This window comes from Paenibacillus auburnensis, assembly GCF_927798115.1.
In the GTDB taxonomy this organism is placed as follows: Bacteria; Bacillota; Bacilli; order Paenibacillales; family Paenibacillaceae; genus Paenibacillus_AQ; species Paenibacillus_AQ auburnensis.
This window is the reverse complement of sequence record NZ_CAKMMG010000011.1, coordinates 57,672-115,342: the sequence shown is the minus strand read 5'-3', so window position 1 is coordinate 115,342 and position 57,671 is coordinate 57,672. Positions and strand designations below refer to the sequence as shown.

Here is a 57,671-nt window from a genome sequence, read left to right as displayed (position 1 = left end):
TGACCATTCCCCCGACGAACCGGCCATCAGACGGAGTTCTCCCCAGTTCCCCATCTTTGATTAAATCAGGGCTTTCAGGCTAACAGTGTTTTTACGGTATCCGTAAAGGCACTGACCTGAAAAGGTTTAGTAATGTAAGCAGCAAATCCTGTTTCCCGGGCCCGTTCAATATCTGAACGCAGGGCAAATGCACTGATTGCCACTACCGGTATATGCCGGGTATCCTCCCTTGCCTTCAACCATTCCAATGCCTCATATCCATTCAGGCCGGGTAAGCCGATATCGAGAATGATCAGATCCGGCAGCCGCCGGACCGCTATGTCCAGGCCTATTTCCGCCGTTTCAGCTTTCAGCAGCAATAAGGAGGGCAGATTTTTTTTGAAGATATGATGCATTAAGGCCATGTTAAGCTCATTATCTTCAACATACAGCACCGTCCGCTTGTACTCCTTCATCCGCCAAATCCCCCCCAAATGTTTACGATCCTTGGAAAAATAGAAAAAACCGAAGAAAGGGACCTGTCCCCCTTCTCCGGCTCATGTTCGGCTCATTCGCATGTCCGACTCATTTCCGCCTCATATATAGTTTGAAGATCTGGTTTAAAGGAAAGTATATGCAATCACGCTTGTATCCTTATCGAAATCCCAATCCACATAAATGTCGGACAGTTCCTTGCCCAGCATTGGTGCAATTGTGGTGGTATCTTCGAGGTATCGTTTTTCCATCTTGCGTTTCGTGGTTTTGAGCGTATTCTCATAGCCGAGGCCTATCAGTTCCTTCTCCAAAGGAATCAGGATGCCTTCGCGTTTGATGATCAGGGTACGGGGCCCCAGCCACCAGGAATCGGTAAACTCGGGTTCCTTCTGTACTTTTCTGCTCACTTCATTGATTTGGGCATGAACTTCATCCCGTCCGGCATACTCATCGACTGCTACTCCATCGTTCTTCAGGAGGGCAACGATCATCCCAGACGCATTATGTATACCCCAATCATAAAAAATCTCGCCAACCTCAATCGACATATTGTCCTGCAGATAAGCCGATAGCTCAGGAAGCAGTGACTTCATCAGAAGCTCACGTGTATAGCGGAACGCCTGCTCTTCTTCCTTATTCAGCAGAAATCTCTCTACAGGCCCGATAAAATTCCGGATATGCAGTGCGATGCATTGCTTCCCGATAGAAACATGTATAGACTCGGGGCCTTTCCCGAAACGCTCCCTAAGTAGTCTTCCGGTGTAACTGGAAAATTGGCTAGTTAGTTCTGTAGTACTCATTGGATTTCCTCCAGCAATGTATTCTTTTAAGTGCCTGGGGAGATACTCCGCCTGCCGGAGAAACGATTCGTACACCTTAGTATAATATCAACGGGCAGCTTCGTACATAAAAAAATAAACAGATCATTGACACGAACAATTATATTGTTTACAATCTAATTGTTTAATACATAAAAAGCATACACCGGAAGGATGAAGCTGCCAATGAGCGTCTATCAATATACAGCCCGCAACATTCGGGGTAAAGAGATCCCTCTTGAACAATACAAGGATAAAGTGCTGCTGATCGTAAACACAGCCAGTAAATGCGGGTTCACCCCGCAATATTCGGACCTGCAGAAGCTATACGAGAAGTTCCAGGACCAGGGTTTTCAAATTCTCGGGTTCCCCAGCGACCAGTTCGGTGAAGAACCCGGCTCTAATGAAGAGGTCGATGTGTTCTGCCAAATCAATTATGGTGTTAGCTTTCCACTCTTTGAGAAGATTGATGTAAAGGGCGAACATAGACATCCCTTATTCGGCTATCTGACCAGCCAAGCGGGCTTTACTGGCTTCGATCAGAATCACACGGGCAGCAAACTGCTGCACATGATGCTTGAGGAGCGTGATCCTGCATCTCTGGCTGACGATGAAGTGAAATGGAACTTCACCAAGTTCCTGATCGACCGTGAAGGCAATGTAGTGAAGCGTTTCGAGTCGTCTATTGATCCCCTCGATATTGAGCCGGCTATTCAGGAACTGCTGTAAAAAGAAGACCCCCTCTCCCACAGTGTGGAGGAGGGGGTCTTTGCTTTCGGTGCACTTAAGGTTATTGCAGCTGCCAGTCGCTGATATTGAAATCTTTTTTGGCCAGCTTTTCTTCCACCAGGAAATTCTTGGTGCCCTCCAGCAGCTTCGTGCCTTCTTCAGTGAAGGCTGTATCCTTGATATCACTGATCGGATTAACCTGTTTCGCCAGCTCCGGTGTCGTATCGTTAATCTCGGCCAGGAACTGGTAATATTCATCTTCGTGCTGTTTCAAATCGGCCAGCGCCTTCTCACGAGCCTCATTCCATACCTTAGGGAAATCCGGGAATTTCGCCAGATAGTCCTCCGAAACAACAGTAGCGCTGGAGCCCAGCAGATCGGGATGGCTCGATGCATCATCCAGATGGGTATAGCCTTGATCAATCAGCTTCAATGCCGGAATGCCCACATTGGTTGTCGCATCTACATCTCCGCGGGCCAGAGCCGCCGTTGCATCAGGAGTGAGCATATGGACCAGCTTATAATCGGTGACGCCCTCCTGCTTGAGCAAGCCGACGATATAGCGGTGCATGAAGGAGCCCTTTTGGATTGCGATCGTTTTGCCCTGCAGTTCTTTAACCGTCTTCGGGCCATCCTTTTTACCGATCAGATAGCCGACGGTATGGGCTGAGGATTGCGAAATCAGGCGTGTCTTGGCGCCGGAAGCATAAGCGATAATGGCAGGAGTATCTCCAAGGCTGCCGAAATCCAGCCTCCCGCTGATCAGCGATTCCGTCTGGTCGGGGCCGTTCGGGAAGCCGGTCAGCTTCACTTCGGTGATGCCGTATTTTTTCAGTTCCTCCTGAATGATGCCTTTATAAAAGCCCCAGCCCTCCGCGCCGCCCGGCACGTTCAGCTTGTTGGAGCCGATATAACCGAAATTCAGCACAGCCGGAACCTTGCCGGCCGGCTCGCTGCCTGCTGCTTCCGCTGTGTTATTGCCGCCGGCCGCAGAGGAAGCCCCAGTGTTGGAAGCTGCGTTGTTTCCGCAAGCCTGTAGCATCAGCATAACCATGACCACACTGGCAAGCAGTGCCAGGCGAATCCCCTTTTTCCGTTCTCCATGAATCTCTCTGTACGTTCTCATCACTCGGTTCTCCCCTCAGTCATCTGTTGTTTGAATTGCCTTAGAACCCGGCTCTGGCCGCCAGTTTGTACATGAAATCGTGACTTGCCACCGGCTGTCTGCCTTTGCCCCAGCCTACCTTCTCCCTGTATCCGCCGAGCAGCCCCTGTTGCTCTAACACAACTTCGGTCACACCGGTCACCCCTTCGGAATCCGGCGCGACATACAGGGCATCCACAGGACAATACAGCTCGCACATGAAGCAGGTCTGGCAATCGCTCTGCCGGGCGATGACGGGAATTCCGTCCTCTACCCGGTCAAACACATTCGTCGGGCAGACGGATACACATTGATTGCACTCTACACACCTGGCAGCGCTAATGACTTCAATCACAGTAATACACTCTCCTTCGCAACCTCTTCTGTCTTCACCCATACCTGATCCAGTCCGCCGCTGATCAGCCGGTGATGCTGGCCGTGATCCGTTTCTTTGTAATCCTCGCGCTTATGCATGCCCCGGGTTTCGGTACGGGCCAGCGCAGAGCTGTACATCCAGCGGGCAGTCGCCGTCATGGCTTCCGCTTCGCGGGCTTTAACCCCCTCCGGCGTACGTTGAATTTCCCGGCTGCGCTGCTCTGTCCACAGTGTGTCCAGGCGGCTGAGCGAGGAGGTCAGTCCCTGCTCCGTACGGAACAGATTGATGTCGTAAGGCTTAACTTCAGCCTGCACGGCGGAGACGAACTCCGCTGTACGCGCCGCCGTTCCCGCTTTTACTTCCTGACCAACCAGCGGCGAAGAAGATAGCCCTCTAGGTGAGCGATCGGCGGCATGCCATCCGAGCTGCGCGGCATAACCAGCCGCCCCTTCTCCGGCGAAGGAGCCGGAGGACATGGCCCAGGCGGCATTGTGGCTGCCGCCGCCGGTGAAGCCTCCGCAGATCAGCTCGCGGGTGGCCGCGTCTCCTGCAGCATACAGACCCGGAACTCCGGTGCCGCAGGTTTCATCCGTAATACGGATACCGCCGGTACCACGGACCGTCCCTTCCAGCCGCAGCGTGACCGGAAAAGCATCCTTGAACGGATCAATACCCCGGCGGTCAAACGGCAGGAAAAAGTTCGTCTGCGCTACGCGCAGCAGCGGTCTTAAATCCTCGGATGCGCCGTCCAGCTTGGCGTATACCTGGCGGCCCGCCAGGAGATTGCGGGCGATGATGGAGCGACCCTTCTTGGATCCCGCACCTTCCACCACGCTGCCATCTTCATAATAGAAGCTGGCATAGCTGTAATAGGCCGTCTTGGTGACAGAGGAGAAGGTCGGGCAGATGGCATAGGCATTGGAGAACTCCATGCCTGACAGGCTCGCCCCGGCTTCGGCAGCGAACAGATAACCGTCGCCGGTAAGGACGTTGCAGCCCAGCGCCTTACTGAGGAAGGCGCAGCCGCCGGTGGCAATAACCACCGCTCCAGCCTGGACGCTCCAGGCTTCACCGCTTTGGGTCTGTACGCCGGTTGCCCCGGCTACCCCGTGCTCATCAGCCAGCAGCTCCAGTACCGGACTGTGATCCAGAATCTTCACGCCCGCCTTCTTGACCAGCTTGCGCATGAGCCGCATATATTCCGGCCCCTGCAGGCTCCGGCGGTACTGGTTGCCGAATTCATCCAGCGGAAACGGATACCCCGAGAGGCCTAAACGGTTCATATTCTCATAAGTGCGGTCAAGTACCCGGTCCATCCAGCGGTGCTCCGCCAGCTTCCCGCCCATAGAATAGCGGCTGGCCTTCGCTTCCTCGCGCAGCTTCTCATCAGGCTTCACGTACCAGACGCCTGTGCCCGACGGCGCAGTCGCTCCGCTGGAGCCGCAATAGCCTTTGTCGGCTAAAATAACCTTCGCCCCTTTAGCCACTGCAGTGAGCGCTGCCCATGTCCCTGCAGGCCCCCCGCCGATTACCAGTACATCCGCCTTCAGATGAAGTGATCCATTAAGTCCTACCGTTTGATTCATTGCATTCAGCCCCCTTGGATTAATTAGCCCTGATAGCTGTCACGCCAGTGCAGGAGTTTGCGTTCGATGATGCGGAACAGCGAATCGATCAGCTTGCCGACAACTGCGAAAATAATAATGCCGACGAAGATAACCTCCGTATTGGAGTTCTGCTTCGCTTCATTGATCAGGAATCCCACCCCGGACTGCGAGCCGATCAGTTCAGCAACGACCAGTCCGATCCAGGCAACCGCCATCGATAACCGCAGGCCCAGCAGCATGCTGGGCAGCGCCGCCGGCAGGATCAGCCGCCGCAGCTTCTGCAGCGGACTGAAACCAAGGACCCTGGCTACCTCGAACAGCTTGTTGTCTACGCCGCGGATGCCCATGAAAGTATTGATGTAGAGCGGGAAAAAGGAGCCGCTAAGAATAATGGCTACCTTCGACACTTCGCCGAAGCCAAACCAGAGGATAATCAGCGGGGCAATCGCCAGATGGGGAACCAGCCGCAGCACCTGGATACTGGGGTCGAGCAGGTACTCCGCTTTGCGGAACAGCCCGGTCAGTACCCCGAACAGCAGTCCGAAAATACCCCCGATCACAAACCCGGTCCCCGCTCTGCCAATGCTTACGCCTAAGTGGTGGGTAAGCTCCCCGCTGGCCGTCAGAGCGGCAAAAGCCGAGAGGATCGACAGCGGCGCCGGCAGGAACTGCGGCGAGATTAGACCGGCACTTCCGGCAAGCTGCCATACCGTAAGTACCGCTAACGGAATAATTGCCCCGGTCCCCCAATCCGACAGAAGGGACTTCAAACGGATTGGAGCTGTCTTTTTCACCTTGTTAGAAGCAACTTTAGGAGCTGTACCGCTGTAATCATGCGCTTCCCTTACTGCCTTGGCTGTCTTGATAATGACTTCTATCCCTTCACTCATGATGCTGTTTCCCTCCTATCCTTGATAGCTGTCCTGCCATCTCAGCAGCCGCTGCTCGATCAGACGGACCACGGTATCACTCAGCAATCCGGCGGCGGCAAAAACAATAATTCCGACAAAAACCACAGGCGTATCAGCAAACTGCCGGGCGTCGGACATCATATAGCCGATTCCTGAGGTGGAAGCGATCAGCTCAGCCACTACCAGCCCCAGCCAGGACAAGCCGAGCGATAAACGCAGCCCCAGCATGATGTTCGGCACCGCCGCCGGCAGCACCAACCGGAGAATCTGCTGCATCCGGCTGAAGCCCAGCACACTCGACACTTCAAACAGCTTGTTGTCCGTACCGCGGATGCCCATAAAAGTATTGATGTAAACCGGAAAAAAAGCCCCCTTAGCGATCAGTAGTACTTTGGATTCCTCACCGATCCCGAACCACAGGATGAACAGCGGCACTACCGCAAGACTGGGGATCATCCGGATCATCTGCAGTGAAGGGTCCAGCAGCCTCTCCGATCTGCGGAACAAGCCGACCAGAATGCCCAGCAGTAGCCCCAGACCTCCGCCGAGCAGGAATCCGGATAACGCGCGCACTGCACTGACTCTGAAATTGCTCCATAAATCTCCGGCCCTGGCCAGCGTGACAAATGACTGGGCTATCGTATACGGTGTCGGAAACAGCATCTCCGAGAGAATTCCGTAATGCCCAAGCAGCTGCCACAGAATCAGCACACTTCCCGGCAGCAGCAGGCCAAGACCGGCTATAGCCGCTTTTCCGGGTTTATGGGCAGCGCCCAGCGCCACAGCCCGGTTACTCATATAAGCTCCCCCTTTAGATCAGATGATATTTCACAATTCGCATAGACTAAGTCGGATATATAGGCAAAGAAAACCCGCAACACATATCTAAATCCCTGCCCCGTCGGTCAATTCCAGCTCATCCACCTTTTCAAAATAATTCAGTACCCTAAGGCGCATCTCCTGAAAAGAATTCGTCGTCTTTTTGCGCGGATACGGTAGATCTACCGGCACTATCTTCCGGATTTTGCCCGGTCTCGGCTCCAGAATGACTACCCGGTTACCCAGAAACACGGCCTCATCAATATCATGCGTAACAAAAATCATCGTTGTCTTATTCCTCCGCCAAATGTCAAGCAGCACGGTCTGCATGTGGGCTCTGGTGAATGCATCCAGTGCACCGAACGGCTCATCGAGCAGCAGGATTTTGGGATTACGCAGCAGCGCCCGGGCAATCGCTACCCGCTGGGCCATTCCTCCTGAGAGCTCGCGCGGATAGGATTTCTCGAAGCCGTTCAGCTTCACCAGCTCAATCAGCTCATCCACCTTCTGCCGGATATCCGGCCGGTTAAGCGGAAGATCCGAGGCGATGTTCTTCTCTACCGTCAGCCAAGGGAACAGGCGGTGCTCCTGAAAAATAAATCCCTTGTCGATCCCCGGTCCGGCGATATTCGCACCTTCCAGCGTCACACTGCCGGAATAGCCGGTGTCAAGACCGGCCACGATGCGCAGCAGCGTGCTTTTACCGCAGCCGCTCGGGCCGATCACCGTGATGAATTCTCCCTCCTGCACCTCCAGATCTACCTCATGCAGCGCCTTCACCTGGCCTCCGGCGGTGTCAAAGCTTTTGTTCAGCTGTGTGATGGACAGCATTACCTCTCCCATATCTGCTCCTCCTTCGGCTGTGTATATAAATTGCACTTCAATTTTTAGAATAGAAGATCTGTCGCAACTGCAGTGAATGTTTGGACTTTCGGCCGCTGTTGTTTACAGATTTTTTTGATTAATTCCGCTATTAGCGGTTAAAATCCGTAAACAAAGGCGGACGCTCCCGCTCCTACAGTTCCAAAATCCCCTTCCGCTACTCCTTCCTATTCTTAAGTTTTCAGTTCAATTTATATTTTTTTTATAAAACAAAAAGACAGAGGGACCTCGTGCTGGATAGCACGGGCACCTCTGTCTGAACAGTCGGCCAATGTAATTCAAAGTAAATCAATTTGAATTTGTGAATTTAAAATATCATCTATCTGCAAGTCTGTCAACAAAAAGACACAACTTTAATCCAAATAATTAATTTGGTAAACTAATCCATTTTTAGAACCGCAGGCTCTTTAAAGGCTGTAACCTTTCCCTTGCTCTGTACGATAATCATTCCGTTCTCCAGCAGGGTTGGCCCGAAGACTCTTCCGGATGTTTTGAGCTGCAGCACCTGTGCTCCAGTTAGCAGATTCACCGCCACCAGCTGACCGTCTGCACGGGCGATATACATACCGTGACCGAGCAGGTCAAAACGGGCAATCGGGGTGCTTCCGTAATAAGATACCCCATACCTGTTGGTAGTCTTGACGCCATATACTGCTTCACCGTCGCTGAACAGCAATCTTCCGTCATAAGGGCCTGCGGCATACCTTAGGGAGCTTCCGCCGCCTGCAGCCGAATAGGTAATCTTGGCCGTCTTGGCCGGATCCGCATCTGCCGGATAACAGTAAACGGTGTTTCCATCATTGATGTACAGCTGATTGCCGCCGATCCAGGCCAATCCGCCGCTGCTCTGCGCCTCATCCGGATTAATGTTTCCGGGGTTGTACTCTACTGATTTCTGTACCTTGCCGGTCTTGGCGTCCAGCGTATCCACTGTGGTCAAGGGAACCATTTCCATCAGGTTGGCTGTCCGCTGAGAGCGGAGTGTGCCGTTCCCGGCATCAATGGGCAGGGCGTGATTGTCTGCTTCCCACAGCTGTTTGCCTGTCTTCCGGTCAAAGGCGTGCAGAAGCTCGTAGGAATAAGCACCGGACACTGAATCCTCAGCGAATACCAGATCCCCTTGAACCTGTATAGGCAAATACAGCTTCTCACTATAATTATCCTTCCATTGAAGTTTGCCGTCTTTCAGATTATAGGCCTGAATATCACCGTTAACGGCAAAAAGCTGGTTCTGGTCGATCAGGAGCTGGTGCGGGGCTTTACTCGGTACGGAAGAGCTCCAGTTGTTTTTACCTGTTGCTGCATTGATGGCATATATCGTTCCTGCCTGCGAGCTTGCGTAGATCAGGCCATCCTGATACAGCAGCGGTGCTGTCAGCTTCGCCCCATATTTCCAGACTCTTTTGCCGGTCTGGGCATTCAGTGCGAGCAGCTGCCCCTGCTGAATGATGTAGACTTTGCCGCCTCCGGCCACAGTAGAACCCCGGCTCATCGCTGATTCATCACCCTGCAGATCCATCGTGCTAGACCATATGATTTTAGCTGCAGGAGCTGCAGGAGCATCACTCCCGAAATTATTGGCCACGTAAGAAGTACGCGGTTCAGATGCTGCGGATTGGGCCGTACCGGCAGCAGCCAGCAGACTTAATCCGATCACGGCAGCGAAGGCCCCGTTTTTGATATTTATTCTCCACATTTGATGAATCCCTCCCGGAATTAATTGTCCTTGTCCATCCTTAGAAGCCACAACGAGTATATACCCTGATTTGCAGAATATTCAATAATTTTCCACCCATATCGGATTTTGCTGGATGAATAGTGCAAAAATCAATACACTATAAGAGACAGCAAAAAGAGAGGGCATATGCGCCAATCCGTCACGATGAATCTGTTTATTCGCTTACAGATCAAAACATTTACTCATATACTTACATTTTGTAAGTTATTATGTTATACTAATCCGAGTCCTACTTACTGCGGACAAGCACCAACACTCTATATGGATTGAACAATCGCGGTTCATATCAAGAAATCTGAAGACAACAGCGGCCGGAAGTCCAAACATTCTCTGGAGTCACGGATAACCCAAAATAAATAAACATTAGTTCAATCTATATAGATAACCAACATTCTGATGAACAAGGGGTCTGTACTTATGACTAACAACGTAAATAAAGATAAACAGCCTGAATTTGAATTCGGCATTTATACACTGGGCGACATGGTGACCGACTGTCATACAGGCCAGCGGATCAGCCCGCAGCAGCGGCTTCAGGAGGTCATTGCTGCAGCTAAGCTTGCGGATGAGGCCGGACTTGATGTATTCGGCGTGGGTGAGCATCACCGGCTTGATTTTGTTATCTCTTCCATGCCGGTTGTGCTCGCTGCGATTGCCCAGGTGACCAAGCGTATTAAGCTGACCAGCGCAACTACTGTGCTTAGTACTTCCGATCCAGTACGGGTATTCGAGGATTTTGCCACACTGGATCTGCTGTCCGGCGGTCGGGCAGAGATTATTAACGGACGCGGTGCTTTTTTGGAGTCCTTCCCGTTGTTCGGATATGAGCTGGAAGACTACAAGAAACTGTTCGCTGAGAATCTTGAGCTGTTGCTGGAGCTGAACCAGCATGAGGTGATGAACTGGAAGGGAACCTTCCGTTCACCGCTGAACAATGCCGAGATTGCTCCGCGTCCGCTGCAGCCGAAGCTCCCACTCTGGGTTGGCATCGGCGGTTCACCCGAAAGCGCCGAGCAGGCCGGACGGCTAGGCATCGGCATGGCTATTGCGATTCTAAGCGGCAGCCCTGAGCCGTTCCAGAATCTGGCCGCAACCTACCGCCGCAGCGGCGCCGCAGCCGGGCATTCCCCAGAAGACCTGAAGATCGCCATTACGAGCCACGGCTACATCGCGAAGACCTCACAGCAGGCGCTCGATGAATATTACCCTTACTATTACAGCTACCGTAACGCCATCAGCCCGCATCCCGGGCAGGAATACCGGGTTTCACGCAGTGATTTTGGCCGCTTCGTCTCACCGGTCAATACGCTGGCTGTCGGCAGTCCCCAGCAGATCATCGAAAAAATTCTATACCAGCATGAGCTGTTCGGCCATAACCGCTTTATGACCCAGCTCGATATCGGCGGACTGCCTTACAGTAAGGTGGCTACCGCAATTGAACTGCTTGCTACGGAGGTTGCTCCGGTGGTGCGCCGGGAAATCGCCAAGAAGACTAGCGCAGGCACTTCGCAGGCCTAACCATTCATTCAGGCTTTCTGCCTGTAATTCGCACGCCAAAAAGGCTGCACTATCCCCACTTGGGACGGGCAGCCTTTTTGGCGTAACCAGACTATTCTTCTACCGCCTATAACCCTTCAGCCAGATGCCTGCGGCAGACCTTGAGCAAAGCCTGATAGCTGTCTTCAAAATCAAGCTGTCTGAGAATATTTAAATACCCTTTTAGTTCAGCCGCACTGTCTTTCTGCTTCAGGCAGAGCAATGTCAGCTCGTAATAAATTAAGGTCACTATTTTATCGTACAGCAGATGGGTTTTATCCGCTAAGGGCAGCGCTTTTTCGAGAAACATCAGGCTCTGTTCATAGTTATGCTCGTTCAGGCAAAGGATCGAGAGGTTCTGCAGCAGATGCTGCTGGACCGTTCTGCTCTCCGGAAAGGAATGGTATCTGTCAAATTCTTTCGCGCCTCTGAGGCCGAAAAAAATGGCATCACTGCTGCTTAGTGTGAACAAAAAATTGTTGAGCAGCTTGAACTCGTACAGATACCATTTATCCACACCAAGCAAATACGGCTTAATATACGCTGCAATCTCATTCAACGCTGTTATTTCATCCGCATGATGATGCTGAATCAACACCCCCTGGCCTAGCAAATATAGATGGTAATAAGCCTCGGTCCGTGTGGACTCATACATTGACCGGCACTCCCGGCTGACCGTCTTGACCTTCCCGAAGTCGTAGCGGTTACCCGCTTCTGTAAGCTCCAGATGCAGCATCCGCTTCACCTGCGGAGCATTATCCTGGTGCAGGAAAAGCAGCTCCTCAAACGAAATTTCGAGTTTGTCCAGAAGCAGGATCAGCTTGTCGTAGCCGGGATAATACTTCCCGCCTTCAAAGCGTGAGAGGTTGGAGCGGCTCATGATGCCTCCAGCCAGAAGCGACTGGTTCATTCCTTTCGATCTGCGGATCTGCCCTATCGTTTTACCCAGAATCATCACTTGTCCACTCCGTTTGCCTGTGTGAGTATATAGCACAATTTGTAAGCCTGACTTTTATTGTATGCTACACTCGGCACAAAGAAAATGACAAATTCCGGGGGTAGACGGCAATGAATCTGCGTATAGCGCCACAGCTAAACCGTAAGGTCTGGAATATCCTGGCCGGCACTTTTTTTACGAGAACCGCCCTGTTCATGAGTGTTCCTTATTTATCGATCTTTCTGACCGGTCAAAAGCACATCCCGCTCCTGCTCACCAGCCTCATCCTCGCCGTCAATCCGCTGGCGGGTGTAGCCTTCAGCTGGCTTGGCGGTGCGCTTGCCGATAAACTTCCGCTCCACAGAATCATCCTGTATACTCCGCTTATCTGGGGGACCGTGTTCATTCTGTTCTATTTTGCCGACAGCTTCCCTTTCTTTCTGCTGCTGAACGCCCTGAACGGACTCTGCTATTCACTCTTTGAACCGGCGAGCAAAAAAGTGCTGTCCACGGAGTCTCTCCCGGAGCACAGGCTCCTTGTATTCAACCTGAGATACACAGCGATTAACCTGGGATGCTTTGCCGGTCCTCTGCTCAGCCTGCTGTTTAATATGAAAATGACCCTGTTCCCTTATGTCATCCTCGGCATCATGTATATTCTATACGGGGCCTCAACGATGTTATTCTTCCACGAAACTTCATCTAACAAGGTTAATATTCATTATGAAATGTCCTGCAGTCTGCTAGCCATCGCAACGATCCGCAAAGATCATGTATATCTGCTGCTGCTGGCGGGGATGAGCTTTTCCTACTTCGGTTATTCTCAGCTGAACGGAACCGTCTCCCAGTTTCTATCGAACACTGCTATGCTTGCGGACGGTACCCGGTTATACTCCATCCTGCTGTCGGCGAACGCCATTGTGATCCTCGCTGCCCAGTTTGCTGTGCTCCGCCTGATCTCTACATGGAACCCGTTTACAGTGGTTCTGCTCAGCAATCTGCTGATCGGCCTGAGTTTTCTGTTCTTTCTCTTCCCGGCCGCCTACCCTCCGCTGCTGTTATTCATTACGGTGTTCAGTCTCGGAGAGCTGCTGATCGGCGCGCGGTTCGATGCCCTGGTGGATGAATTGTCCTCTGCGGACAATAAAGGGTTATATTTCGGCTGCGCGGAAATTGTAAAGCTGGGGACCATCAGCGGCCCTATCGCGGGAAGCGGTCTGCTGGGGATGTTCGGCTTTCAGGCAGCCTGGCCCGTGTTCGGACTGCTCAGCGGTATAACCCTGACAGGAGCCCTCCTGATCCGCGCGGCCCGAATCAAACACAGGCTTGCCGTACCCCCATCTCTCCAGCACAAAAAAAGGCCCCCAGTAATGACTGGGGCCCCCTCTATCCGTTAGGCAAACGAAGGTTTGTTATTATCAACCTTCCCGCTGACGAGCTTCTTGTATTCGTCGTCTCCGCCTTCCAGAGAAGGCGCAATATATACGTTGATGGACGAAGGCGACAGCTTGGTGGGCCTTCCGGTCCCCGCTTTCCGCTTCGTGCGGCCTTTGCCGCCTTCACTGCCGCTGCCGTTTGCGGTTCGGCGGACAGCACTGGATAAACTGACTGCATTCTTCATGTTCTTCATCGTGTCAGTCCCCTCCCACTAAATGATTGACGGTACGGAACAAATCCCGGTTATACGACACGACCTCGGTAAGATCATCCGCGGATAATCCGTCGCTTCCGGAAAAATGAACAGAAAGGACATGCTTTTCACCTAAAGGATAGCATAGGATATAGACCTCCGCAACTTCTGTACGCTGAAAAAAGGTCCATTCCTTGCTCATAAAAGCATCGAGCACACCCGGACGTTTCTCCTGTTCCGCTTCATACAGCGACAACGGGTAGACATGTCCCCGGCCCACATTTCCGCCGACTTGCCTCAGACCTTCTCCCTCACGGGCCTGCCACATGGCGGCGCCCATAACCCGGCAGTGCTTCGGCGGCAGAAAAGAATTGCGGACCGCTTCACTGAGCGCCTGATATTGCAGCCCTCCTTCAGGAGCAGCCACATTACTATTATATTGCCAAAAGAAGTGAAGGATACTTTCTTTTCGCCTAAGCTCATGCTTTAACTGCTCCAGCTCCTTCTGCGGATCACGGAAGCTTCCCTGCTCCTGAATGCTGTCAATGATCTTGCCGCAGCTTACATCTACGGCCGCCACCGGATTCTCATGCTGCCATTCGTATTCCAGCGGAGTGAGGCCGGATAAATCCGACAACAGATGATACTCCTCGATATTTTCTCCCGGAATTAAATCATTGCGGACCGGCACCTGATCCGGCAGCAGGCAGAAGACACGGCTGCGCCGCAGCCTGGCCCAGAATAAGCCCATTTCAAACTGTGTATTATCACGGGTCACATAATAATATTTACCGCGGATTCTGGCTACATCGTCCGGAGAGAACACGAAGACGGCAAAATCGCTCTCATCCAGATTCCGTTCGAGTGCTTCCATGGTATATTCATTCGCGCGGAAGGCATTGGCATACCATGGATTCACCTGGGCCTCCCGCTTCAGCTGCTCATGTATCGCCCTGGCGTAACGGATAGATTCTCTGGAAGATCCAATGAATAGTTTTGGTCTGGTCACGGCCGCGCTCCTTATGTCAGTTTCCCCATGCTGTCATAATTATACAGCCCTTTTCTATCTGGGAACAGAGCCCCATTTCCTTAGATTTTAATAAAATCCTGTTCTTCTGCCGATGAAACAGGGTAATAGGATTTTATATCACCCTGAAACGAGGCTTCTTATGAACAAAAGAATACATATTGCAGTACTGGCAGCCGGCCTCCTGATGGGAAGCTTGCTCCAGAGCACCCGTGTAGACGCTATGGCGTCTTATACGGCGAAGGTCTATACCAGTTCTCTTATTGTCCGCAGCGAGCCGGCCGCCGGTGCTTCAGTTGTAGGATCTTTGAAGAGCGGCACCACAGTAACCGTTACCGACGAGCAGCACGGTTGGATGGAGATCCGCTCCGGATCTGTCAGCGGCTGGGTTGCCGGTTATTATCTTAAGAAGACTGCCGGCACCGCATCGGCCTCCTTGTCTTCTGCCAAGACAACCTCCGGCAGCAGTTCAGCAACTGTAACCGCGGATTCCCTGCGGATCAGGGGAGGGCCGGGAACCGGCTACCAGGTAGTAGGCTCCCTGAAGGCCCGGGATACCGTAACCGTTCTGGAGCGCCAGGACGGCTGGGCACGGATTCGTACAACCAGTGGAGAAATCGGCTGGGTATCGGCGCAGTATATTGCCAGCGGGAGTGCCTCTAGCGGAAGCAGTACGGTCAGTACGGTCTCAAGCACAAGCTTCAAGTCTGCAGGTCGGATCAGCGGCAAACTGATCGTCATTGATCCCGGGCATGGCGGCAGCGATCCGGGCATGCTCGGCACGACCTATAACACGATGGAGAAGGATCTAACTTTGCAGACGGCCTTCTATGTACGCGACTACCTGACAGCCAGGGGAGCGCGCGTGCAGATGACGCGGACCTCTGATCAAAAGCCCACCCTCGCCCGGAGAGTGCAGATCGCTACGGCGCTGAACGCTGATGCCTTTGTCAGCATCCATTACAATTCCTCGCCGAAGAATGTATCCGGAACACTGACCTTCTTCTACTCTGAATCGGATGACCTGCGGCTGGCCCGGGCGATTGAGACCCGGCTTGGGCAGGGCATCGGCCTGAAGAGCAATGGCTTATCTTACGGCAATTATCATATCCTGAGGGAAAACACGCTTCCGGCGGCCCTTGTGGAGCTGGGTTTTCTCAGCAATCCTTATGACGAAGCGATTGTCCGCACTTCCGCCTACCAGAAAAAGGCGGCCAAAGCCATCGCCGAAGGGCTGGCCGATTATTTCAAAAAATGAACCTCTGCGACCGCAAGCAGCGCTTAGCTCACTGCTTGCGGTATTCGCGCGGGGTCTGGCCGGTCGCTTTTTTGAATACCCGGCTGAAATATTTCTCATCCTCATAGCCGACCAGCTCCGAGATTTGCGACAGCCGGAGATTGGTATTGTGCAGCAGCGTCTTGGCCTTATCTATTCTCAGGCCTGTTAAATAATCCGACAGATTCTCTCCGCTGATCTGCTTGAACTTGCGGGACACATTCTCCCGGCTGATAAAAAACCGCTGCGCAATATGCTGAAGCGTCATGTCCTTAGCATAATTCTGATCCAGATACTCCCGGATCTCCTGCACAAGCCGGCTGTCCGGGGGCTGAGGGCTTCCCTGTGATAAACGCTGCAGCAGCGTCTTCATCCCATCCCGCCAAAGCCGGGCGGAGAATAACCCCTCATGATCGTAGCATAGCCCGAAATGGATCTCTGCCTCCGGCCGCCAGCGCTGCAGAGCCTCGGCAATCTCTTTCTGAAGCCGCAATAACTGGCTCTCCGTAAGTACAGGCAGACCGGCCAGCTGAACCGACCACTCCTCTACCACCCGCTCCATTTTGTCCAGCTCACCCGAGAGGACTGCTATTTTCAGCTTCTCCAGCTGCGTTTCGAAGGCGTAGTCTTCTACAGATCCACTCTCGCTCAAAGTCTCCCGGTACAAGTGAATCCGTCCTTCCCGCTGCAGCAGGTTACGCTCGTTCAGCCCCTGCCGTGCCTGGTGAAAAGCCGTTTGTATCCCCTCGGGGAACTCACAAGCATAACTGAGTCCAATATCCATCAGCACCCCATAGGTCTGCTTAATCGACCCGTTGATCCCCCGCATCAGCTCCTCTGCCTCCGAAACCACTGACCAGAGGAGAACAACAATCTCTGCACCGGCCTGCCAGCTGCGGAAGGCGATACCGCTCTGCTTCGATGCAAGCACCTCATTACAGACATTCACCAGCACAAAGGAGGTCAATCCCACATCACCGTGAAATCTCTGCAGCAGCCGGCAGTCTGCCCCCTGGAGAGAGAGCACTGCTATTCTGCATTCTGCGGCAAACAGCGGCATGCCCAATTCTTCACTCAGGGAATGCTTCAGCTCCTGAAAGGACACCTGTCCTGCCACTAGATCAGATAGCATCTTATCCCAGTAGAGCGGCCGCAGCACATTCAGCTGCATACTCTGGCGCAGAGTTTGCTGCCGCTCCGCCTCTTCCTCCTGCCACAGCTGAAAGGCATGCTCCGCCGCGGAGATCAGCTGCTTGCTGTTGAGCGGCTTCAGCAAATAATCCGTCCCCCCGTAGACAATCGCCGGCTTCACATAGTTGAAATCCTGATAGCCGCTGATTACTATGGTCTTCGTATTCGGATAATGCGTATGCAGCCATTCCAGCAGCTCTGCGCCATCCATCAGCGGCATGCGCATATCAGTGAATACAATCTCAGGCTGCTGCTCCTGCATGATCGCGATCGCTTCCTGCCCGTTAGTCGCTTCATAAATGCCGGCAATCTGATGCTTCTCCCACGGCACAAAATAGCGGATGGCCTCCCGCACATGCTTCTCATCGTCTACTATCAGCACCTTCATTGTTTGCCGCTCCTTTGTGTAAGTGATCGGTAGTATGTTTCTATTGCACTTTCTGCAGCAGATGTCTCCTTAAACGGCCGAAAAATTAAATCTATTGTAGTTAGTACAGTAGAATCTTGGGAATCAGCTGTTTTTGGCCCATATTCCCCGATTCTGCTGCACAGAATACAACAGATTCGAATTAGCCTTCGTTTGCTATAGCAATCTATTGTACAAAATACAACCAGGCAACACACCTACTCTTGTTACCGGTTTAGTTTCACCATATTAACCTAACTGCCCAGAGGAATTACCAGCGTGACCGTAACCCCCTGGCCCTCTTCACTGTTCAGCAGCAGCTGTGTCTCGCCGCTCAGCTGCAGCCGCAGCCGGGCCAGCACATTGTACAGGCCGATCTCTTCGTATTCGGCCTTGCCGCTATGCTCGAGACTGGCGGTGATTTCCTCCAGCCGCCCGCGGGGCATGCCCTTGCCGTTATCCTTGACGGCAAGAATCAGCCTGTCCTGCTCATCAAGCGTGCAGGAAATCGTAATTAACGCGCCGCGGACTCCATCCTCGAACCCATGCTTAAAGATATTCTCGACGATCGGCTGCAGGATCATCTTGGGCACGACAATGTCGAGGGCCGCCTCATCGGTATCGATATCCAGCTGCAGATTGTCTTCCCCGAAACGCTCGGTTTGCAGGATGACGTAATTCTGCACATGCTCCAGCTCATCGCGCAGCGGTACCTGCGTCCGTTCAGTATTCATCGAATAACGCATCATGCTGCCAAGGGAATAGATGAGATCGTACACCTTTGGCGCATTATAGCGCAAGGACAGACTGGCAATCGACTGCAAAGCGTTGTAAAGGAAATGCGGATTGACCTGGGCCTGCAGCGCCTTCAGCTGATTGGTCTTATTGGCCAGCTCAAGCTTATATTCCTTGACGATCAGATCGTTGATCGTGCGGGTCATGCCGGTGATTTTGCGGGTCAGCAGGCCAAATTCATCCTCACGGTCGGCATCCATGTGGGCATCCAGCTGGCCGATCTGCACCTTCTGGGTGAAGGAGATCAGCTTCTTGATCGGCCTTGTGAACCCGATGGAAATCACCACCGCGACAATCCCGCCCAGAATCAGGAACAGCACGCCAATACCGGTATTGAACCGGGTAATTACCCGTGCATCGGCGTACAGATCCTCGTAAGGCACCAGCTTGATAATATTACCCTTGAACAAGGGAGCGTCAATGTGACGGTACAATACGATTCCCTCGAACCCGTCCTTGTCCCAAGTGAAATGTCCGCTCTCGCGGCCGCCGGGAAGCCGGCTCCAGCCGGCCGTTACCTGCTTCCCGATCCAGTTAGGATCAGACGCAAAAAGCGCTTCTCCCCGTTCGTTCAACACATACAGGCGTTCTGTATCCGAATTGTACATCGATTTGGAAATCCCCTCCAACTCGGAGAGCCGGAAATCAATTGATAGATCCGCCAGTACATCGGAGCTGGGCGCACGGTAGAGCGGAAAATGGGCCGAGAAGACGGGCACCGTCCCTGATTTCAAATTCGGGAACCGGGACTTCATTCCGTATTGGTGATCCATATGGGTCACCTCTATAAAAGGCCGGTAGGTTCCTCCCGGAACCGCCGGCGGGGCGTATTTGTCTGATTCCCGGCGGAACAGTCCGCCGAGCAGCAGATTCGACTGCTTGGCGGCTCTGACATACAGATGAATCTGGAACGTGTTCTGATCAGAGAGGAACAGGTTGTACATCTGGGTAGAGATAATCGCCCGGGTATCCGGCGCAGCCGTGCCTGCGGGCAAATCATCGGGATCTTTTGCCGTAAGCAGGCTCGTATAAAAGGAGCTGGGCACATTAATTCCGCTGTACAGCGACAATGCCCGCTGGTTCATCCCGTTGAAATAGCTGCTGAGATTACCTTCCCCGAGTGTCAGCAGCTTCGTATTCTGCTTCACGGACTGCTCGGTCACCGACTGCTTGGTGTAGAGATATGAGAACGTGACGGAGATCCCCGACGGGATCACCGAAGCCAGCAGTACAAGCGCCATCAGCCGGGTGCGGATGCTGTTTCTGAACATAACGGCCCCTCCTAAAAGTTTTGCGGAACATCCGCTTCATGAAATATCTTTGCAGCAAAACTCGCTTCGGAAGCATACGCTTAAGTTTTGCGGAACATCCGCTTCGTATAATAATCTTTTACGAACGCTTCCATATAGTTGACACAATCTCGCAACGACAGCATACACCGAGTTTCGTGCGGGGCGCTACTGTGAATTTTTGACGCTGCAAAATTTGTCCGCTGCAATATAATCCACTTTTATGATCATCAAATTGAGTGTTGGAGAAACGCGGGGCTTTCTATAATGAAGCCATGAACCTGTAGAATAACTAGACAAAGGAGATTCCATATGAGAAAAGCTCTGCAGCTTAAACGGGGCTGGGACCAGCAAATTGTGTTCCTCGGACCCTGCCTGCTCTTTTTCCTGACCATTGTGGTCACGCCATTTTTTCTCGGCTTCTACTATTCCTCCACAGACTGGAACGGGCTGGATCTGGACAAAGCGGTCTGGACCGGTGCGGCCAACTGGAAACGGATTTTTCTGAATGATGATAAGTTCTGGGAGTCCCTGCTCTTCACCCTGCGCTTCACGGTGGTGTCCGTAGTTGCCGCCAATGCACTGGCGCTGCTGCTGGCCTTCCTGCTGATGACTACACTGAAGACCAAAAAGGTGCTGCGGACGATCTTCTTCATGCCTAACGTGATCGGCGGTATTTTGCTCGGGTATATCTGGCAGTTTATTTTCACCAAAGGCTTCGCCACCATCGGAGAGATCACCGGTATTTCGTTCTTCCAGCTGCCATGGCTGGGTACACCGGGCACCGGATTCTGGGGACTCGTTATCGTGTTCGTCTGGCAGACAGCCGGCTACATGATGGTTATCTATATCGCTGCGCTGGCCGGCATTCCGAAGGATCTGATCGAAGCGGCCAAGATCGACGGCGCCCGCGCCCCGCAGCTGTTCCGGAGCGTCTATGTCCCATTGATCATGCCGGCTATCACCATCTGCCTGTTCCTGACCACCTCTAATGCCTTCAAAATGTTCGACCTCAACCTGTCGCTGACCAAAGGCGGACCGGGAACCTCCACCCAGTCGCTGGCCTATAACATCTATGCGGAAGCGCTGATTAACAACCGTTACGGACTTGGCACCGCCAAGGCACTGCTGTTCTTCGTCGCTGTCTCGCTGATTACGGTCACCCAGGTATGGATTACTAAACGGAAAGAGGTGTCAGCATAATGGATACCAGCAGATACCGCCCGAAAAATTTCATTCTGGAGATACTCGCCATCCTTTTGGCGCTCGTCTTCCTGTCACCGTTCTATCTGGTGCTGAGCAACTCTGTGAAAAGCCTCAAGGAAATTCTGCTCGATGCTGCTTCCATCCCGGCAATCTTTCATTGGGATAATTACTCCAAGGTCTGGGATGCGATCAATTTTCCGCAGGCGTTCTGGAATTCTTTATCGATTACGATACTGAGCGTTATCTTTATCGTACTGTTCAGCTCCATGGCTGCGTACCAGATTGTCAGAAGACCGTCGCGCTTCAACAGCTTTGTGTTCCTGCTGCTGGTGTCGGCGATGATCATTCCCTTCCAGTCCCTGATGCTGCAATTAGTGCGTGTTACCAGTATTCTGGAGCTGCGCGGTGAACTGTATGGCATTGTGGCCTGCTATCTCGGCTTCGGTATGCCGCTGTCAGTCTTCCTATTCCACGGCTTCATTAAGAGTGTGCCTTATGAGCTGGAGGAAGCGGCCCGGGTGGACGGCTCGAACCCGTATGGTGTGTTCTTCCGGATTGTTTTCCCGCTCCTGCTGCCGATCATTGTTACAGTCATCATTCTGAACACCCTGTGGATCTGGAACGACTATCTGCTGCCGGTGCTGGTTATCGGGGGCAATAAGGATTTGACTACTCTGCCGGTGGCCGTTACAAAGTTCTTCGGTCAGTACACCAAGAAATGGGACCTCGCGCTGGCCGGACTGGTCATGGCAATCCTGCCCATTCTGCTGTTCTTCCTGTCGCTGCAGCGTTATATTGTGGAAGGTGTGACTGCCGGCTCCGTCAAGGGATAACATGTTCTGCAACAATATCCACTTTTTCGAGCAAAATATTAAGTGTAAGTCGATTCTCAGATGCTATACGATCTAGTTGTAGGAACCAGAGACCAGGGAGGTTATTCTATGAAAAGAAAATCCGCATTCCTTATCGCAACCGCTTGCACCATGATGATCGCAGGCTGCGGCAACGGCGGCAATAATAATTCCGGGAGCAATGAAGCTGCCACGAACGCGCCAAAAGAGTCAGCGGCGGCTGAAGCAACAGCAGCTCCTGCTAAAGATGTAACGATTAAAATGTTCCAGTTCAAGGTCGAAATCGCTGAACAGCTGAATGCGCTGGCCGAAGAATATGAGAAGGAAACCGGCGTCAAGGTAGAAGTGGAAACGCATGGCGGCGGTGAAGACTACGGTGCTTTGCTGAAGGCAGAAATTGCTTCCGGCTCTGAACCGGAAATTTTCAACAACGGCGGCTATACAGCCCTGGTCCCTTATATGGACCGTGCTACGGATTTGTCCGACCAGCCTTGGGCGGCTAATCTGATTCCAACCTCCAAAACTCCGGCCACAGTAGACGGTAAGCTGTATGGCATGCCGATGAACGTTGAAGGATACGGTCTTATTTATAACAAGGACCTGTTTGCCAAAGCCGGAATTACCGAAGAGCCTAAAACCCTGTCCCAGCTGAAAGATGCTGCTGCCAAGCTCAAAGCCGCCGGCATCACTCCTTTTGAAGCTACCAATGAGTGGTGGTCGATGGGGATTCACCTGGTTAACGTAGGTCTGGCCCACCAGCCTGATCCGAAGAAATTCATCGAGGATGTCAAGGCAGGAACCGCGACTATTAAAGGCAATGCCGTATTCGAGCAATGGCTGGATCTGGTTGACGTGATCTTCGATAATGCCCAGGACAACAAAATGACAACCGACTATGCTACACAGGTTGCAGAATTCGCCTCCGGCAAAGCGGCAATGATGATGCAGGGCAACTGGACGCAAGGCGATATCGATAAAATTGATCCTGCGCTGAACCTGGGCCTCCTCCCGCTGCCAATCAGCGATGAAGAAGGTACGATTCTCGTCGGTGTGCCGAACAACTATATTGTGAACAGCAAATCCGCGCATCCGGAAGAAGCCAAAGCGTTCCTGAACTGGCTGGTAACTTCGGAAACCGGCAAGAAATATATCACTCAGGAATTCAAGTTTATCCCGGCTGAAACGGACATCACCGCAGACGCTGCTGACATCGGCCAGGTTGCTGTAGCTGTACAAGAGAAATCCGACAAAGCTCTCGGCTGGAACTGGGATATGTTCCCTGACGGTGTAACCCAAGGCTTCGGTGCTGCTATGCAGGAATACCTGGGCGGACAGGTTGACCGCGATCAGCTGCTTGAGAAGCTGGATAAAGCCGTACAGGATATCGTGAAGCAATAGTTCAGCTGAGTATATAAAAAGAACCTTCAAACCCGGCGGGAAGCGGGATTGAAGGTTCTTTTTTTGTTGCGGCTCTCCTGCTAAGTGGAAATAGTCCACCCCATCCTTAGATGAACATTTCCACAATCAGGAACAGGTTCAGTGACACCACCAGCGCCGAGATGATCCAGCCGAGTATAGTGGTTATCTTGTGGTTGACCAGCCCCTGCATAATCTGGCGGTTGCTGGTGAAGATCACAAGCGGAATTAAGGCAAAGGCAATCCCGAAGGACAGAATAACCTGACTCATAACCAGAGCGCTTGTTGCATTGATGCCGAACCCGATAATCGCCAGCGGAGGAAGGATGGTTATTGCCCGCCGCAGATACAGATTGATTCTTTTATTAATGAAGCCCTGCATGACCACATCCCCGGCCATCGTCCCCACGGATGAGCTCGACAGTCCGGCAATCAGGAGGCCGAGGCCAAACGAGATTGCGGTAACCGGTCCGGCTAGCTGGCGGAACTGTTCGAAGGCGACATCCAGATCTTCAACCACCAGCCCGTTTTTGAAAAATAAAGCAGCAGCTACAATCACCATCGCCATATTTACTGCACCGGCAATCACCATGGCAATCACAATATCAATCATTTCCCATTTGAAAATCTGTTTCTTCTCTTTATCATTAGCTCCGACCACACGGCTCTGCGTCAGCGAGGAATGGAGATAAATCGCATGCGGCATGACGGTTGCGCCGAGAATACCTGCTGCCAGCAGCACGCTGTCTACTCCCTGGAACCCTGGGGTGAAAATCCCGGCAACCACAGCCCCGGCATCCGGCTTCGCCATAATGACCTGGAACGCAAAGGCCAGGACGACGACCATCACCATCGCGGCAATCCCGGCTTCAAGCGTCCGGTAGCCGCGCCGCTGCAGCTCTAATATGGCAAACGAACCGGCAGCAGTTATCAAGGCGGCAGGCAGCATCGGAATGCCGAACAGCAGATACAGTCCAAGTGCGGCTCCGATAAACTCCGCTAAATCGGTAGCAATAATGACCAGCTCGCTTTGGATCCATAAAAAAATCGCTGCGCCCTTCGGGAACCGCTCCCGCGCCACCTCTGGCAGATTCTTGCCTGTAGCAATCCCCAGCTTGGCGGATAACGCTTGTATCAGTACAGCCATTAAGTTCGATGCGGCGATTACCCACAGGAGCAGGTAGCCGTATTTCGAGCCTGCTGTAATATTGGTGGCGAAATTCCCGGGATCCAGATAAGCCACTGAGGCAATAAATGCCGGGCCTAAGAACGGAAGCAGCCGTTTCAGGCCCCTGACATCTCCGTTTAGTACAGCTTGCGCCGAAGTCTTATTTTTATGAGTTTTTATAATTGCAGGTGTCTCCACCGCTGTTTGCTCCATCATGTTAAACCCTCCTCTGACCCGAAAATGTTGTCTACCTACATGAAAGTTTCCCTTATGCAACTTTTACTTTGTATTCATTATAATCTGCCCAATGAAAAATGTAAATGTAATTTCCATGCATTTCTTTCTTTCATACCTATTATCATTTAACTCCATTCCGGCTCCGGCAATCACTATTGTGCTTTCTTAATTGTATGTTGAACAGCAACGCAGAGTGAGCCGTTTCGTCTGGATGTTTTTTGGAGAGAACCGCCAAAAGGCAAAAGTAAGGTTTCGCACAAAAAGACGGGATCCAGGGTTATCCCTGTCTCCCGCCTCTGCGATTCTGTTTGTATTCATTCCGCTAAATCGATCTAATACCTTATTCAGCTTCGCTGAGCGCAGCCAGCAGATCCAGTGCTTCCTCATGCTCCGGTTCCAGAACGAGGGCACGACGCGTGTAATCTAGCGCACCTGCGTCATCCTGCAGTTCATAGCAGCAAATGGCCAGACAGTAGAGCACCGTTACAACCGGTTCCTCATTGCTCTCCTGCAGTGAGCGCTCCAGGAACCAGCGGGCTTCCTTGTACTGGTCCATTTCGAACAGCACCAGTCCGCTGTCCAGAGCCAGATCATATTTTTGCGGCATCGGATAATAGCCGTTCCACATCACCTGTATGCCCAGCTGAAGATCAATCAGCTCCTCATCATTGGCATCGGGCAACAGGGCCGATATCCGCTCTGCACTCTGGATGAACAGTTCGGCATCGTATCCGCCCAGACGCCAGAAGCCCAACAGCGCCTGCAGCCCGATCGAATCGTAGTTCTGGTCAACCCACATCTTCAGGCTGAAGAAGTCATCCGGTCCGAAGCGCTCGACAAACCGCCGGTAAGCCAGCCGCGTCTGCACATGGGCCTGCGGATCCTTCAGCATCAGGATACAGCCGACATTCAGGTTCTTGTAATGATGCGGGGTGAACAGCGACAAGGCACCCTTTTGCTCAAAATAGTACTGCATCGCGTGATAATTGGCGGTCAGCGAAATACTTCCGTGGTGCATCAGCTTCGGCGGATCGGCGAATTTCCAGTTCTCCAGCCGGTGATCGCCCTTATCCGCAGTCAACAGTACAAACCCTGCCCCGGACAGCTTGTCCAGCCGCTCCATGCAAGCCAGTGCCGCAGCCGGAAACAGAATATGGGTATCCTCCAGATTCTGCTGATAGTGCGAAATTACCTCATGATACGGGTAAGCCTGCTCTTCATATCCGGCCGCACGGCTGTAATGGTATTCCGGTACGATTTCTTTGAGCACCTGGGAAGTGGTCAGGTCAGCGGCATTGTCCGGGTAGCGCAGGGACACTTCGCAATCAAAGATCTTACCTTCATCTACATACAGCAGCTCCTGCTGAATACTGTCAAAGAAGTAATTCGCGATGACCAGCAGCGGCTGCTTCAGATCGCCGGGCCGGATTACTGTGCCGCTCTCGATAAGCTTCAACTCTCCATCAGCCACAGCATCAAACTGTGCAAAATCAAGGATTCCCTGTTCTACAAAAGGAACCAGCCCGGGATGCTGCTGCCATCCGGTTATATTTTTGAGCGGAAGGTCGCTCATGACATATTTGAACGGAGGCAGGGCTATTCCCGCATATTCAATCAATTCGGTTAGCTTCTGCAATACATGGAAGGCAAGGCGGCCTGCCCCCGCTCCCATCTCCAGGATGATCACCGGCTCCTCCGGTTCCGCTTTAGCGGTCCGGTCCTGCAGAAATCCGAGGATCATCTCCGCATAGGCAGTTCCGATCATCGGGTTGCTGGTAATATATTGCGGCACCTGATCATTGGTCCAGGCCTGCATCCCGAGCTGCTCATAATAACTGCGCTGCAGCTCCCAGAATGGCGCCTCGCTGAAGCGGTAGCGTTGTTGTTGTTCGTCTGTTGTCATCTGTGTTTGAACCTGCTCTCTAATAATCTTGGAAGCATATTTACTTCGTATGCGAACGGAAAATAACATATTCCGCCTCGGTAGGCACATTAAAGGTAAAGGAGGAGGCCCCGGCTGTTACCGTCTTGACTTCTGGCCCTATTCCCTTCAACGCCTTGCTGCTGCCTTTGAAATCCACTGCAACCAATTCCAATACTACACTATTTTTGCCCAAAATGAACGGAGCGTTATTCAGAGTTTCCAGAAGCAGCTTATATCCGCCGCCTGTAACCGCAGTCTGGTTCAACCGAACCGGGAATAACGGATGGAACTGGTTAAACGTCTCTGTTGTATAGACAAAAGGAACCTGTAGCTGTACAGGCGTACTCTGCGGCAAGATTACCCCACGTCTGCCATCGATGACCCCCGATACCTTATTGATCCGATTGCCCATGTTCTCCCAGCGGATGGACTTTGAGGTCTCCAGCACCGAGCTCATCGGAACGAACAGCGTCCCTTCCTTCATCTCCGGCTTTACACCAAGCGGCGCTTCAAGCCCGTTATCGAATACGGCGTTCATCACTCCGGCTTTCAGACCGCTGACCGATTGGCCCATAAAAGAAAAGGTATAACTCTTCTCCGTGGAATTATAAGTCAGTTTTGCACCGATAACATCGGAGAACGCCCGGATCGGCATCATCAGCTTATTGTCCTTGATATAAGGAGCCAGCTTACCTGGAAACAGCACATAACTGTCGTTAATAAACAGCGGGAGCAGCTGCTCTCCTCTGTTCCCTGCGGCGGAAGCCCTGGCGGGCGTGAATGCTGTACCTGCACCTATTGCAGCAACCAGTATGAGGATCAGCAAAGCCCGGACTCTGTGCACGAAATGGTTCATTAGCGGGTACCTTCTTCCTATTTATAATTTACTTAGAATATATCCAGTGCCTAGATCCGTCACTCCCACGGCATAGCCGCCGCTGAAGGAGGAGGATTCCCGCGTGTAAATAAGCTTAGTCAATAGTTCCCCTTTGGTATTGATGTAACCGTACTTGTCCTTGGTATTGTCAGCTGGATTGCTGATGCCGACCAAGGCTATGCCTTCTTTAAAAGAAAACGCGCTGTTGTATTTCTGGTAGCCGATCACCAGCCTGCCTCTGGTATTAATGAAGCCAACCTTCCCGCTGTCATTATAGACATGGGCCAGCCCTTCGCTGAAATTACCGGTATTGGCATACTTAAAAGGGATCTTCACCTTCCCCTTCCGGTTGATAAATCCCCATTTCCCCTTAGCATTCTGTACGGCTGCCAGCCCTTCCGAGAAATCGCCACCGGAGGTATATTTAAACGGGATGACTGTTTTACCGGACGTATCGATGTAGCCATAAAGCCCTGCGAAATTCTGGACAAGGGCCAGCCCTTCGGAAAATCCTCTGGAGCCAGAAAGATAATGATAGGGGACTGCCAGTTTGCCTGCTCTATTGATATAACCGATCAGGCCGCTGCCCTTCGGTTCATAAGCTATCGAAAGACCATCCGAGAAATTGAATTCAGTGCTGAATGGTTCCGTTAATGAAGTTACTAGGTTGCCCTTCCGGTCAATTAGAGCTTCCCCCACAGCATTGTTTTGTTTCACATAAGCTACCCCTCCCGAGAAGCCCCAAGCTGAAGCATACTGGCACGGGATCGTTACGTTCCCTTTGGTGTTGATATATCCAAATAGACCGGTATCAGTATTTCTCACCACGGCACGCTGTTCGGCAAAATCAGTAACCGGCACTATATTTGCCGGAAGGATAAACGCCTGTTGGCCGTTGTGATTGTAATAGACAAGCTTACCGCTTGATTGTAAGCCGAATAGCAGCCCGTCATGAAACTGTGCATCACTAATGGGTTTCACAGTCTCGAAATCAAGCGGCGTTCCTGACACTTGTATTGCCGCCGGAGCTGCAGCTGCCCAGCCGGTTCCCGCTGCCATAGCTGCAAGGCTGAAGATAAGCAGCATTATTCCAAACCCTTTTAGCCTATTCATATCTTTACCTCCTCTATATGTAGCTTCAATGCTTCCTCTGAGCATTTGTCACTTTTTTCCTGCAACGCTCCCATCTTATAGACTCATATAAGGCAACAAAAGTTTCGCGGGAACCCGAACTTACGTAAGAAGCAACCGGTTCATGGGTAAAAACGGCATTAATTATTTACACCGTAAAGTACTAATGGCATGTAGAGTCTCATATTCTGAATTAGGGAAACCAAGCAGCTTCCAAGCAGCTTCTGGAGAGGAGATGCCGGTCCGAGTGAGCCATCCTGCAGCAGGATTGGAGGAAAGGACCATGAGTACAGATCAGCTCATTGCACTGCTTGTTCTTGTCATTATGATCGTGCAGCTTGCCGTCAAGAAGGGGAAATCCTGACGTCACGCAACAAAGCCGGGCAGCCACGGATCCAGGATCCGGGATTGCCCGGCTTTCGCCTTTGGGTCACTTCATTCTTCTATCATAAGCACTGGAGATCGTCCCACTCTACAGATCTGCACAGTACTTCAGGTCATCTCACAAAAATACGGATCTGGTCATCGCGTGTCCTGTTCAATACACGATATCCGGCTGGGGCGGCAGTCGCAATTCCATCATCATTCGGCATGCAGTAGCTTCCCGGCTGGCAGGTGCCGTCATCGCGGACAAGCAGTTTGCCGAGGATGCCTACCGCGACCCATTCCTCTCTTTCGATACGCGGGATATAGGACTGTGAAGCGTTCCAGTCGGGATTTAAGACCGGCTCTGTTTTGGTTGTAGCCGTGCGGAGCACGTTGCCCTCCGGATCTCTGACCTCCGGAACCTCCACCTCCTGATATAGAATCCGGTCCCACTCATCCGTTACAAAAAGCTTATGCCAACGCAGATCGCTTGAATCCGCCAGGATTGCCGGTCTTGCACTCACTACACCGAGAATATAGGAATCCCCGGAGGCGGCCTTGCGGATCTTCTCGCCGGCACCGTCAAAGGTAACGAAATATCCCGGCTCCAGCGCCAGGCCGTCAGCCGTTTCGAACATCTCCGCATAATCGGCCGCTGCCGGGGAAATGACTGTACCATCCAAATACAAATTGCCGGTTGCTCCTTCGATCACTGCAGAATTAAGGCTAGGTCCCACCGTCAGCCCGTTCGCCAGATGCCAGGAGTAGGCAAACCGGGTGGAACCGTTCCGGCCCATAATATGCGCACCTGCATGAACCGGCATAACCATCGTGTTCTCACCTTCGGCATGGGAATTCGCCCCAAAGGCCTGGGTCATGAATCCCTCTGCGTGGGAAGCCTGGCCATCGGCAGTGGTGCCCGCGCCCTCTGCATGGGCATATGCCCCGCTGGAGACGCTGCTTACACCTTCCGCATGGGAGAACGCGCCGCCGGCCACTGAGTTTGCCCCTTCCGCATGAGCGGCTGTGCCGCTTGCGGTCGTGCTATGCCCTTCCGCATGCGAATGATCGCCCAAAGCCCGGGTGCTATTGCCTTCGGCGTGAGCCTCCGCTCCGGCTGCCAGCGTCAATGCTCCTTCGGCATGCGTACTATTGCCGGTTGCTTGGGTTAAATATCCTTCGGCATGAGATGCCTCTCCGCTGGCGGCCGTCGCAGTGCCTTCCGCATGGGCCGTATCGTTCGTTGCCTGTGTAAGATGCCCTTCGGCATGCGCCGCACTGCCGCTGGCAATCGTAGTGCTGCCTTCGGCATGGGCGCTCTCCCCGCTGGCTTGTGTAGAATAGCCCTCCGCATGAGCGGCTGCAGCGCCCGCCGTATTTCCTGCTCCATTCTCCACTCCTGATCACCGCTTTCGTTCGTAATACAATAAGCTATGTCCCAAGGTGAAGGCCAGTAACGGCCAATCGGTCCAAGTGTTCCAAATTGGCGCATTCTCCTATAACTCTAATTAAAGACCACTCATTTCACTTACTAAAGTTGAGAAACAGTAAAAAATATAGTAGTATAGATTTATGAAGAAGGAGGCGGATGAAGATGGAGATTGGAATCAGCACATTTTTGGAAACTACACCGGACCCGGTGACCGGCAAGGTAATCAGCCATGCCGAAAGACTGCGTGAAGCGGTAGAGGAGATCGTACTTGCCGACCAGGTCGGGCTGGACGTATATGGGATAGGAGAGCATCACCGTGCGGATTATGCCGGTAGTGCGCCTGCCGTGGTACTGGCTGCAGCAGCGGCAATGACCAAGAACATCCGGCTTACTAGTGCCGTCACGGTACTGTCCTCGGATGATCCGGTCCGGGTCTATCAGGCGTTCTCCACCCTTGACGGTATCTCGAACGGCCGGGCGGAGATTATGGCAGGACGCGGTTCCTTTATTGAATCCTTCCCGCTGTTCGGCTACAGCCTGGACGATTATAACGAATTGTTCGAAGAAAAGCTGGAGCTGCTTCTGGCGATCCGCGCCTCCGAGAAGGTCACCTGGCGCGGAGGCCACCGTCCTGCGATCGATAACCTGCCGGTTTACCCGCGGGCTGTGCAGGACCCGCTACCGGTGTGGATTGCGACAGGCGGAAATCCCGAGTCGGCGATCCGCGCCGGTACGCTGGGCCTTCCGGTTGCCTTCGCCATCATTGGCGGAATGCCGGAACGCTTCGCTCCGCTGGTTAAGCTGTACAAGGAGGCTGCTGCCTCGGCCGGGCATAACCCTGATAAGCTGCAGATCGCGACCCATTCCCACGGCTTTGTCGGAGAAACCACAGAGCAGGCTGCTGCCTTGTTCTACCCTTCGACACAGGCCCAGATGAATGTCATCGGACGCGAACGCGGCTGGGGCCAGACTTACAACCGTGCCACTTACGATGATGCCCGCAGCCTGCGCGGCGCGCTGTATGTCGGCGATTCGGAATATGTGGCAGAGAAAATTATTTTGCTGCATAAAAATCTCGGCGTGACCCGCTTCTTCCTGCATGTCAACGTCGGCACCATGCCGCACCGTGAGGTCCTGCGCGCCATTGAGCTGCTGGGCACCAAGGTGGCTCCGATCGTACGCCAAGAGCTAGCCCGGGGTTAAGCATTATTAATGACGAACCAAAGAGATGTTCTACAGGCCGCATATCCAGCCCACAGAACATCTCTTTTTTAGCGTTACTTCATGCATAGAGCTGTGCTTCCACCACGTCCCGGTGACCCGCTCATCCGCCAACAACTCTGAATCGGAATAAGTCTAAAAACATGAAAACGCTACTGACATAACGTTGTCAGTAGCGTTTTTTTATAATCGAAGTATGTAAATATAAAGGAGTGGGAAAAACATGCACTTTGCTTCTGTACGCATCATTACTGACGACGTGGACCGTCTGGTCGAGTTCTATGAGAAAGTCATAGGTATTTCAGCGGAACGCCCAGCGCCCGTCTTTGCCGAATTCGTTTTGCCGGGGTGTACCCTGGCGATCGGCCACTCCCAGACGGTGCAGCTGTCCGGTATTAGTACGCCTGTGGCGGGCAACAATCACAGTCTCATCCTAGAGTTCCACGTCCACGATGTCGATGCCGAATACGAGCGCTTGAAGCCGTTTGTTGACAAGTGGGTACAGGAACCCATCACCATGCCATGGGGGAACCGTGCTGTACTGTTTCGCGATCCCGACGGCAATCTGATTAATCTCTTCACGCCGGTGACCGAGGAAGCGATCAAACGGTTCAGCGGCAGGCATTGACGGACAGTTGAAGCGAGCGGGAGCTCAATTTGTGGTTCAATATCATATAGTGTGCAAGAATTTTCATAAGCAAGTCAAAGGAGCAGCTACAGCTGCTCCTTTCTGTTTTACATTCTGTTTGCTTTCCGGATTATTATCAGCATGCACTCAGTTCCAAAAGTATTTCATTTCCGTATACCCAACATCCCATATTTTTTCGTCCCCCTTAATGGTTATCTTGAGCTCGCTCCCAGCCTCGACAGGAATCTCAAACACCGCCGGAAATAGTTCTGGATCACTGCGTTGAATTTCTCCTGAACTGGTCAATACCTCGCGTCCATCTACGGAAACACGGATGCTTCCGGAATAATCGGTTGGTTCAGGTATTCCATAATACAAGGAGAAAAAAACCTTCTCCTTACACGAATACGTAAACGTTTCTAGATCCCCACCTGCAACGCCATACATATTATAGCGGGGTTTTACCTTTTGGGCGCTTATTTCAAAGCTATTCAGATTTTTTCCAGTTGATGAATTTCCGGAGCTGTCCATCAATTCGTTTATTGCCACAAAGGGACCTTCTTCTTTGGTGAACGCTTTATCTACAATCCCGCACAATCCCCATACCCCTAAAAAAAGAACCATAGCGGAAATGGCGGTTATCCAAAAATTGCGCCAATTGTTTTTTGAACGAGCACCAAGCTTATATGCCCCAAAACCGACTGCTGCGCCTAATGTATTTTGAATGGCATCGTTAACATCGAAGCTGCCCAGAAACGAAAGGGCCTGTATGGTTTCCATTACGATAATCGAAAAAAAGAACGTTGTAATGAATCGAAGAAAGGTAGCCCGATATAACAATTGAATCAATATACCGTAAGGGATGAAAGCTATGATATTTCCAAATCCAACTAAATCCATGAGGGTAGGGTGTAGAAGATCAGATATATTAGGCAATTTAAAGAAACTATCTGGTAAAAAAATAAAGGTGTAGCCAGCCGTTCGCTCTGCGGCACCCACTCTACCGAATGCGAAAAATAAAAAATAAAGAATTAAGAGTGTATAGAGCATGGTTATGATAAAAATACTTTTACGTTGTTTTGACATGGTTAACTCCTTTGTGGGGTACGCACGTCCGAACTTGCTGCCACAACCCGTTTTACACTTAAAACCAGGCACACTTTATTTATCTTTTATGAAGAAATAGAAGTTTAGGAGTGTCTAGCCCTTTTTGTTTTGCGGGAAATAGTTTGACAATATCTTCAGGCTTTCTTCGCGCAATATGCCGCCTGTAACTTTAGGTTTATGGTGTTTCTGCACAGAATTTTCGTAGCAAGCCTGCTTCTACATGGAACGATTCTTCCCCTTACCTACCCTAACCCCTTTAGCGTAATAACTCTAATTCTTGAAGAACTTTCTTTACATCACAGTTGGGATTTAGGATATTGATCATCTCTTCCGTAATGGGGGAATCATCGTAAATTTTTGCAACAACATCTAATGATGGTGATAATTCAAAATAACCTATTGCAAATTCTACAAAATCCTCTGGTGTAAGGAATATACAGCCCACTAAAAAATCAGAACCATCGCTTTCACCTTCTGGAATATCAACTTTTCCCTTATGCCAGTTGATGTCACTGTTTTTACGCCAAATACAAAACGTCACATCGTCTTTTACAATGGCATCATCTTCAAGCAAAGATAATAATTCCTTTGGAACATCGTCATAAATCCCTTGCAATACTTTATGTTCATCTTGCGCATAGGGGCTTAATTCAGATTCATGATCGAAACCTTTAATTATGGAGCCTTCAGGGGAAAACAAAATAATTAGATGGTCACCCGCTCCATTATCTATTTTCGCCAGACAAACTCCCTCCTCCCAATCTTGAACAAAGCTATGGTAACGAAGCCATTCATCTTGACAAAGAATAATATTTAATGACGCTTGGATTTTCATTAGCTTTTTTAAGGTTATTGGGTCTGGTAAACGCTCTAACACATTTACTTCCATGAATCCTCACCCTTTCATCTTTCTGTTTTGGCTGAAGCACATACCGGTCGTACTGATCCAAATGGTGGACATTACTGCCTTACAAATTAGCTACTTTGAGCGGCCCGGAATCATAATTGTAACAAAGAAAACCGTCATGGATGACACTTTCGTGCACCCTGACGGTTTATGCGTTATTTCGCTTTTTCCCAAACCAGATTATCAATTTTCCAGCCCGCATTCGTGTAAACCAAAGTGATGATTTCATGGTGCGGAGCATACAGGCCATCACCGACCACATTAGTTACCGTGACCGTCTTACCGTCCTTTGCGTTTTCGCTGCTCACACTGTCTTCAGTAAGACTATTGATAAACGTCCCCTCCAACAGCTCACCACCCTCATGAGCATACGCCCACGTTCCGTCATTTTCCTTGAGGTTGCCACCCTTTAGCACGATCTGATCCACATAATTGCGGTTGAAAAGCGGGTCATAGTGCTTATAAATTTCTTCTGTGGTTAGCATCGGCTTCTCCGCGAACAACGTGTTACTCATCTCGATCGCTTGTGAGATCAGTGTGATGGCTCCCTCTTTGTTTAAAGGCTTGATTTCCTTGGATTCTGTAGAAGTATTCACCGGTTCGGAGTCTGTTTTGCTGGAACAACCCGTAATCATCAAAGCTGCAATCAGCAAGAGCATACCCGGCCATTTTAAAAATTTCACCATTCTGCACTCCCCTGTCTTTAATGATAGCACTGCCGCTTTCTTTTAGTCTTCTGTGGCACGCTTGACACCATTCTAAACGCAGGGCGCTTCAGTAATGTTTCAGCATAATGATAAAAATCACAAATCGAAAAGCTCCAGCCTTGCTCTACAGAGATAACTTCACAAGCAAAAGGTCGCCTTCCTTATTCCATTTCATTTGGAGACGTTATCGGATTTTTGAGGGCAGGGAGTAAGACAACGTCGATTAGCGAAGTGTAGAAATGCTTGTCGAATGTTTTGCGCTGTACGAGTCCGCGATAAGAAGCCATTGAAGTAATAACCTGGCAAGCCATCTCAATGTCCGCTTGGGTGGAGATTTCACCGCGGCTGGCGGCCCGGTGCATGAGCTCACTATTCACTACAGCCCACGGTTCGAAAATCCCTCCGTTAACCAATTCCGGATTCTGCGAAAAAAAGGAGCCCAGGCCTGCGAGTACTCGAAGTTTGCGTTCACCTTCTTCGATCGATTGCGGCTTCAATAGCGCGAGCAGATCATTGCGCAAGGTTCCCGTATCGGGCAGGAGGTCAAGCTCAAGATGATTTCGATTCATCCAGGTCAAGGCATCGCGGACTAACTCTGCCTTGGAGGACCAGCGGCGATACATTGTCGCCTTCCCGGCCTTCGCTCTAGCTGCGACCATGTCCATTGTCATTCCATCAAAACCGGCTTCGGCGAGAATGTCGATTGTCGCTTCCAGGATTTCAGCATCCCGCGTGTGATCGCGTTTACGGCCTAATGTTTTCGCTGGTTTTTCCGCTACTTTGTCAGCTAATTTAGATCCGACTGACTCTTCATTGTTAATCTCATTCATAAAATTTAACCCCTTTTTCGATACTTTACAGTTCCGGAACTTGACAGTCTCGTATTGTGGTGCTTTAATTTAAGTATCCCACACCGAACAGGGAATTTAAAGGAGGAGTATACTATGGACAAAAAAGTCTGGTTCATCACGGGAGCCTCTCGCGGTTTAGGACGCATATGGGCAGAGGCCGCGCTCTCGCGTGGCGATAAGGTTGCGGCTACCGCCCGCAAATTGGAAGACGTTTCCGACTTGAAGGAACGTTTCGGAGATCTCGTTCTCCCCATGGCGCTCGACGTAACGGATGCTGAGCAGGTTCGCCAGGTCGTTCAGCAGGCTCATTCCCATTTCGGCAAGCTGGACGTTGTCCTCAATAATGCCGGTTACACCTTGGTCGGAATGGTCGAGGAAGCAAGCGAAGCCGATGTTCGTGCTCTGTTTGACGCGAACTACTTTGGTTATCTTCGAGTCATCCAAGCCGCCTTGCCATTACTGAGGAAGCAGGGCAGCGGGCATTTGCTCAGCGTTTCAAGCTCCCTTGGGATCGAGGCAAGGCCGCTCATCGGCTTCTATTGCTCCTCCAAATGGGCGGTCGAAGGACTCCACGAAAGCCTGGTGCAAGAGGTCAAAGACTTTGGGATTAAGGTGACGCTGCTCGAACCTGGTGCCTATGCGACTGAGTTTGGTGCTTCAAGTAAGCGGGTACCGGAAATGGACGTCTATGCCGATGTACGGAAGCAGGTGTTCACGATTCTATCAAACGAAAAACGCGGCAACCCTCAAGCGACTGCAGAAGCCGTTCTCATGATCGTGGACGCAGCGGAACCCCCACTACGATTTGCGCTCGGCTCGGAAGTCTTGCCTATGGCCCGCGGCATCTATGCTGACCGTCTAGCTACCTGGGAAGCCTGGGAGACTGTCTCGAATGCAGCGCAAGGCAACCCTATGCAATAAGCCGTTCCAATTGGACCGAGCGGACGTCAACATCACTTAGCAGAATATATATCAGATAACAACCCGGTTTCTATTATAACAAAGAACCTCTCCGACTTTTTCGAAGAGGTTCCTTGTTATACTTGTGGTACTGTTCACCGCAACGGGAACATCGGCAAAAAATACGATGCGATTTAGGGATGTCCATACCCACAAAGTCATTCACGAGTCCCGCCGATATACTTGATCTCATGAAAATCATGCAGACATTAATACGTATTATATACATTTGCGCATTCATTCGCAGTCGGTTCATAAAAACAATGTTTCTTCCATCGACCTACAAACGGCTGATTATACCAATTTGGCGGACATGGTCCGGGGTTATCATACGTTCCTGGGCGGAAATACCATAGCGAGTATTTGGCTGGCCAACTCCGTTCCCCATTCACAGCCCGTTGCGCCAGACGGCGTTCTCTGTCTCTTGCTTTTTGATAGTACATACCATGTTGCAGCGCTTCGAACGCATGCGGCTGATTAATCATTTGGGGAATTGTCCGGATCCCTACAAAATCGGAACAATTCGCTCTTATTCGGTTAATGCCAACAGCTCCAACATGGAGCATGCCCATTTCGCCTTCGGCCTCAGCCTCAGCTCGAAGCAGCCTTGCCAACATATCGATATCCTGTTTCCTGGATTTTACGACTGCCATTTGCTCACCTCATTCCATTTCTAGACTCATCATATTTTAGGTGAAGCGGATGTGTTACTTCGGCAAAATAAAGAAAACAATAATAAACTTCATAAACTCTGTCAGTACTGACAGAGTTTTTCATACACCTCATAAACTGCGAGCACCTGCTCCACAAAGCTTTTCTCGGTACTTTCAATCCATTTGGTAAAAGCCATGTAAAAAATTTCAACCGCAAATCGTGCGGCAAGCTCTGACAGCTCGCTATCAAATTTGACAGACAATGCGTTTGTGACAGACCCAATTAGCGCCTGGCTTTTCAGCAGCTCACGCTCCTGCAAATCAGAGTGGCTTTGAATAATTTGATTCCGCGCCAGCACCCTCTCCCGCTCGCCATCAAAAACACCAAAAACCGAGGCAAAGCCATCAACCGCAAGCTTCAGCGGCTTTTGCTCGACGTCGAAATGGTCCGTGATAAAAGCGGCGACTCGATGCCCCATCTCATTGCTTGTGTCAAAAAGCACGTCAGACTTGTCCTTGAATTGCCGGAAAAAGGTTCTCTCCGTCACACCTACAAGGCTTGCAATCTCTTGCACCGTCGTGTTTTCATAGCCTTTTTCCATAAATAATTTCGTGGCCGCCGCCTGCAGTTTCTCTTTACTATTCATTTTTACCATTCCTATTTTTGTAATTTTTTACAGATTCACAAAAAGGTCAGTAACTGACATTTTTTCTTGACAACAATATCCGGCAAGCGCATAATGATCTCAAATGTCAGTCACTGACATTACTTTATCAAAAAGAAGGAGAGAAAACAATGAAAATCACAGTTCTCGGTTCACTCGGCAATATCAATCGTAACTATCTTCCACGCCTCATCGCAGACGGTCACGATGTCACCGTCATCACAAGCTCCACAGATCGGATCGCCGACATCGAAGCGCTCGGCGCCAAGGCTGCTGTCGGCTCAAACCGCGACGTCGACTTCCTCACCAAGGCTTTCGCAGGCAGCGACGTCGTTTACCTCATGATTTCTGGCATTAATTTTGCCACTGGCACGGATATGTGGCAGACCGCCATCGAACTTTCTGAACATTACAAGACTGCCGTGCTAAACTCAGGCGTGAAAAACGTCATCAACCTCAGCTCAGTCGGCGCTGACAACCCCAACGCCGGTATCCTTTACAGCTATCATTTTGTAGAAGACGCGCTAAACTCGCTCGAAGGCGTGAACGTTGTTCATATCCGCCCTGTCGGCTTTTACAGCAATCTTTTTGCCGACATGCAAAGCCTCAAAGCCCAGCGAATCCTCTTCAGCCCAATTTCAGCCGATGTCCCGCAAGGATGGGTCAGCCCCGTTGATATCGCGGACGTCGCGTACGCTCTGATTTCTCACACCCCAGCGGGAAAAAGCACGAAATTCGTAGTAAGCGATTGGGCCACAAGCAACGACTGGCTAAATGCTCTTGCCGAAAATGATGTCGAAGCCAAATTCCAACAAATTCCCGTCGAAGCTCTCGCTGAAAATATGAAGAAAATCGGCTTCCATGAAAACACCGCCAACGGCTTCGCCCAATTGTACCGCGCGGGTGAAAACGCCGATGAATTCTACGCCAGCCTCCATGCCACCGACTACCACCTCGGCAAGGTCAAGATTGGAGACTTTGCGAAGGTTTTTGCAGATGTATATAAAAAATCAGTTTAAACCGTTTTGGAGGCTGTTTAATAAGAAAACGCGCCTAAGCGCGTTTTCTCTTTCGTTAACAGCTAATTTTTATTAATAAAAACTTATCATTACTGCCCGACAATAAGTCTGGGAGATACTAAGACCTGAGATGATTGCTGTAGGCCTAATTAGAGCGTCTCAACCAATTTCTGAATCTTGGAGTGGGAAATTAAATATACAGGACCCATTATTTCTATTTTTCCGTCCTTTACACGTATAGCGCTCTCCTGTTCTGCCGCATAAACATCAATCTCTTCAGACAAGGGGAACAGGTAGCCTTGAACAAACGTAGCGTAATCGCGCTTTGAGTGAGATTCATAGGCAAAATGATCAAAACCAATACCATCATAAATAGTACTTGTTTCAACGTCATCGCCAGTGTTTATCAAGCTTAACCATTTTGCAGCCATGTTTAACGCCCCGGCGCTGGCACCCACTATAACGGCATTGCTGTTCTTAATAACCTTTGATAATTCATAATCCACCAAAAAATCGTTTTGCAAAACAGGATCACCACCGCATAAAAAAATGACAGAAGCGCCCTGAATGAATCGCTGGGCATCTTCCTGCTGCATACGGTAATCAATGAAATGATATTCATCAAAAATAATGTTAGCCTGATTCAACCATGTCCATTCAGGAACATCATCAAAGTTCATTTGCTCACCTGTATAACCAGACGGGTCAGCGCTAATCAAAACAAGCGATTTTCTGTCTTGTATATCCTCATGCAAACAATGGACCAGCTTCTCTGGAAAAAAATCATTAAACCAACTGAGATAGTAGTGAGTACTCAAGCTTAATTACCTCCATATGTATTATTTACATTCATCTATTCTTAACGAAGACATATTATAGACGCTAGAAAGATGAGCGGTTCTTCAGCCATTTCGCTTGCATCTCTTGTACACTTTTTATAAATTCAACTCTACATTACCATAACCTGGAATTCAGATGTGTGAAATATGTTTCCACGTTAAACTGCCCGTTAGCTTACCTGTTGCTTGCTTTCAATAACGGAATTCCATTCTTTAATTTTTCGCTACATCTCACTAGTAATACAACAGGGAACGGTTCCAGAAAAAACTCGGCGACCGCTCTCCAGTGAAATCCCGGGAAGCGATCGCCGCAGACATTATCTTTTTTCCTATTGTCAACTTGAGACGGGGGTATGACCATATCTTCTACTCTATTCAGTTAGCCGCAGCCTCTCTCCTGCTCCGGACTTTCCATCGAAACAGGTAATAACCGCTCCTCAGCAATTCATCGCATAACATGGCGATAAATACACCGACTAATCCATATCCGAGTAAGATACCAAGGACATAGGATCCTCCTGCTGTAAAAACCCACATGCCGATGATCGACAATATGGCAACTATTTTGGCATCTCCTATTGCGTTTAACGCACCCGAAGCACAGAAGCCTATTACCCGAACAGGCTGCCAGATTACACAAAGGACAAACGCCGGGTAAGCCAGGTGAATAATCTTGGTGTCTTGGGTAAACCAGCTCATTAAGACAGAAGATGATAACAGAAGACCCAGCGAAACGACAAATACTAGAATCAGCCCGGGCTTTAAAGCTGCATTTAAACTTTTGAACATGTCCTTAATGAGCCCTGCCCCATAAAATTGGGCCACACGGATTTGCAGTGCTGTTCCAATTGACGATGCAATAAGCCAAGGAAGCTGTTGAACTGTAGAAAGATAGGTATAAGCAGCCAATGATTGTTCCCCCATAGCAGATAGCACCGATATTAAGACTATTTGGGAATAGCCCCAAGACACTGCGGTTACGGAAACGGGCAAGCCAATCCTCATGATCTCCTTCCAGAGCCCCTCTGCTTTACCGGACCAAACCATATGCAGCGACAATTTCGGAAATCCCCGCAGAAGAAGAATGATAGAGGCCGCCATCGCCAACCCCCGGCTTATACAGGTAGATATCGCTGCACCGTGAATACCCATCGCTGGGAATCCGAGCTCTCCGAAGATTAAGATATAATTTAAAAAGAGATGAAGCACGTTCATGCCAATTGCAATTTGCATAGGTCCTTTGGTGTTCCCGATGCTTCGGATCGTTGCTGAGATAAAGGTCTGAAGTACGGTTATTAAGGTGCAACTCCCTATTATCGTCAGATAGTCATTGGCATAGCTTCGGACGCCGGAAGGCGCTCCCATAATGCCAAGGAGTGTGCTCGACCCAAAAAAGAATAGCAGGCTAAGAGCCACACCGATGATCAAATTCACCTTCAGGCCGAACAACACTACTTTTTGAGCGTGTTCCCGGGAATTGGATCCCCATGCCCTGGCTGTCAATATAGTTGCTCCTGCGTTAATGGCTGCAAATAAAGTGAGTATGGTCTGAAAAACTTGATTGGACACCCCTACGGCGGATACCGCATTATCCCCTATTTTGCTTACCATCAGGGTATCGATCGTTCCCATAATAAACTGCAGCAGCATCTCAATTAAGATGGGCCAAGTTAACACGGAAAGCGACAGTGCCTTCAGTTCCTTTTCCTTCATGGATATACCCCGCTTCATAATCGAGTTAACAAACTTGATGGGCTCATTTTTACGTCTGCCAGACTCAAAAAGCCCCGAAAGGGGCCACTAATCGCCGGTATTTCACTGCCAACCGTTCATTCAAGTCAAAAGGTCGGCATTCCGGAAATAATAGCAGATTCAATTGCAAAAGACAGACGGACGTCGATTAACGCTTCGGACAGTGAATAAAACGCTTTGCCGGTAATCACATATTCGCTCATCTGAAACAACACTTCAGCAATCGCCAGTTCCTCATCGGAAAGCGAAGCGGGGTAAAACCGGTTCGAATATAAAACTTCGGAGCCGCCACGAAGCTCGCGTAGTGACGAAGGCGCCAAACTCCCCTCGATCCCGTCCTGAATTCTATGGATGGAATATACGCTGTACGCTCCGTCTCCAAGACTATAGGTCACTTCATTATCCCTGATCTCCCCATGCGAACCGCGAATGAGCACCCTGTTCTGACGTAAGGGTGAAAAATATTGCGAACGCGTAAAATCATAAACGGCACTCTTCCCGCTTTCAAAAGATAACAGTGCTATGTCGTGCAGCTCAGACTCCAGCCTGTCCTTAACACTTCGGCCCCGGTAAGGAACCTCCAGCACTGGATATTCAAAACGATGCGCTGTAATTCGGCAGCGTTCATCCGAAATATCCAGCCACCGGCGTATCAGGGCTATTCCATGGTATTGATGTGCTGCGGAGACCTGCACATGCTTTACCAATCCTACCGCCCCGGATCTTATTAATCGCGTACGCGCAGCATGATGTGGCTGTAAGGGATACTGTTCAGCCACCTGGATACGAGATTCCTTCGAGGCAACGACAGACATCTGGCGGAACCAAGCTTCGTTAAAAGCCGGGGGCGTTTCGGCCAACACAAAAATATCGGTGTCAGCGAGCTGTGTCAGCAAAACCGGCATAACAGCTTTGCTGACGGCTGCCACTAGAAAGTCGCACTGGCGTGCCAGTTCCTGCGGCGTCTCATACAGTGTAAGGCCCAGCCTCGTCACGGCTTCGCGAGATTTGTTCTGATTTCGGACAACCACTCCGACGGGTTTAAACAAGTGTGGAAGTAGAGATGCAACACGTAAATACATCTCCCCTCTCCACCCTAGCCCGATTAAACCGAATCGAACCGGATTTCTCATTTATCAACACCGGACGTCAAACAGTCCGCTTGCAGTCGAATCTCAAGCCGCCAACGGTCAATCGAATGACCGGCTATCCTCTTAACTTTGCCTCTGTTATATGCTTCTTGCACACTGTCAAGATATCCGGTCGCCGGTTCTGGTGCAACGGTGTAATCCCCCATGGCACCGTAATGCGCCCAAATCGCCAGATAAGGGACTTCTTCGGAATCAAAATGAAAAGAAATTTCTGCACCGGTGAAAGGATCGCTAATACCGGCATACCCCTCCTGCAAAGGATCGGTGAAATAATATTTCTCAGCATGTCCTCCCGAAGCATCCTCAAGTGTGGAGAGGTCTGTAACTCCGCCTTCTTTTGTCGCCGCTATCGGAAAGCTGGACAAAGCATGGAGCCCTCCAAGACGTTCACGATGCGAGTAGGTCAGCTGTATACGCCCTTCGGCCGGTGACGTACGCAGCTGCATCCCCGGCTCAACCTTAAGCAGTGGATGCGCAGCCCAAAGATATGAAAACAGCTGTGTTCCTAGATTCTCCAGCTCGTAATGGATGATCAGGCTGCTGCCTGAGAGCGAGACAGTCTTACGCAGTGTGTATGGTAACTGAACGCCGCAGATTTCCAGCCTCAGTTGCGCTCCAAGCAGCGCATAATTCCACTCACGGCTCCAGACTTCCCCGTGATCGGGAAAGGACACATGCTCATAGCCCTTGTCGGGACAAGATGACGCGTTAATCGTCGGGAACATTTCATCCCAGCCTCCACGGTCTCCTGCACCCCAGTCCATCCCGAGCTTCAGCGGCTCCCAGGGCTGGTCCGTCCGGTAGATCCACTCTCTTTCGTTTCTTTTATCTAGCAGGGATACGATTTTACTTCCACGCTGCGGTACAATTGTTACCGAGAAGAAGTCATTTTCACCTTTCAAGCAAATATATCCCTGATGCAAATATTCACTCCATACAGCTTCCTGCATGTTTATCCCTCCGGTTACAAAAGAAATCCGGGACTTGCCGTCCCGGATTTCACTTGTTACTTGCTCAGCTGCATATGGATTTTTGCGCCCATATGATTGCAATCCAGACGCAGTGCCTCTTTGAATTCTGCCTCTGCTGTGCTGTTGCTGCCGAGACCGAGCAGTCCGAGACCTCTCATGAACCGGCAATGAATTTCATTTTTCTTGTTTAAGTCCTCATCGAACACCAGGAAGTCCGGAAGCGAAACCGCGAAATAATCAATCTTTACATCGTCGAAGAGATGTTTTTCCGCGTAATCCACCAGTTTGTTGAACCGGCGTCTTGCTTCATGTGTATTGTTCAGCTTTAACCAGGCCAGGCCCTGGTAAAAAATCATTTCTGGCGGCTGGTCGTTGTAGTACATCGCGCTGGTCGGTTCCTCCAGACCTTGCGAAGCAATGCGGAACGAGCCTTGCGCTTCCTCCTGCCGTCCCAGTCCTTCATAAGCACTGCCAAGATAATAGTAAATATTATTTTCCTGTGCACCGGCCAGCTTGCCTTCTCCAAGATTCAGCGGATAGACAAGCGCCCGCTCGAGCAGCTCTACCGCCTGTTCGTAGCTTCCCTTTAGAATGTGCTGCTTCGCCAGCTCCACATTCGCCAGTACATATTGGCCTGTCGCTTTACCCTCGCCGCCTTCCCACGGATGGAAATTCCGCGAAGCCAACAGCCGGAGCGCTTCCTCATGCTTACCGGTAAGATTATGGAGCGTGACATATTCAAGATACAGATCATCGCGGGCAGAGACGAGTACGGCATGCTTCTCAAGGAATGCAAGACGATCATCCGCTGCGATTGCGAGCTTTTTATAAAGCTGGTCCAGCTCGAACAGCACCCGCGCATCCCCCGGATCGCACTCCAGCGCTTTCTCAAGAGAGGTACGCGCAGCAGCCGGATCGCCTTGCTTGTTGTAGTAAGCCAAGGCCAAATTCCGGTGAACGACCGAATAGCTGTCGTCAATGGAGCGGGAACGCTCCCAATACCGGATGGCTTCCTGGTGGCGTTTCTTGTCATAAAGCAGATTTCCCAGATAGTAAAGAGCTCTCGCGTCCTCAGGATTGAATGAGATTGCATATTCCAGCATCTGAAGCTCAAACAGCGTATTCGGGAAGCAGTAATCGGCTTTCGCTGCGCCTCCGGCCGCAGTATAGCTGCGCTCCGCATCCTCCCGTCCTAACTTACTGTACAGATAACCCAAGGTATAATTTACAAGCGGATCTTGAGAGTCCTTGCTCAGAAGCAGCACATCAGCCGCTTCCTCGTACAGCCCGGCATGTGCGTAGTCAGAGGCGAGCTCCAGGTAATTTTTCGGCTCGTCCCGCAGCAGCTCCCTGAGCTGTCCAAGAACCTCAGTGGAATCTCCGTTTTTTTCCGCTGACTTCTTGACGAGGACCAGTTCAAAGTGAGCGCCAAAGTCGGCGACATCCAGCTTCAATGTTTCTGCGGCAAAGCTTTCCGCTTCGTTCAGTCTGCCCAGCTTGCGCAGCATCGCCGTCTTGATATTCCGTGATTTATAGTTCCGTGCATTGCGGATGAGCGAGCGTTCGGCAAGCTCCAGCGCCTCTGCATAGCTGCCTTTCGCGGCAGCGATTTGGGCCAGAGAGAAATAACCGCCGTCCTGCCATGCCGCGCTCCATACCGCTTTATAGAAAGCGCTGAACGCCTCATCCAGACGTCCCTGCAGCTTCAGGCTGACTCCGAGCTGATAATAGGCTTCGCCGTCATACGGGTTCGGGTTACGCCAGGTCACCCGCTTGACCGCTTTACGGAAATGCTTCTCACTTTCCGCGAACAAACCTCTCCGCAGCAGCAGTGTGCCATAGGCGATATTGATCCGGCTGTCGTTCTCGTCACGCTTGAGCCCTTCCAGGTAATACGGCTCCGGCTCAAAGGTGGCGTGCCGGTATTGCTCCAAGTGAAGCCCGGCCAAATACAGTTCTTCATTGGTAGCAATCTCCGAGGGTTCAGGCAGCGGTTTGGCGGCATCCGGTACCTGTTCAATATCCTTAGGCTGCGGTGAATAGGATACAAGCACTTGGCCTGCAGCATCTTTAACCGTAAGCGTAAGCTCATGTTCCTTTACGCCTGCGTCCAGCGTGATTTCCGCAAAGAATGTATCCGCCGGGGTCAGCGTCAGCTGCTTGGATAGCAGTTGGCCTCCCGGTCCGGCGAGTTCGACTACCGCTTCCTCATAATGGGCGGTGGTATACACATACACCGAAGCTTTTCCTAGTTCCTCGTCCACTTCGAGATTGACCGCCGCTTCCGTCGTCGCGTTCTTCACAACGCCAATATTCTTATACGGCATGAAGTATTGGGTAAAAGTCTTTTCTTCGTAAGGCTGCAGCCATGTAAAATCCGGCTGGTTGTCCGTAAATACGCCTGTCATCAGCTCGATGTACGGTCCGTCCTCATCCGTAAGATTGCGATCCCACGCCTGGCCGAACTCCCCGTTCCCCCAAGTCCATTGCTTCTTGCCTGGGGAAATGTGATGGTTCGCCACATGCAGAAGTCCGGCCTGCACAGAGTGGTCATATCCGCCGACGAAATTGTAGTCGGACTTGTAAGCCATATAAGAAGTCGGCACCGGGATATTTTTGTAGCGGGAAATATCTACACCGGATGAATAGTCCATTTTGTAATAGGTTCCGGTTGCAATCGGGAAGCGCGATACGTCACGTTTGCCGTGGTCAAATACCGCGGTTACGTCCGGAGGGAATACCGACTGTGTATGATCGTTTACAGCAACGGCCGGGTTCGCCCACCACAGGAAGGTTTGCGGCTCCGGGGTGCGGTTGTACAATTGCGCCGAAATTTCCAGATAGGCTTTGTCCGGGTGGAGCGTAAAGCCTGCCGTCACCTTGGTTCCGTACATCCGGTCGATTTCGCTGACCCACACGGTTGCACTGCCGTCAGCCTTCTCCTCCAGCTTATATTCGACCGGACCATACGTGTTCGGGCGGTGATGCTGCGGCCAGTTAAATTCGATCCCACCGGAAATCCATGGTCCTGCAAGCCCGACAAGCGCTGGTTTAATCACCTGGTTGTAATAGACAAAATCATAATTGTTCGTCCGGTCTACCGCGCGGTAAATGCGACCACCCAGCTCCGGCATGATTTCAATATGAAGGTATTCGTTTTCAAGAATAACCATTTGATAAGGAACGGGTTTCTTCTCGTCTTCGATTTTTTCAATTACGGGGTGCGGATATACCCGGCCCGAGCTTCCCTGATAGACCCGCTTTTCCAGGAACATCGGGTTTTTATTCGGCTCGCCTACGCTGTAGGTCGGGATATGCACCGTTTCTTCCCAAACTCTCGTTTTTGAGATCTGCGTCAACGTAATCACTCCTGTGTGTAAAATGAACTTATACCTCAACAATACAGGAGCGCTGCGGACGCTACAATTCACGAAATTCGGAACATAATGGACTATTTTCTTTTTTTAATCTATACTATGGCGGTACATTCCGGAAGGAGTATTTCGCACCTATGAAGAAAATTGAAGGTTTTGAATCAGAAAAAATCATCGTGCTCCCCGCTTACCAGCTGGAACAGATCGTCGCCCATCCGCTAAACCGGATGCTGTATCTTACAGACATCGGCTTCTATCCCCGCGCACGTTATCATTATCGTGAACGGCCGAATGGCTGTGATACTTACATTTTGATTTACTGTGCGGAGGGTGAAGGCCGCGTCTCTATAGGCGGAGTACTGCATGTTTTAAAAGAACGCCAGCTGATCGTTATCCCTGCCAGGACCCCGCATTCCTACTGGACAGAAACTGAGCATCCATGGACAATATACTGGTTTCACTTCAAGGGAGAGCAGGCTGAAGGCTACTCTGCTCTTCTAAAGGGCGGAGCTGGTCCGCTGACGCTGGGTTCCCAGGATTCCGAAAAATTCATCGCGTTATTCCATCAGTGTTACGACCTGCTCTCGGGCAGCGCTCACTCCGCTTCGCATCAAGTTTATGCCATGCAGACGGCAGCCTATGCGATAAGCTCGCTGGGGATGATCCCCGAGCGCGAGGACGAGGACCGTAAGAAGCAGTATATTGAAACAGCAATCCATTTGATGAACATGAAGCTGGAGGAGAGTCTGACACTGGATGAAATCGCCCAGTACACGCAAATTTCCAGGCAGCATCTCAACCATCTTTTCAAAACCTCCGTCGGGTTTGCCCCGGTCGACTATTACCTTCGCCTGAAAATGCGGCGCGCAAGCCAGCTCCTTGATTTGACCCCTATGAGCATTAAAGAGATTTGCCATACACTTGGCTTCAAAGACCCGTATTATTTCTCGCGGTTATTCCGTAAAATTATCGGACTCTCGCCTACCGATTACCGGAACAAACTAAAGGGCTGAAGAGTGACTTATATCCTCCAAATGAAAAATCCCCCTTGAAGGGGGATTTTGTGTAATCGTAATTATTGTCTTATCGCAGCTCGAACCAATGTTCCAGCACTTTAAATCCGTTCGGCCGCCGGACAATCGCCTTCATTCTTTGCGCTAAACCGAGAGCGGGAACGGATATATCCGCATGCTCACCCGGCAACAATTCCGGAATATCAAAGCATTGTTCCCAGCCGCCTGTTTCTTCTGCCAGATGAAGCTTATATCCGGAGATGGAGTAACTGGGAAGATGGTTACTGCAGGTCAAGCGGCAGATGGGCTCATCGCCATCTTCGCTGTTTAACACCTCCAGCTTAACCGGGGACGATACATCCTTCAGTATCTGGTACGACTCCTTCTCCACCCCGTAAAGATCGGTGACCCCATGAACCCGCTGACGCAGCCGCCCTTCGCCGTCCTCGCCCATTTGGGTACGGTAATCGTTCAGGCTGAAGTAAATCATTCCGGCTATATTCGGGTATTTACGGTAGACATCCATTTTTTCAAGCATCTGTTCCCGACGGCGTGCATCACCTCCAGAATATGCCGGCTCGCATAGTCCGAATTCCGCAACTACAATCGGCTTGTCCGGGTAAGCTGCGACCAGCTTCTGCACCGTCTCTTCCATGTCATGCTCTCCATGCCAGGTTCCGATATAATCGTTCCACATAATAACATCGCCCGCTCCCGTCGCGTCGGCGAAAGGATCCAGATGTACCGTGTTACTCACATAGTTCACCATCCGGGAGGAATCAAGCGGCTGAATATAGGCTTTCATTTCCTTAACGTAACGTACCGTTTGGGCGGACTGGCCGTCCAGCTCATTGCCGACACCCCATGCAATGACGCTGGGATGATGGCGGTGCCGGGAAATCATTTCAGAGAGCTGCTGCCGTACCAGTGGAATCGTCGCCTCGCCTGGCTCGGCGGGCTGCTGCCACAAGGGAATTTCCTCCTGTACGAGAATTCCGTAGCGGTCGCACCATTCCAGCAGCTTGTCGCTTTGCTGCCAGTGAAAGCGGGTCAGCACCCCATTGGCAAGCTTAAGCTGCTTCAATACACGCTTAATGTCTTCTTCAGACTCTGCCATTCCCGTATAAGGATGAGAGCCCGGCATCCATTCCACACCCGTCAGTCTGACCGGCTCGCCGTTCAGCAGAAACCGGCTGCCCTCCGCTTTGAACTCCCGGAACCCGATCGCAATCGTTACTTCGTCTTGCATCTGGCCTCCGGCGGAAAGATGCACATGCAGCTCATATAAATTAGGGCGGTCAAAATGCCAAGGCTCGATACCGTCCACCGTAATCTCCGGAAACGGAATAGCATTGCATGGATAACTGGCCTTTTGCGTTCCCGTCCATACTGTTGTTCCTTTGTACTGCAAGATGAACTCGAGGCTTACTTCCCGACTGCGGGGCTGCAGGGCCTCATGAAGTGTAACCTCCCCCGTAATCTTCCCGGTAACCGCCGATTGTCCGTCAGGCGAAAAGATCGGAACCGCCTCAACGCCGATTGAATCAATTGCAGCTTCTCCGGTGAGGATCATCGTTACATCGCGGATAATCCCGCCGTCATCGGCCCAATCGAAACTGTTGCCTTTAGGCAGCGCCGTTTCGCTGTTTCCGTTATCGACGGAAACCACCAGCAGATTTTCTTCTCCCGGTTTAACATACCGTGTTACCTCAACCCGGAATGCGGTATACCCGGAATTCAGGTGGCTTCCGGCTTGTTGCCCGTTTATCCAGATGACGGCGTCATGGTATACAGCTTCAAAGTGAAGCCATACCCGGCCATCCGGAGGAATCTCTGGTGCCTGGAAGCGATGTTCATACCAGCCCAGTCCCCGATAATGTTCGGTTTCCGGCTGTACATTCCATGTATGCGGTATGGATACGGTTTCAGAAGACGGCAATCCGTTTGCCGGCCACTCCATTGTAAATCCTGCGGCTTCAGGATCCAGTTGAAATCCCCACGGCTTGTCCAGCAAAATCGTTGTTCTTCCCAGCTCTGCCACTAGTTTCACTCCTTAGCGTGTATCATTTCAGGTGCCTCTTCAAGATACCCCCAATGTAACGCAAAGCGATTCATAATCCAATTGATGATTTTCGGCTAATCATGGACTATATTCTTATCTGCCCCCTCCTTCATCTCTGACTGCTTCCGCTTTCTGTAAAGAGAGGGCGTTTCGCCGAAGGTATCGCGGAACTTCCGCGTAAAATGGATGGCGCAGTCAAATCCGACATCTGCGGCGATCTCCGCCACCTGCCGCTGAGTGCCGGAAAGAAGCTGGGCGGCTCTCTCCAGTCTGAACTTGTTCAGCGTATTCAGCACGGTATCTCCAACCTGCTCCTTAAACAGATGGGACAGCCGTGAAGTCGACATACAGCTTTTTTGGGCAAGCTCGGGCAGGCTGATCTTCTGGGCTGGGTTTAGCTGCAAATCACGCAGAATCGCGGAGATTCTGGGATCCATGGAGACCTGATTACCAGCGTTGCCGTCCAGTTGGACATGCACAATCGCCTCCTCCAGCGCAAGCTCCGACAGGCGGCGGTGAAGCAGTGAATTGATACCTGGCAGCTCATGGCTGATCATCCGCATCAGCGCATTCTGAATAGACAGGCGCGCTTCAGCAGAAGAAACGCGGTGATAGATAAAATTAGGCTCCTTTTCCGGCAGGCTAAGCCAAGTGCTCCAGTGCGGATCGGGGATAAAATGCACCCAGATCATCTCCCAATCCGCTCCCTTGGTGCTGTAATGATGCGCCATTCCCGGCAGCAGTATGGCAACATCCCCTTCGGCGCAGGTGACGTAGCCATCAGAGAGCTGAATTTGTCCTTCGCCGGATATTGTGTATATCAAAAGCCAGTCTCTGCTGCCAGAGGAACGGTGAATCGCGTAATCCGCTGCTACTCTGAAATGACCCGCAATAAGGATCCCGTAAGAGCGCTCTGCATGAATAGCATAATCCATCAGTTTTTTAGCCATATCTCCTCTACCTCATTTACACTGAATTCGCCTACAATACAAGAGAAATCAGATTTCTATCTAGAAATCCGACAATACAATTCATCGCATGCAACATATCACAAGGAGGTTCATTGTGCAATGACTACAACCAAGCTTAATCTGACAGAAGCACCCCATGTAGAAATTCATTCAGGGATATTAGGGGCGAACGGCGGCTCCAATCCAAAGGGTGAATCATTTGGATTTACTAACTACTATATGACCAAGAATGGCATCCCTTTTATTCCGGTTGTAGGCGAGTTCCATTTTTCCCGATTCAATTACCTCCAGTGGGAGGAAGAGCTGCTTAAGATGAAGGCCGGCGGCATTCATATTGTAGCGACGTATGTCTTCTGGAATTTCCACGAGGAAGAAGAAGGCGTGTTCGACTGGAGCGGCAGCCGCAATTTACGGCATTTCATCGACCTTTGCGCCAAGCTAGAATATCCGCTTATTCTGCGTATTGGTCCTTTCTGCCATGGAGAAATCCGCAACGGAGGCATTCCGGACTGGGTATTCGCCAAACCGCTTGAACTCCGTTCAAACGACCCTGCCTACCTTCAGCTGGCCAGAAATCTTTATCGTGAAATTTCCAGACAGATTAAAGGAACGATGTACCAGGAAGGTGGTCCCGTAATTGCGGTCCAGCTGGAAAATGAATTTATGCACTGCGGCGCTCCAAATGATGCCTGGGGATATACAACCGGCAAGTTCTTAACGTCCGGAACAGGGGGTACGGCACATTTGGCCGAGCTTCGCCGCATCGCTGAGGAAGCCGGAATTGATCCGCTGTTCTTTACGGTTACGGCTTGGGGCGGAGCCGCTATTCCGGAGGAGGGCTTCCTTCCGATGCTGGCAGGGTACGCTTATACCTCCTGGCTTCCGGATCAGCCGGCAAGCCGTGAGTTTCTCTACCGCGATCTTCATGCCGTACCGATGGAAACCGTGGACTTCGATTCCCGCCAGTATCCTGTCGCTTATTGTGAAATGGCCGGGGGCATGCAGGTCAGCTATAAAGCCCGTCCGTTTGTTCCCGCTGAAAGCGTAGAAGCGATGACGCTTGTCAAGCTCGCGAGCGGCAGTAACCTGCTGGGTTATTATATGTATCACGGCGGTTCCAACCCGACTGGAAAGAAGACATATATGAACGAGCAGTTTCTTCCGAAAATCACATATGACTACCAATCGCCGCTCGGAGAATTTGGCCGCATCGGGGAGTCCTATGACCGTATACGTTCTCTGTCTCTATTTATGGAATCGTTCGGCTCCATCCTTGCTCCGATGACTACGGTGCTGCCCGAAGGTCAATCAGAGCTAGATCCTCTGGATACAGAGACGCTGCGCTGGTGCGTCAGACAGTCAGAAGGCCGCGGTTTTGTGTTCCTGAATAATTTCCAGGATAGCGCAGTCATGCCTGACCGCAGCTTCAGGATCGAACTTGACACTGCCCGCGGACCAGTCTCCTTCCCTTATGAAGGAGAAGCTGTACTGGAAAGCAGTGCAGGCGCCGTATTTCCGTTTCATTTAGATCTGCATGGCGTAGCCTTGGTCAGCGCAACAGCCCAACTGTTGACGGAACTGGAGACGGAAGAAGAGCAGGTTGTCTTTTTCTACGCCCATAACGGCCTGACTCCGGAGTTTGTTGTTGCTAAATCCTCCGTCAGCTCCCTGAAGACAGCTGACGGCCAGATTCAGGAAAAGGACGAGGTCTATGTGATTCTTCCCGCCGCCGGAAAAAACAACGGTATTTCCTTCCGTACGGCTGAGGGCAAAACAGTGCGCTTCATTACGCTTACCCGGACCGAGGCACTGCAGACCTACCGTTTTGACCTGTGGGGTCAGAAGACGGTCGTTGTCAGCGATTGTCCGCTAACTGCTCACAACGATCAACTGGTATGTACCTCCAAGGGGAACCGTACTTTCAACGTATCCCTGTTCCCTGCTCCGGCACTAGAGCTGCGGTCTACCGCCGGGCAGTTAGGCGGGCTTCAACAAGAAGGTGTATTCAGCACTTATTCCTTGGAGCTTCCGGAGTACAAGCCGGAGATTACTGTAACGAAACCAGCGGAAAAAACGGCCATTATAGAAGTATCCCCTTCGTGGCCGGCCCATGTGGACGATGTCTGGCTGGAAATCGATTATGACGGAGACGTGGCCGAAGCATTCCTGGGTGACAGGCTGCTAACGGATAATATCCAATTCGGTCAAATCTGGAGTATCGGGTTAAAATCTTCTTACAATCAGCTGGAGCAGGATAAGTTTCATTTGTCTATCACTCCGCTGCGCAAAGGCACCGTTCATACGTATATTAATCAGGCACAAATTGAAGTTTTCGAGGGTGTGGAGATTGCTGTTTTCCATAGGATTGAGGCCGTTCCGCAGTACCGGGCTGTTTTGACCGCCGGAAGAGGTAAGTAAGACAACTGCAAGATCAACACTAACTTACACATGATCCAAAATTCAGGGTGTCCCTTAAGCCATGTGATCGGCTTGCGGGACACCCTTTGTTTTCACTGCGCTCTCCAATAAAGGGAGAATCGCTAACATGATACGCGTTCCTGACATAGAAGAGGAGTCCCGCAGCCATTTCAACGGCTGTGGGACCCCTATTTTTGTTGATGCTACTCTATATTGAGCAGCCGATTGATAATAACGGCCGCCTGAGCCCGCGTTGCATTATTTTGGGGAGCGAACGTGCCATCTCCCATGCCGCTGATTAAGCCCCCCTCAGTCAGCAGAGTCACAGCCTCTAATGCATACCCGCTAATAACGGAAAGATCCGTAAATGACACCGAAGATTGACTGCTATTTAATGTGAGCTTCGCCGCTTGCGCAGCTTTGTAAATCATGACTGCCATGTCCTGACGGGTAATCGGGGCATTGACGCCGAAGGTTCCATCTCCCTGGCCCTGTACGATACCGAGCTGCTCTGCAGCGGCAACCGGACCGGCATACCATGCGCCCTCCCGAACATCGCTAAACGTGCTTGGGGCCGTTGCAGCATCCAGATCCATCGCAGTCAGAAGCATGCTCAAGAATTCCGCCCGCGTCACATTACGTGTTGGAGAAAAGATCTCCGTCACCGTCCCTTGAACAATACCTCTCGCAGCCAGAGCTTCGATACTTGCCTGAGCCCATGGAACAGCAGCAAGATCAGAGAATGATACTGGAATATAGCCTGCAGCATACTTACTGAAACGCTTCACTCTAAATTCAACATTTCCGCTGTCAGGATTATATCGGCCGTTGTTAACTATATCAGATATTCCGCTATCGTTAACATAATAAACCACCACATGCTGTGGACTTTGAACCGGCAACAGCGTATACGGAATGGCTACCCGTGCCGTGCCGCCGCCTAATTCTGCCGGGGCCCCATCAATGAGCAGGTTAATATCCAGCAGCTCCGAAGTTCCCAATTGGTCCTTTAGGTGTTTCGGTAAATCGCTCTTGTCCGCTTGGGCTACGTTGAGTTGGATCGTGTTCGCCGGACCGCCGTCCGCTTTACGGAACTGGGCCGGTTTCAGCGAGATTGCCGCAAACCCCGTGTCGATCGTAATCGTGTTTAGACCGCCCTTGCCGTCAATCGGTGCGGCTGGAAACTGCACTTCAACTTCTGTCGCGCCTTGTCCTGGCTTGGCGACGATGGTTAATTTCCCGGCGACGATTGAATTTAGTGCAGTCGTTAGATCTTTAGCGCTTATGACAGCCTTTGCTATGCCGTCCGCTCCCAGCGTTGGATGAATAGATAACGTACCTCCGGTCACATTTACTTGTGCCGAAGGAGCTGGGGATGGTGTTACAACTGGTCCTTCGGCAGCTGGTATTGGTATTGGTGTTGGTGTAGGCGATGACGATGGTGTAGGCGATGGTGCAGGCGTCGAAGTCGGTGTTGGTGTTGGTGTTGGTGTTTCAGGCACAGGCTCTTCTTTCCCCAAATAACCGAGCCTCACATCATCAACGAGCGCCCAGTTTCCGGGATTCGCATTGGATTGGAATCCAAAGGTCAGCGTGCCCCCGGTTACAGTAGCATTGAGACTCAACGGAGTCATTCCGCCAGTTGCCGGAATGTTGAGCTTGACCATGCTGCCGCTGTCCGATTGCGCGAACATATAGTATTCCTTCTGCCCTCCGCCGGTATAGGACCAGGCGGAAATGATATAGTCTCCATCCTCTAGTCCAGTCAGGGTCTGCGTAATTTTAGTAGTGTAAGCTCCTTCCATCCAGCTGGACAGTGCATACTCCCCTTCCCTTACGGCACTATGCTTCTGAACATAAGAGGCCTGGTCAGTTCCCTCTACTGTCCACCCCGGAATGTCATACCGCGACGCGCCCTGCGTCTCGAAGCTGCCGTTGACAATCTTTACTTCCGTACCCAAACGTAAATTGACATTAGATGTCTCTTGGAGAGCCGTCACCTTTATATCAGCTAGCACCCCGTTCAGATACCCTTCCTTCACGGCGGTAAGTTGATAGGACTTTCCTGCCAGAACATCCGAAAGAATATATTTTCCGGCCTTATCTGTGACGGCACGGTATATCTTGTTGTCAGCTACCGCGGTTATACTTGCGCCTGAAACGGGCCTGTTGCCGCTGTCGATGACTTTGCCGGATATTGTGCCTAAGTTTACATCAAGTATAAAATTTACATCAGCCGTTGTTTTTCCAATGGCAACAGCAATATCCCGGATTGCCGATTGCAGATAATTGTCTTTACTTACAGTCACGGTATAACCTTGGCCTGCCGGTACATTTGCCAATGTATACAAGCCAGATGAATCAGTTAGTTCAGTAAATAACTGGCCTTCTGCATTTACTTGCACCTTGGCTCCTTCAATCGGCGTGCCTTCACGGCCAGTTACCTTCCCTGAGATTGCCCCGGAGCTAAGCACAATAGTCAGGTCGACATTGGCAGTAACCTTGCCAATCTGAACTTCAACTCCAGGTTTGGAACCGGAAGTAAACCCCGCCTTGCCTGCCGTTATCGTGAGCGCTTGTCCCGAAGGCAGATCCCCGAGTGTATACTCCCCGGATTCGTTACTCTTAACCGAATGGCGAATGCCAGCCCCACTAACGGAAATGATGGCATCCTGAACAGGCCGGCCCTGGTCATCCCTGACGATACCTGAGACGGTTCCGCCGGAAATCGTAATATTAGCCGGAGCAATTTCGCCATATACCACAGAGGATACACTTGCCGTCCCGCCCTGATAGCCGGCTTTGGCGGCAGTCAGCGTATATCCGGTTCCTGGTGACACATCGGGAATGATATAATTTCCATTCTGGTCCGTATAGACTTTGCGCAAATTCCCGTTAATATCGGCCTCTATCTCTACCCCTGCGAGGCGTTTTCCGCTTTCTCCACGGACGACGCCGTTAATCATCCCGTAAACCGTTCCATTTGCATTGTGCAGGTAAGCATCATGAACCGGCAATGCTTTTCCTTCGAAATCGAATTGGGTTGTATTCGAGACCACGTTTACATCCGGCTGATCGTCGGATTCCCGATAAGCCCAGCCAACGCCGGGAACATCGATCATAATAGGGTCCCAATATAAATCGCCGATCACTCTGCCGTTATTCGCGCTTTTTAGTCCGTTAAACAGCTCCATCATAAAGTTTTTTTGACCTTCCGGAGAACTGGTATCAGGAGAATAAGGGCCGTTGTCTGTCAACTGTCCAGGGGAGCCGTTAGGAAGTGTGGAATTCCAATTGTACCCTGTCTCCATCAACAGGATATCCTTGTCGTATTTCTCACTCATAACGTTGCAGAACTCCACGATCTGCTGCACCGACTTATTCGTCCAAAACGGATAATAGGACGGCCCGATAATATCATAGGGTACATTCATCTCTTTCATCTTATCGAAAAAGCCTTCATATTTATCATAATTACCGGCATCGTCCAGATGTAAAATCACTTTGGTGGATGGTGATACAGATTTTACCGCGTTCGACCCGGCAATTAAGAACCGCCCCAGGTTTTCCCATGTCGCGTCGCTGGCCTTACCATACGGATACAGGATGCCCGACTGCATTTCGTTGCCGAGAGACACGTACTCAGGTGTGGTACCCTGATCCTTCATAGCCTGCATGACATCTCCGGTATAAGCAGCCAGCAGCTGCTCAAGCTTGTCAACTTTTGCCGTCTCATCTGAAAGACCACTAATCTCCTCTTGCCATTCATTAGGAATGTTGTGTATTGCACCATTGGTCCAATAATCGCTGTAATGAAAGCTAAGCTGGATCTGAAGACCGGCATTCTTGGCGCGTTTGGCAAGCTTCAAGATGTCCGCTTTATCCATAATTCCTTCGGGAACATAATAATTCCCATCGCCATGCCCTTTTCCGGGATCATTGTACAAACGGAGCCTTACAATATCCTGGCCATTTTCCTTCAATATCTGGAATAAATCCTTCTCGACGCCATCCCTGTCGTAAAATTTACCACCCATGGATTCCACGTAAGTAAGTTCGGAGGCATCGCCGCCTTTCAGCAGCCGATAAGGTTTATCGTCTTTAACCAGTTCAACAAAATCAAGCTTCGCCCACTGCCCGGCTCCAGCGTCGGAATACAAACCTACAGTCACTTTTCCCGTTGTTACATGAATACCCCGGACTGTCACC

General features: G+C 51.0%; 46 protein-coding genes (1 of these 46 only partly in view). 13 read left to right on the top strand and 33 right to left on the bottom strand.

The genetic code is table 11. The features are described from left to right. Positions 1–74 precede the first annotated feature (74 nt). Positions 75–455: a response regulator gene (locus tag L6H70_RS25245; RefSeq protein WP_236336953.1), complete on the bottom strand. Its 381-nt coding sequence runs from the start codon at positions 453–455 to the stop codon at positions 75–77. Between the two features lie 144 nt (positions 456–599). Continuing rightward, positions 600–1,274, bottom strand: coding sequence for a Na-translocating system protein MpsC family protein (locus L6H70_RS25240; RefSeq protein WP_236336952.1), 675 nt, complete (start codon positions 1,272–1,274; stop codon positions 600–602). 204 nt (positions 1,275–1,478) lie between these two features. Between L6H70_RS25240 and L6H70_RS25235 the strand changes: the two genes are divergently transcribed. Beyond that, on the top strand, positions 1,479–2,021 hold the full coding sequence (locus L6H70_RS25235; protein ID WP_236336951.1) for a glutathione peroxidase: 543 nt from the start codon (positions 1,479–1,481) through the stop codon (positions 2,019–2,021). Positions 2,022–2,082: 61 nt separating this feature from the next. On the opposite strand, the gene L6H70_RS25230 is transcribed toward L6H70_RS25235, so the two are convergent. From L6H70_RS25230 to L6H70_RS25200, 7 genes are all read right to left on the bottom strand, one after another. Further along, positions 2,083–3,147, bottom strand: coding sequence for an ABC transporter substrate-binding protein (locus L6H70_RS25230; protein WP_236336950.1), 1,065 nt, complete (start codon positions 3,145–3,147; stop codon positions 2,083–2,085). 40 nt (positions 3,148–3,187) lie between these two features. After that, entirely contained in the window at positions 3,188–3,520 is a 333-nt protein-coding gene (locus L6H70_RS25225) for a 4Fe-4S dicluster domain-containing protein (RefSeq protein ID WP_236336949.1), read from the bottom strand. Then, a complete protein-coding gene (locus tag L6H70_RS25220; protein ID WP_236336948.1) occupies positions 3,517–5,127 on the bottom strand; it encodes an FAD-dependent oxidoreductase in 1,611 nt (536 codons plus the stop codon). The genes L6H70_RS25225 and L6H70_RS25220 overlap by 4 nt, the downstream gene beginning before the upstream one ends. 23 nt (positions 5,128–5,150) lie before the next feature. Further along, a complete protein-coding gene (locus L6H70_RS25215; protein ID WP_236336947.1) occupies positions 5,151–6,038 on the bottom strand; it encodes an ABC transporter permease in 888 nt (295 codons plus the stop codon). A gap of 15 nt (positions 6,039–6,053) precedes the next feature. Further along, positions 6,054–6,857: an ABC transporter permease gene (locus L6H70_RS25210; RefSeq protein WP_236336946.1), complete on the bottom strand. Its 804-nt coding sequence runs from the start codon at positions 6,855–6,857 to the stop codon at positions 6,054–6,056. An 87-nt stretch (positions 6,858–6,944) separates the two neighbouring features. Next, the gene (locus tag L6H70_RS25205) at positions 6,945–7,721 is read right to left on the bottom strand and encodes an ABC transporter ATP-binding protein (RefSeq protein ID WP_236336945.1); all 777 of its coding nucleotides are present in this window, start codon (positions 7,719–7,721) and stop codon (positions 6,945–6,947) included. A 418-nt stretch (positions 7,722–8,139) separates the two neighbouring features. Then, on the bottom strand, positions 8,140–9,456 hold the full coding sequence (locus L6H70_RS25200; protein WP_236336944.1) for a PQQ-binding-like beta-propeller repeat protein: 1,317 nt from the start codon (positions 9,454–9,456) through the stop codon (positions 8,140–8,142). Positions 9,457–9,915: 459 nt separating this feature from the next. Here L6H70_RS25200 and L6H70_RS25195 point away from each other — a divergent pair, with 459 nt between their 5' ends. Next, on the top strand, positions 9,916–11,016 hold the full coding sequence (locus L6H70_RS25195) for an LLM class flavin-dependent oxidoreductase (protein WP_236336943.1): 1,101 nt from the start codon (positions 9,916–9,918) through the stop codon (positions 11,014–11,016). A 106-nt stretch (positions 11,017–11,122) separates the two neighbouring features. Here the strand turns inward: L6H70_RS25195 and L6H70_RS25190 are convergent, their stop codons facing one another. Beyond that, positions 11,123–11,989 (bottom strand): helix-turn-helix domain-containing protein, encoded by an 867-nt coding sequence (locus L6H70_RS25190; protein WP_236336942.1) that lies wholly within the window; start codon positions 11,987–11,989, stop codon positions 11,123–11,125. Between the two features lie 113 nt (positions 11,990–12,102). Here L6H70_RS25190 and L6H70_RS25185 point away from each other — a divergent pair, with 113 nt between their 5' ends. Further along, positions 12,103–13,368, top strand: coding sequence for an MFS transporter (locus tag L6H70_RS25185; RefSeq protein WP_236336940.1), 1,266 nt, complete (start codon positions 12,103–12,105; stop codon positions 13,366–13,368). On the opposite strand, the gene L6H70_RS25180 is transcribed toward L6H70_RS25185, so the two are convergent. Continuing rightward, positions 13,365–13,601 carry a hypothetical protein gene (locus L6H70_RS25180; protein WP_054943502.1) on the bottom strand — a complete coding sequence of 79 codons (237 nt, stop codon included), beginning with the start codon at positions 13,599–13,601 and terminating at the stop codon, positions 13,365–13,367. The two genes, L6H70_RS25185 and L6H70_RS25180, sit on opposite strands and share 4 nt — an antisense overlap. 4 nt (positions 13,602–13,605) lie before the next feature. Next, the gene (locus L6H70_RS25175; protein WP_236336938.1) at positions 13,606–14,610 is read right to left on the bottom strand and encodes a TIR domain-containing protein; all 1,005 of its coding nucleotides are present in this window, start codon (positions 14,608–14,610) and stop codon (positions 13,606–13,608) included. A gap of 160 nt (positions 14,611–14,770) precedes the next feature. Between L6H70_RS25175 and L6H70_RS25170 the strand changes: the two genes are divergently transcribed. Further along, positions 14,771–15,886 (top strand): N-acetylmuramoyl-L-alanine amidase family protein, encoded by a 1,116-nt coding sequence (locus L6H70_RS25170; protein WP_236336937.1) that lies wholly within the window; start codon positions 14,771–14,773, stop codon positions 15,884–15,886. Positions 15,887–15,914: 28 nt separating this feature from the next. Here the strand turns inward: L6H70_RS25170 and L6H70_RS25165 are convergent, their stop codons facing one another. Both L6H70_RS25165 and L6H70_RS25160 read right to left on the bottom strand, forming a co-directional pair. Beyond that, entirely contained in the window at positions 15,915–17,483 is a 1,569-nt protein-coding gene (locus L6H70_RS25165) for a response regulator (protein WP_236336935.1), read from the bottom strand. 272 nt (positions 17,484–17,755) lie between these two features. Beyond that, on the bottom strand, positions 17,756–19,567 hold the full coding sequence (locus tag L6H70_RS25160) for a sensor histidine kinase (protein WP_236336933.1): 1,812 nt from the start codon (positions 19,565–19,567) through the stop codon (positions 17,756–17,758). Between the two features lie 330 nt (positions 19,568–19,897). On the opposite strand from L6H70_RS25160, the gene L6H70_RS25155 reads away from it, so the two are divergent. The 3 genes from L6H70_RS25155 to L6H70_RS25145 all read left to right on the top strand — a co-directional run bounded on the left by L6H70_RS25155 (position 19,898) and on the right by L6H70_RS25145 (position 23,040). After that, positions 19,898–20,788 carry a carbohydrate ABC transporter permease gene (locus L6H70_RS25155; RefSeq protein ID WP_236336932.1) on the top strand — a complete coding sequence of 297 codons (891 nt, stop codon included), beginning with the start codon at positions 19,898–19,900 and terminating at the stop codon, positions 20,786–20,788. After that, the gene (locus tag L6H70_RS25150; protein WP_054943507.1) at positions 20,788–21,624 is read left to right on the top strand and encodes a carbohydrate ABC transporter permease; all 837 of its coding nucleotides are present in this window, start codon (positions 20,788–20,790) and stop codon (positions 21,622–21,624) included. The genes L6H70_RS25155 and L6H70_RS25150 overlap by 1 nt, the downstream gene beginning before the upstream one ends. Positions 21,625–21,732: 108 nt before the next feature. Then, a complete protein-coding gene (locus L6H70_RS25145) occupies positions 21,733–23,040 on the top strand; it encodes an ABC transporter substrate-binding protein (protein ID WP_236336930.1) in 1,308 nt (435 codons plus the stop codon). A 106-nt stretch (positions 23,041–23,146) separates the two neighbouring features. Here the strand turns inward: L6H70_RS25145 and L6H70_RS25140 are convergent, their stop codons facing one another. The 5 genes from L6H70_RS25140 to L6H70_RS25120 form a co-directional block, all read right to left on the bottom strand. After that, on the bottom strand, positions 23,147–24,439 hold the full coding sequence (locus L6H70_RS25140; RefSeq protein ID WP_423802884.1) for an Nramp family divalent metal transporter: 1,293 nt from the start codon (positions 24,437–24,439) through the stop codon (positions 23,147–23,149). Between the two features lie 364 nt (positions 24,440–24,803). Next, a complete protein-coding gene (locus L6H70_RS25135) occupies positions 24,804–26,366 on the bottom strand; it encodes a tetratricopeptide repeat protein (protein WP_236336928.1) in 1,563 nt (520 codons plus the stop codon). Positions 26,367–26,406: 40 nt separating this feature from the next. Continuing rightward, a complete protein-coding gene (locus L6H70_RS25130; RefSeq protein WP_236336927.1) occupies positions 26,407–27,243 on the bottom strand; it encodes a stalk domain-containing protein in 837 nt (278 codons plus the stop codon). Between the two features lie 21 nt (positions 27,244–27,264). Beyond that, a complete protein-coding gene (locus L6H70_RS25125) occupies positions 27,265–28,377 on the bottom strand; it encodes a WG repeat-containing protein (protein ID WP_236336926.1) in 1,113 nt (370 codons plus the stop codon). 515 nt (positions 28,378–28,892) lie between these two features. Continuing rightward, on the bottom strand, positions 28,893–30,158 hold the full coding sequence (locus tag L6H70_RS25120; RefSeq protein ID WP_236336925.1) for a peptidase G2 autoproteolytic cleavage domain-containing protein: 1,266 nt from the start codon (positions 30,156–30,158) through the stop codon (positions 28,893–28,895). A 197-nt stretch (positions 30,159–30,355) separates the two neighbouring features. Here L6H70_RS25120 and L6H70_RS25115 point away from each other — a divergent pair, with 197 nt between their 5' ends. Both L6H70_RS25115 and L6H70_RS25110 read left to right on the top strand, forming a co-directional pair. Beyond that, entirely contained in the window at positions 30,356–31,396 is a 1,041-nt protein-coding gene (locus tag L6H70_RS25115; protein ID WP_236336924.1) for an LLM class flavin-dependent oxidoreductase, read from the top strand. Positions 31,397–31,637: 241 nt separating this feature from the next. Beyond that, on the top strand, positions 31,638–32,042 hold the full coding sequence (locus L6H70_RS25110; protein WP_236336923.1) for a VOC family protein: 405 nt from the start codon (positions 31,638–31,640) through the stop codon (positions 32,040–32,042). Positions 32,043–32,189: 147 nt separating this feature from the next. On the opposite strand, the gene L6H70_RS25105 is transcribed toward L6H70_RS25110, so the two are convergent. The 4 genes from L6H70_RS25105 to L6H70_RS25090 all read right to left on the bottom strand — a co-directional run bounded on the left by L6H70_RS25105 (position 32,190) and on the right by L6H70_RS25090 (position 35,593). Then, complete coding sequence (locus tag L6H70_RS25105; protein ID WP_236336922.1) at positions 32,190–33,128, bottom strand: VanZ family protein; 939 nt, start codon at positions 33,126–33,128, stop codon at positions 32,190–32,192. 277 nt (positions 33,129–33,405) lie between these two features. Further along, positions 33,406–34,038: a hypothetical protein gene (locus L6H70_RS25100; RefSeq protein WP_236336920.1), complete on the bottom strand. Its 633-nt coding sequence runs from the start codon at positions 34,036–34,038 to the stop codon at positions 33,406–33,408. A gap of 173 nt (positions 34,039–34,211) precedes the next feature. Continuing rightward, positions 34,212–34,742: an IseA DL-endopeptidase inhibitor family protein gene (locus L6H70_RS25095; protein WP_236336919.1), complete on the bottom strand. Its 531-nt coding sequence runs from the start codon at positions 34,740–34,742 to the stop codon at positions 34,212–34,214. Between the two features lie 182 nt (positions 34,743–34,924). Beyond that, positions 34,925–35,593, bottom strand: coding sequence for a TetR/AcrR family transcriptional regulator (locus L6H70_RS25090; protein ID WP_236336917.1), 669 nt, complete (start codon positions 35,591–35,593; stop codon positions 34,925–34,927). Positions 35,594–35,707: 114 nt separating this feature from the next. On the opposite strand from L6H70_RS25090, the gene L6H70_RS25085 reads away from it, so the two are divergent. After that, positions 35,708–36,535 carry an SDR family NAD(P)-dependent oxidoreductase gene (locus L6H70_RS25085; protein WP_236336915.1) on the top strand — a complete coding sequence of 276 codons (828 nt, stop codon included), beginning with the start codon at positions 35,708–35,710 and terminating at the stop codon, positions 36,533–36,535. Between the two features lie 248 nt (positions 36,536–36,783). On the opposite strand, the gene L6H70_RS25080 is transcribed toward L6H70_RS25085, so the two are convergent. Further along, the gene (locus L6H70_RS25080; RefSeq protein ID WP_236336914.1) at positions 36,784–37,227 is read right to left on the bottom strand and encodes a cell wall hydrolase; all 444 of its coding nucleotides are present in this window, start codon (positions 37,225–37,227) and stop codon (positions 36,784–36,786) included. Between the two features lie 101 nt (positions 37,228–37,328). Further along, positions 37,329–37,874: a TetR/AcrR family transcriptional regulator gene (locus tag L6H70_RS25075; RefSeq protein WP_236336913.1), complete on the bottom strand. Its 546-nt coding sequence runs from the start codon at positions 37,872–37,874 to the stop codon at positions 37,329–37,331. A 149-nt stretch (positions 37,875–38,023) separates the two neighbouring features. Between L6H70_RS25075 and L6H70_RS25070 the strand changes: the two genes are divergently transcribed. After that, a complete protein-coding gene (locus L6H70_RS25070) occupies positions 38,024–38,911 on the top strand; it encodes an NAD(P)H-binding protein (protein WP_236336912.1) in 888 nt (295 codons plus the stop codon). A gap of 149 nt (positions 38,912–39,060) precedes the next feature. Here the strand turns inward: L6H70_RS25070 and L6H70_RS25065 are convergent, their stop codons facing one another. The 5 genes from L6H70_RS25065 to L6H70_RS25045 form a co-directional block, all read right to left on the bottom strand. Continuing rightward, positions 39,061–39,729 (bottom strand): Type 1 glutamine amidotransferase-like domain-containing protein, encoded by a 669-nt coding sequence (locus tag L6H70_RS25065; protein WP_236336911.1) that lies wholly within the window; start codon positions 39,727–39,729, stop codon positions 39,061–39,063. A gap of 396 nt (positions 39,730–40,125) precedes the next feature. Continuing rightward, positions 40,126–41,463, bottom strand: coding sequence for an MATE family efflux transporter (locus L6H70_RS25060; RefSeq protein WP_236336910.1), 1,338 nt, complete (start codon positions 41,461–41,463; stop codon positions 40,126–40,128). A gap of 125 nt (positions 41,464–41,588) precedes the next feature. Continuing rightward, a complete protein-coding gene (locus L6H70_RS25055; protein ID WP_279306794.1) occupies positions 41,589–42,635 on the bottom strand; it encodes a Gfo/Idh/MocA family protein in 1,047 nt (348 codons plus the stop codon). Next, positions 42,632–43,603 carry a DUF4432 family protein gene (locus L6H70_RS25050; protein ID WP_236336908.1) on the bottom strand — a complete coding sequence of 324 codons (972 nt, stop codon included), beginning with the start codon at positions 43,601–43,603 and terminating at the stop codon, positions 42,632–42,634. The genes L6H70_RS25055 and L6H70_RS25050 overlap by 4 nt, the downstream gene beginning before the upstream one ends. Before the next feature lie 56 nt (positions 43,604–43,659). After that, entirely contained in the window at positions 43,660–46,992 is a 3,333-nt protein-coding gene (locus tag L6H70_RS25045; protein WP_423802883.1) for a tetratricopeptide repeat protein, read from the bottom strand. 143 nt (positions 46,993–47,135) lie between these two features. Here L6H70_RS25045 and L6H70_RS25040 point away from each other — a divergent pair, with 143 nt between their 5' ends. Next, the gene (locus tag L6H70_RS25040; RefSeq protein WP_236336905.1) at positions 47,136–48,011 is read left to right on the top strand and encodes an AraC family transcriptional regulator; all 876 of its coding nucleotides are present in this window, start codon (positions 47,136–47,138) and stop codon (positions 48,009–48,011) included. Positions 48,012–48,081: 70 nt separating this feature from the next. Here L6H70_RS25040 and L6H70_RS25035 read toward each other — a convergent pair whose 3' ends face one another. Beyond that, entirely contained in the window at positions 48,082–50,052 is a 1,971-nt protein-coding gene (locus L6H70_RS25035; protein ID WP_236336904.1) for a glycoside hydrolase family 2 protein, read from the bottom strand. Between the two features lie 95 nt (positions 50,053–50,147). Next, entirely contained in the window at positions 50,148–51,023 is an 876-nt protein-coding gene (locus L6H70_RS25030; protein ID WP_236336902.1) for a helix-turn-helix domain-containing protein, read from the bottom strand. Positions 51,024–51,143: 120 nt separating this feature from the next. Between L6H70_RS25030 and L6H70_RS25025 the strand changes: the two genes are divergently transcribed. Beyond that, positions 51,144–53,462, top strand: coding sequence for a beta-galactosidase (locus tag L6H70_RS25025; RefSeq protein ID WP_236336900.1), 2,319 nt, complete (start codon positions 51,144–51,146; stop codon positions 53,460–53,462). Positions 53,463–53,665: 203 nt separating this feature from the next. On the opposite strand, the gene L6H70_RS25020 is transcribed toward L6H70_RS25025, so the two are convergent. Next, on the bottom strand, positions 53,666–57,671 hold the 3' portion of the coding sequence (locus tag L6H70_RS25020) for a glycosyl hydrolase 53 family protein (RefSeq protein WP_236336898.1). The gene runs 872 nt beyond the window's last position; only the last 4,006 of its 4,878 coding nucleotides appear in the window; the start codon falls outside the window, past its right edge — the gene reads right to left on this strand; the stop codon is at positions 53,666–53,668.

What these genes read in the sequence shown, in the direction of transcription:
- L6H70_RS25245 (WP_236336953.1), bottom strand. Translation starts at nt 455, where the DNA reads ATGAAGGAGTACAAGCGGACGGTGCTGTATGTTGAAGATAATGAGCTT.
- L6H70_RS25240 (WP_236336952.1), bottom strand. Translation starts at nt 1,274, where the DNA reads ATGAGTACTACAGAACTAACTAGCCAATTTTCCAGTTACACCGGAAGA.
- L6H70_RS25235 (WP_236336951.1), top strand. Translation starts at nt 1,479, where the DNA reads ATGAGCGTCTATCAATATACAGCCCGCAACATTCGGGGTAAAGAGATC.
- L6H70_RS25230 (WP_236336950.1), bottom strand. Translation starts at nt 3,147, where the DNA reads ATGAGAACGTACAGAGAGATTCATGGAGAACGGAAAAAGGGGATTCGC.
- L6H70_RS25220 (WP_236336948.1), bottom strand. Translation starts at nt 5,127, where the DNA reads ATGAATCAAACGGTAGGACTTAATGGATCACTTCATCTGAAGGCGGAT.
- L6H70_RS25215 (WP_236336947.1), bottom strand. Translation starts at nt 6,038, where the DNA reads ATGAGTGAAGGGATAGAAGTCATTATCAAGACAGCCAAGGCAGTAAGG.
- L6H70_RS25210 (WP_236336946.1), bottom strand. Translation starts at nt 6,857, where the DNA reads ATGAGTAACCGGGCTGTGGCGCTGGGCGCTGCCCATAAACCCGGAAAA.
- L6H70_RS25205 (WP_236336945.1), bottom strand. Translation starts at nt 7,721, where the DNA reads ATGGGAGAGGTAATGCTGTCCATCACACAGCTGAACAAAAGCTTTGAC.
- L6H70_RS25200 (WP_236336944.1), bottom strand. Translation starts at nt 9,456, where the DNA reads ATGTGGAGAATAAATATCAAAAACGGGGCCTTCGCTGCCGTGATCGGA.
- L6H70_RS25195 (WP_236336943.1), top strand. Translation starts at nt 9,916, where the DNA reads ATGACTAACAACGTAAATAAAGATAAACAGCCTGAATTTGAATTCGGC.
- L6H70_RS25190 (WP_236336942.1), bottom strand. Translation starts at nt 11,989, where the DNA reads ATGATTCTGGGTAAAACGATAGGGCAGATCCGCAGATCGAAAGGAATG.
- L6H70_RS25185 (WP_236336940.1), top strand. Translation starts at nt 12,103, where the DNA reads ATGAATCTGCGTATAGCGCCACAGCTAAACCGTAAGGTCTGGAATATC.
- L6H70_RS25180 (WP_054943502.1), bottom strand. Translation starts at nt 13,601, where the DNA reads ATGAAGAACATGAAGAATGCAGTCAGTTTATCCAGTGCTGTCCGCCGA.
- L6H70_RS25170 (WP_236336937.1), top strand. Translation starts at nt 14,771, where the DNA reads ATGAACAAAAGAATACATATTGCAGTACTGGCAGCCGGCCTCCTGATG.
- L6H70_RS25165 (WP_236336935.1), bottom strand. Translation starts at nt 17,483, where the DNA reads ATGAAGGTGCTGATAGTAGACGATGAGAAGCATGTGCGGGAGGCCATC.
- L6H70_RS25160 (WP_236336933.1), bottom strand. Translation starts at nt 19,567, where the DNA reads ATGTTCAGAAACAGCATCCGCACCCGGCTGATGGCGCTTGTACTGCTG.
- L6H70_RS25155 (WP_236336932.1), top strand. Translation starts at nt 19,898, where the DNA reads ATGAGAAAAGCTCTGCAGCTTAAACGGGGCTGGGACCAGCAAATTGTG.
- L6H70_RS25150 (WP_054943507.1), top strand. Translation starts at nt 20,788, where the DNA reads ATGGATACCAGCAGATACCGCCCGAAAAATTTCATTCTGGAGATACTC.
- L6H70_RS25145 (WP_236336930.1), top strand. Translation starts at nt 21,733, where the DNA reads ATGAAAAGAAAATCCGCATTCCTTATCGCAACCGCTTGCACCATGATG.
- L6H70_RS25140 (WP_423802884.1), bottom strand. Translation starts at nt 24,439, where the DNA reads ATGGAGCAAACAGCGGTGGAGACACCTGCAATTATAAAAACTCATAAA.
- L6H70_RS25135 (WP_236336928.1), bottom strand. Translation starts at nt 26,366, where the DNA reads ATGACAACAGACGAACAACAACAACGCTACCGCTTCAGCGAGGCGCCA.
- L6H70_RS25130 (WP_236336927.1), bottom strand. Translation starts at nt 27,243, where the DNA reads ATGAACCATTTCGTGCACAGAGTCCGGGCTTTGCTGATCCTCATACTG.
- L6H70_RS25125 (WP_236336926.1), bottom strand. Translation starts at nt 28,377, where the DNA reads ATGAATAGGCTAAAAGGGTTTGGAATAATGCTGCTTATCTTCAGCCTT.
- L6H70_RS25115 (WP_236336924.1), top strand. Translation starts at nt 30,356, where the DNA reads ATGGAGATTGGAATCAGCACATTTTTGGAAACTACACCGGACCCGGTG.
- L6H70_RS25110 (WP_236336923.1), top strand. Translation starts at nt 31,638, where the DNA reads ATGCACTTTGCTTCTGTACGCATCATTACTGACGACGTGGACCGTCTG.
- L6H70_RS25105 (WP_236336922.1), bottom strand. Translation starts at nt 33,128, where the DNA reads ATGTCAAAACAACGTAAAAGTATTTTTATCATAACCATGCTCTATACA.
- L6H70_RS25100 (WP_236336920.1), bottom strand. Translation starts at nt 34,038, where the DNA reads ATGGAAGTAAATGTGTTAGAGCGTTTACCAGACCCAATAACCTTAAAA.
- L6H70_RS25095 (WP_236336919.1), bottom strand. Translation starts at nt 34,742, where the DNA reads ATGGTGAAATTTTTAAAATGGCCGGGTATGCTCTTGCTGATTGCAGCT.
- L6H70_RS25090 (WP_236336917.1), bottom strand. Translation starts at nt 35,593, where the DNA reads ATGAATGAGATTAACAATGAAGAGTCAGTCGGATCTAAATTAGCTGAC.
- L6H70_RS25085 (WP_236336915.1), top strand. Translation starts at nt 35,708, where the DNA reads ATGGACAAAAAAGTCTGGTTCATCACGGGAGCCTCTCGCGGTTTAGGA.
- L6H70_RS25080 (WP_236336914.1), bottom strand. Translation starts at nt 37,227, where the DNA reads ATGGCAGTCGTAAAATCCAGGAAACAGGATATCGATATGTTGGCAAGG.
- L6H70_RS25075 (WP_236336913.1), bottom strand. Translation starts at nt 37,874, where the DNA reads ATGAATAGTAAAGAGAAACTGCAGGCGGCGGCCACGAAATTATTTATG.
- L6H70_RS25070 (WP_236336912.1), top strand. Translation starts at nt 38,024, where the DNA reads ATGAAAATCACAGTTCTCGGTTCACTCGGCAATATCAATCGTAACTAT.
- L6H70_RS25060 (WP_236336910.1), bottom strand. Translation starts at nt 41,463, where the DNA reads ATGAAGGAAAAGGAACTGAAGGCACTGTCGCTTTCCGTGTTAACTTGG.
- L6H70_RS25055 (WP_279306794.1), bottom strand. Translation starts at nt 42,635, where the DNA reads ATGAGAAATCCGGTTCGATTCGGTTTAATCGGGCTAGGGTGGAGAGGG.
- L6H70_RS25050 (WP_236336908.1), bottom strand. Translation starts at nt 43,603, where the DNA reads ATGCAGGAAGCTGTATGGAGTGAATATTTGCATCAGGGATATATTTGC.
- L6H70_RS25040 (WP_236336905.1), top strand. Translation starts at nt 47,136, where the DNA reads ATGAAGAAAATTGAAGGTTTTGAATCAGAAAAAATCATCGTGCTCCCC.
- L6H70_RS25030 (WP_236336902.1), bottom strand. Translation starts at nt 51,023, where the DNA reads ATGGCTAAAAAACTGATGGATTATGCTATTCATGCAGAGCGCTCTTAC.
- L6H70_RS25025 (WP_236336900.1), top strand. Translation starts at nt 51,144, where the DNA reads ATGACTACAACCAAGCTTAATCTGACAGAAGCACCCCATGTAGAAATT.